The 57174-nt window shown below is 59.8% G+C and carries 51 protein-coding genes, 1 tRNA gene and 9 pseudogenes (2 of these 61 only partly in view); 41 read left to right on the top strand and 20 right to left on the bottom strand.

All coding sequences use genetic code 11. The annotated features are described in order from the left end of the window. The 3 genes in view from CSV86_RS01890 to rpoE are tightly spaced (at most 31 nt apart) and all read right to left on the bottom strand, a layout consistent with a single transcriptional unit that may run on beyond the window. Window positions 1–635, bottom strand: partial view of a MucB/RseB family sigma factor regulatory protein gene (locus tag CSV86_RS01890; protein WP_009399858.1) — the 5' portion only. It extends 331 nt beyond the left edge of the window; only the first 635 of its 966 coding nucleotides appear in the window; its start codon is at window positions 633–635; its stop codon lies beyond the left edge, outside the window. Window positions 636–661: 26 nt separating this feature from the next. Then, entirely contained in the window at window positions 662–1255 is a 594-nt protein-coding gene (locus tag CSV86_RS01885) for a sigma-E factor negative regulatory protein (protein WP_009399860.1), read from the bottom strand. A 31-nt stretch (window positions 1256–1286) separates the two neighbouring features. Further along, entirely contained in the window at window positions 1287–1868 is a 582-nt protein-coding gene (rpoE, locus tag CSV86_RS01880; protein ID WP_003252049.1) for an RNA polymerase sigma factor RpoE/AlgU, read from the bottom strand. Window positions 1869–2325: 457 nt separating this feature from the next. Between rpoE and nadB the strand changes: the two genes are divergently transcribed. Continuing rightward, window positions 2326–3942, top strand: a complete 1617-nt coding sequence (gene nadB / locus CSV86_RS01875; protein ID WP_009399867.1) for an L-aspartate oxidase — start codon at window positions 2326–2328, stop codon at window positions 3940–3942. On the opposite strand, the gene CSV86_RS01870 is transcribed toward nadB, so the two are convergent. Both CSV86_RS01870 and CSV86_RS01865 read right to left on the bottom strand, forming a co-directional pair. After that, window positions 3911–4363 (bottom strand): protein YgfX, encoded by a 453-nt coding sequence (locus CSV86_RS01870; protein ID WP_009399869.1) that lies wholly within the window; start codon window positions 4361–4363, stop codon window positions 3911–3913. The genes nadB and CSV86_RS01870 overlap by 32 nt on opposite strands. Continuing rightward, window positions 4347–4601 carry an FAD assembly factor SdhE gene (locus CSV86_RS01865; protein ID WP_003252043.1) on the bottom strand — a complete coding sequence of 85 codons (255 nt, stop codon included), beginning with the start codon at window positions 4599–4601 and terminating at the stop codon, window positions 4347–4349. The genes CSV86_RS01870 and CSV86_RS01865 overlap by 17 nt, the downstream gene beginning before the upstream one ends. A gap of 145 nt (window positions 4602–4746) precedes the next feature. Between CSV86_RS01865 and ygfZ the strand changes: the two genes are divergently transcribed. Both ygfZ and CSV86_RS01855 read left to right on the top strand, forming a co-directional pair. Continuing rightward, on the top strand, window positions 4747–5676 hold the full coding sequence (ygfZ, locus tag CSV86_RS01860; protein WP_009399875.1) for a CAF17-like 4Fe-4S cluster assembly/insertion protein YgfZ: 930 nt from the start codon (window positions 4747–4749) through the stop codon (window positions 5674–5676). A 59-nt stretch (window positions 5677–5735) separates the two neighbouring features. Further along, window positions 5736–6545, top strand: coding sequence for an HDOD domain-containing protein (locus CSV86_RS01855; protein WP_009399877.1), 810 nt, complete (start codon window positions 5736–5738; stop codon window positions 6543–6545). Window positions 6546–6625: 80 nt separating this feature from the next. Here the strand turns inward: CSV86_RS01855 and tctE are convergent, their stop codons facing one another. After that, a complete protein-coding gene (gene tctE / locus CSV86_RS01850; RefSeq protein WP_009399878.1) occupies window positions 6626–8008 on the bottom strand; it encodes a two-component system sensor histidine kinase TctE in 1383 nt (460 codons plus the stop codon). Continuing rightward, window positions 8001–8672 (bottom strand): two-component system response regulator TctD, encoded by a 672-nt coding sequence (gene tctD / locus CSV86_RS01845; RefSeq protein ID WP_009399879.1) that lies wholly within the window; start codon window positions 8670–8672, stop codon window positions 8001–8003. The genes tctE and tctD overlap by 8 nt, the downstream gene beginning before the upstream one ends. A gap of 203 nt (window positions 8673–8875) precedes the next feature. Here tctD and CSV86_RS01840 point away from each other — a divergent pair, with 203 nt between their 5' ends. The 5 genes from CSV86_RS01840 (at window position 8876) to CSV86_RS01820 (ending at window position 14322) form a co-directional block, all read left to right on the top strand. After that, window positions 8876–10165, top strand: coding sequence for an OprD family porin (locus tag CSV86_RS01840; protein ID WP_009399881.1), 1290 nt, complete (start codon window positions 8876–8878; stop codon window positions 10163–10165). A gap of 29 nt (window positions 10166–10194) precedes the next feature. After that, window positions 10195–11181 carry a Bug family tripartite tricarboxylate transporter substrate binding protein gene (locus CSV86_RS01835; protein ID WP_376699743.1) on the top strand — a complete coding sequence of 329 codons (987 nt, stop codon included), beginning with the start codon at window positions 10195–10197 and terminating at the stop codon, window positions 11179–11181. A gap of 130 nt (window positions 11182–11311) precedes the next feature. Continuing rightward, window positions 11312–11770 (top strand): tripartite tricarboxylate transporter TctB family protein, encoded by a 459-nt coding sequence (locus CSV86_RS01830; RefSeq protein ID WP_009399885.1) that lies wholly within the window; start codon window positions 11312–11314, stop codon window positions 11768–11770. Between the two features lies 1 nt (window position 11771). Beyond that, a complete protein-coding gene (locus tag CSV86_RS01825) occupies window positions 11772–13286 on the top strand; it encodes a tripartite tricarboxylate transporter permease (protein WP_009399887.1) in 1515 nt (504 codons plus the stop codon). After that, on the top strand, window positions 13279–14322 hold the full coding sequence (locus tag CSV86_RS01820; protein ID WP_009399889.1) for an AbrB family protein: 1044 nt from the start codon (window positions 13279–13281) through the stop codon (window positions 14320–14322). Before CSV86_RS01825 ends, CSV86_RS01820 begins: the two co-directional genes overlap by 8 nt. A 100-nt stretch (window positions 14323–14422) precedes the next feature. On the opposite strand, the gene ung is transcribed toward CSV86_RS01820, so the two are convergent. Continuing rightward, window positions 14423–15115 (bottom strand): uracil-DNA glycosylase, encoded by a 693-nt coding sequence (ung, locus tag CSV86_RS01815; RefSeq protein ID WP_009399891.1) that lies wholly within the window; start codon window positions 15113–15115, stop codon window positions 14423–14425. A 129-nt stretch (window positions 15116–15244) separates the two neighbouring features. Here ung and dspII point away from each other — a divergent pair. From dspII to CSV86_RS33205, 17 genes and pseudogenes are all read left to right on the top strand, one after another. After that, window positions 15245–16333: pseudogene (gene dspII, locus CSV86_RS01810) on the top strand (enoyl-CoA hydratase/isomerase DspII); the annotation flags it as partial. Window positions 16334–17000: 667 nt separating this feature from the next. After that, entirely contained in the window at window positions 17001–18488 is a 1488-nt protein-coding gene (locus CSV86_RS01805; RefSeq protein ID WP_009399895.1) for a sensor domain-containing diguanylate cyclase, read from the top strand. Next, window positions 18481–18702: a cysteine-rich CWC family protein gene (locus CSV86_RS01800; RefSeq protein ID WP_009399896.1), complete on the top strand. Its 222-nt coding sequence runs from the start codon at window positions 18481–18483 to the stop codon at window positions 18700–18702. Before CSV86_RS01805 ends, CSV86_RS01800 begins: the two co-directional genes overlap by 8 nt. A 34-nt stretch (window positions 18703–18736) precedes the next feature. Continuing rightward, window positions 18737–19429: a 16S rRNA pseudouridine(516) synthase gene (locus tag CSV86_RS01795; protein WP_009399897.1), complete on the top strand. Its 693-nt coding sequence runs from the start codon at window positions 18737–18739 to the stop codon at window positions 19427–19429. Between the two features lie 324 nt (window positions 19430–19753). Beyond that, on the top strand, window positions 19754–20638 hold the full coding sequence (locus tag CSV86_RS01790; protein ID WP_009399898.1) for an alpha/beta fold hydrolase: 885 nt from the start codon (window positions 19754–19756) through the stop codon (window positions 20636–20638). A 148-nt stretch (window positions 20639–20786) separates the two neighbouring features. Continuing rightward, window positions 20787–20860: transfer RNA gene (locus tag CSV86_RS01785), tRNA-Gly, on the top strand. Between the two features lie 238 nt (window positions 20861–21098). Continuing rightward, window positions 21099–22952: a tyrosine-type recombinase/integrase gene (locus CSV86_RS01780; RefSeq protein WP_009399899.1), complete on the top strand. Its 1854-nt coding sequence runs from the start codon at window positions 21099–21101 to the stop codon at window positions 22950–22952. A 138-nt stretch (window positions 22953–23090) separates the two neighbouring features. Continuing rightward, a complete protein-coding gene (locus CSV86_RS01775; RefSeq protein WP_009399900.1) occupies window positions 23091–24077 on the top strand; it encodes a 2Fe-2S iron-sulfur cluster-binding protein in 987 nt (328 codons plus the stop codon). A gap of 143 nt (window positions 24078–24220) precedes the next feature. Then, window positions 24221–24535, top strand: coding sequence for a naphthalene 1,2-dioxygenase system ferredoxin NdoA (gene ndoA / locus CSV86_RS01770; protein WP_009399901.1), 315 nt, complete (start codon window positions 24221–24223; stop codon window positions 24533–24535). Window positions 24536–24603: 68 nt separating this feature from the next. Continuing rightward, the gene (locus tag CSV86_RS01765) at window positions 24604–25953 is read left to right on the top strand and encodes an aromatic ring-hydroxylating oxygenase subunit alpha (protein WP_080604762.1); all 1350 of its coding nucleotides are present in this window, start codon (window positions 24604–24606) and stop codon (window positions 25951–25953) included. A gap of 15 nt (window positions 25954–25968) precedes the next feature. Then, a complete protein-coding gene (locus tag CSV86_RS01760) occupies window positions 25969–26550 on the top strand; it encodes an aromatic-ring-hydroxylating dioxygenase subunit beta (RefSeq protein WP_009399904.1) in 582 nt (193 codons plus the stop codon). A 69-nt stretch (window positions 26551–26619) separates the two neighbouring features. After that, entirely contained in the window at window positions 26620–27399 is a 780-nt protein-coding gene (gene hcaB, locus CSV86_RS01755) for a 3-(cis-5,6-dihydroxycyclohexa-1,3-dien-1-yl)propanoate dehydrogenase (RefSeq protein WP_009399905.1), read from the top strand. A gap of 47 nt (window positions 27400–27446) precedes the next feature. Then, window positions 27447–28898 carry an aldehyde dehydrogenase gene (locus CSV86_RS01750; RefSeq protein WP_009399906.1) on the top strand — a complete coding sequence of 484 codons (1452 nt, stop codon included), beginning with the start codon at window positions 27447–27449 and terminating at the stop codon, window positions 28896–28898. A gap of 27 nt (window positions 28899–28925) precedes the next feature. Further along, window positions 28926–29833 (top strand): annotated as a pseudogene (gene nahC / locus CSV86_RS01745) (1,2-dihydroxynaphthalene dioxygenase). 406 nt (window positions 29834–30239) lie between these two features. Continuing rightward, window positions 30240–31244, top strand: coding sequence for a dihydrodipicolinate synthase family protein (locus CSV86_RS01740; RefSeq protein ID WP_037060439.1), 1005 nt, complete (start codon window positions 30240–30242; stop codon window positions 31242–31244). Window positions 31245–31501: 257 nt separating this feature from the next. Next, entirely contained in the window at window positions 31502–32122 is a 621-nt protein-coding gene (locus tag CSV86_RS01735) for a 2-hydroxychromene-2-carboxylate isomerase (RefSeq protein WP_170394306.1), read from the top strand. A 115-nt stretch (window positions 32123–32237) separates the two neighbouring features. After that, window positions 32238–32357 carry an alcohol dehydrogenase catalytic domain-containing protein gene (locus CSV86_RS33205; RefSeq protein ID WP_157763227.1) on the top strand — a complete coding sequence of 40 codons (120 nt, stop codon included), beginning with the start codon at window positions 32238–32240 and terminating at the stop codon, window positions 32355–32357. Window positions 32358–32715: 358 nt separating this feature from the next. Here CSV86_RS33205 and CSV86_RS01725 read toward each other — a convergent pair whose 3' ends face one another. Both CSV86_RS01725 and CSV86_RS01720 read right to left on the bottom strand, forming a co-directional pair. Continuing rightward, the gene (locus tag CSV86_RS01725) at window positions 32716–33993 is read right to left on the bottom strand and encodes an ISL3 family transposase (protein ID WP_000610830.1); all 1278 of its coding nucleotides are present in this window, start codon (window positions 33991–33993) and stop codon (window positions 32716–32718) included. A 12-nt stretch (window positions 33994–34005) separates the two neighbouring features. Continuing rightward, complete coding sequence (locus CSV86_RS01720; protein ID WP_040363373.1) at window positions 34006–35010, bottom strand: permease; 1005 nt, start codon at window positions 35008–35010, stop codon at window positions 34006–34008. 141 nt (window positions 35011–35151) lie between these two features. Here CSV86_RS01720 and CSV86_RS01715 point away from each other — a divergent pair, with 141 nt between their 5' ends. Both CSV86_RS01715 and CSV86_RS01710 read left to right on the top strand, forming a co-directional pair. Continuing rightward, window positions 35152–35466: an ArsR/SmtB family transcription factor gene (locus CSV86_RS01715; protein WP_000349485.1), complete on the top strand. Its 315-nt coding sequence runs from the start codon at window positions 35152–35154 to the stop codon at window positions 35464–35466. A gap of 197 nt (window positions 35467–35663) precedes the next feature. Continuing rightward, window positions 35664–37016, top strand: coding sequence for an OmpP1/FadL family transporter (locus tag CSV86_RS01710; protein ID WP_205346214.1), 1353 nt, complete (start codon window positions 35664–35666; stop codon window positions 37014–37016). Window positions 37017–37259: 243 nt separating this feature from the next. Here the strand turns inward: CSV86_RS01710 and CSV86_RS01705 are convergent. The 6 genes and pseudogenes from CSV86_RS01705 to CSV86_RS31580 form a co-directional block, all read right to left on the bottom strand. Continuing rightward, window positions 37260–37391 (bottom strand): annotated as a pseudogene (locus CSV86_RS01705) (IS5/IS1182 family transposase); the annotation flags it as partial. Between the two features lie 176 nt (window positions 37392–37567). Further along, a pseudogene (locus tag CSV86_RS01700) lies at window positions 37568–37834 on the bottom strand (transposase); the annotation flags it as partial. A 44-nt stretch (window positions 37835–37878) separates the two neighbouring features. After that, window positions 37879–39439: pseudogene (gene tnpC / locus CSV86_RS01695) on the bottom strand (IS66 family transposase). Window positions 39440–39458: 19 nt separating this feature from the next. Next, on the bottom strand, window positions 39459–39818 hold the full coding sequence (tnpB, locus tag CSV86_RS01690) for an IS66 family insertion sequence element accessory protein TnpB (protein ID WP_003292067.1): 360 nt from the start codon (window positions 39816–39818) through the stop codon (window positions 39459–39461). 86 nt (window positions 39819–39904) lie between these two features. Continuing rightward, window positions 39905–40057, bottom strand: a pseudogene (locus CSV86_RS01685) (transposase); the annotation flags it as partial. Continuing rightward, on the bottom strand, window positions 40054–40164 hold the full coding sequence (locus CSV86_RS31580; RefSeq protein WP_238537205.1) for a recombinase family protein: 111 nt from the start codon (window positions 40162–40164) through the stop codon (window positions 40054–40056). The gene CSV86_RS31580 and the pseudogene CSV86_RS01685, both read right to left, overlap by 4 nt. Before the next feature lie 315 nt (window positions 40165–40479). On the opposite strand from CSV86_RS31580, the pseudogene CSV86_RS01675 reads away from it, so the two are divergent. Next, a pseudogene (locus tag CSV86_RS01675) lies at window positions 40480–41001 on the top strand (IS5 family transposase); the annotation flags it as partial. A gap of 566 nt (window positions 41002–41567) precedes the next feature. Here the strand turns inward: CSV86_RS01675 and CSV86_RS01670 are convergent. Then, window positions 41568–42986, bottom strand: a complete 1419-nt coding sequence (locus tag CSV86_RS01670) for an FAD-dependent monooxygenase (protein ID WP_003292084.1) — start codon at window positions 42984–42986, stop codon at window positions 41568–41570. Beyond that, window positions 42986–43966, bottom strand: a complete 981-nt coding sequence (locus CSV86_RS01665) for an IS5-like element ISAch1 family transposase (protein ID WP_014819624.1) — start codon at window positions 43964–43966, stop codon at window positions 42986–42988. Before CSV86_RS01665 ends, CSV86_RS01670 begins: the two co-directional genes overlap by 1 nt. 429 nt (window positions 43967–44395) lie before the next feature. Here CSV86_RS01665 and CSV86_RS01660 point away from each other — a divergent pair. Next, a pseudogene (locus CSV86_RS01660) lies at window positions 44396–44584 on the top strand (transposase domain-containing protein); the annotation flags it as partial. Between the two features lie 55 nt (window positions 44585–44639). Here CSV86_RS01660 and nahR read toward each other — a convergent pair. After that, window positions 44640–45542, bottom strand: coding sequence for an HTH-type transcriptional activator NahR (gene nahR / locus CSV86_RS01655; RefSeq protein ID WP_003292087.1), 903 nt, complete (start codon window positions 45540–45542; stop codon window positions 44640–44642). A 155-nt stretch (window positions 45543–45697) separates the two neighbouring features. Here nahR and salA point away from each other — a divergent pair, with 155 nt between their 5' ends. The 11 genes from salA (at window position 45698) to CSV86_RS01600 (ending at window position 55356) form a co-directional block, all read left to right on the top strand. Further along, window positions 45698–47011 carry a salicylate 1-monooxygenase gene (gene salA, locus CSV86_RS01650; RefSeq protein WP_009397177.1) on the top strand — a complete coding sequence of 438 codons (1314 nt, stop codon included), beginning with the start codon at window positions 45698–45700 and terminating at the stop codon, window positions 47009–47011. Window positions 47012–47453: 442 nt separating this feature from the next. Continuing rightward, a complete protein-coding gene (locus CSV86_RS01645; RefSeq protein ID WP_003292091.1) occupies window positions 47454–47792 on the top strand; it encodes a 2Fe-2S iron-sulfur cluster binding domain-containing protein in 339 nt (112 codons plus the stop codon). Then, window positions 47789–48712, top strand: coding sequence for a catechol 2,3-dioxygenase (locus tag CSV86_RS01640; RefSeq protein WP_009397178.1), 924 nt, complete (start codon window positions 47789–47791; stop codon window positions 48710–48712). The genes CSV86_RS01645 and CSV86_RS01640 overlap by 4 nt, the downstream gene beginning before the upstream one ends. A 34-nt stretch (window positions 48713–48746) precedes the next feature. After that, window positions 48747–50207, top strand: coding sequence for a 2-hydroxymuconic semialdehyde dehydrogenase (locus tag CSV86_RS01635; RefSeq protein WP_009397179.1), 1461 nt, complete (start codon window positions 48747–48749; stop codon window positions 50205–50207). Window positions 50208–50218: 11 nt separating this feature from the next. Beyond that, entirely contained in the window at window positions 50219–51082 is an 864-nt protein-coding gene (locus tag CSV86_RS01630; protein WP_009397180.1) for an alpha/beta fold hydrolase, read from the top strand. Beyond that, entirely contained in the window at window positions 51079–51864 is a 786-nt protein-coding gene (gene dmpE, locus CSV86_RS01625; RefSeq protein WP_009397181.1) for a 2-oxopent-4-enoate hydratase, read from the top strand. The genes CSV86_RS01630 and dmpE overlap by 4 nt, the downstream gene beginning before the upstream one ends. A 14-nt stretch (window positions 51865–51878) precedes the next feature. Further along, window positions 51879–52802 carry an acetaldehyde dehydrogenase (acetylating) gene (locus tag CSV86_RS01620; RefSeq protein WP_009397182.1) on the top strand — a complete coding sequence of 308 codons (924 nt, stop codon included), beginning with the start codon at window positions 51879–51881 and terminating at the stop codon, window positions 52800–52802. A gap of 11 nt (window positions 52803–52813) precedes the next feature. Then, window positions 52814–53854 (top strand): 4-hydroxy-2-oxovalerate aldolase, encoded by a 1041-nt coding sequence (gene dmpG / locus CSV86_RS01615; RefSeq protein WP_009397183.1) that lies wholly within the window; start codon window positions 52814–52816, stop codon window positions 53852–53854. Then, a complete protein-coding gene (dmpH, locus tag CSV86_RS01610; protein ID WP_009397184.1) occupies window positions 53851–54645 on the top strand; it encodes a 2-oxo-3-hexenedioate decarboxylase in 795 nt (264 codons plus the stop codon). The genes dmpG and dmpH overlap by 4 nt, the downstream gene beginning before the upstream one ends. 3 nt (window positions 54646–54648) lie before the next feature. Then, window positions 54649–54885, top strand: a complete 237-nt coding sequence (thmT, locus tag CSV86_RS01605; protein WP_370737501.1) for a 2-hydroxymuconate tautomerase — start codon at window positions 54649–54651, stop codon at window positions 54883–54885. Window positions 54886–54915: 30 nt separating this feature from the next. Next, window positions 54916–55356 carry a GlcG/HbpS family heme-binding protein gene (locus tag CSV86_RS01600; protein ID WP_003292104.1) on the top strand — a complete coding sequence of 147 codons (441 nt, stop codon included), beginning with the start codon at window positions 54916–54918 and terminating at the stop codon, window positions 55354–55356. Window positions 55357–55543: 187 nt separating this feature from the next. On the opposite strand, the pseudogene CSV86_RS01595 reads toward CSV86_RS01600, so the two are convergent. Next, a pseudogene (locus CSV86_RS01595) lies at window positions 55544–55882 on the bottom strand (ISL3 family transposase); the annotation flags it as partial. A gap of 308 nt (window positions 55883–56190) precedes the next feature. Here CSV86_RS01595 and CSV86_RS01590 point away from each other — a divergent pair. Next, window positions 56191–57174, top strand: partial view of an FAD-binding oxidoreductase gene (locus CSV86_RS01590; protein ID WP_009397186.1) — the 5' portion only. 447 nt of this gene lie beyond the right edge of the window; 984 of the gene's 1431 nt are visible here — the first part of the coding sequence; the start codon lies at window positions 56191–56193; its stop codon lies beyond the right edge, outside the window.

Below are 57174 nucleotides of genomic sequence, written 5' to 3'. Positions count from 1 at the left end.
TGGGGTTTGTCGGCAGACTGGGCTACTGCACGGCAATTGGCACTGGGCTTGAGCTCGGCATCGTCGGGGATGTCGCGGGTATCCAGGCGGGTGAACTGGAAACGTTCGAGCAACTGCTCCTTGTCATTGATCAACAAGGATTTGAGCGGCAGCGCGGTCTGCTTGTCCAGGTGCAGCTCGAAGGCATAGCGGTGCTGGTCACGCGGACGCAGGGTAACGATCACCACATCGCGTCCGGCTACCCGGGATTGCCCGGCAACGCTCAGGTCGTACCAGTTCATCAGTTTCAGGGGATCGAGCACTCGCGCCACGGACTGTGTCGCATTGCCCACGCCTGCCACCAGGCCTCCGCTCACGCACTGGGTCTGGCCATCCACGCGCACCACTTCCTGGGCCGGGCCGTCGAGCTGCAGCAGCCGCTCGCTGACCTTGCCGTTCTGGACGCGATGCCAGATGTCATGGGTGGAAAAACTGCCGTTGCGTTCGTAAACGAAAGTGCCCTGGTAGCTCTGCTCCTGATCGGCCCGGGCCAGTCGGTTCAGCCAGTCAGCGGCTTCGGTCGACGAATTGGCAGCATGGGCCGGCAGGGTCAGACAACCGCTGAACAGAAGCGGTATGAGAGGTAGCGCGCGCATGATCCTCCTTACGGGTGTTTCAGCTCTCAGCGATTTTCCAGGCTGGCCGCACGGGCGTAAGGCAACGCGCTTTCAGTACCCTTCACGGCAGCTTCCTGGGCGTGCTGGCGCAGGTAGCCAGGCAGACGCTGGTCTTGCCAGCCGCTTTGCCCCTGCAGAACGCCGTTGGCCATCGGGCCTGGGGCCTGCTCGGCGCTTTCGCTGTAGCCCGCCAGAACTGCCGGCCCTTGCACTTGCGGAGCGGCCAGGCCTTGCTGGGCAGGCTGCTGGGCCGCCAGTTGCGCACCGGCGATGTCATCCTGGTTGTACAGGCGAACACCGGCCAGCACGGCCAGGGTAACCGAGGCAGCCACGGCCAGGCGGCCAACGCTGCGCCATGGGCCGCGAGCGACCTTGGCCGGAACGGCTTCGTCAGCCAGGGCTGCGGAGACTGCCGAAGCGATGTCCAGTTTCGGCATCAGCAGTTCCTTGTGCATCGCTGCACGGGCTACCTGGTAACGCGACCAGGTGGCACGGGTTTCGGGGTCGTCCGAGGCACTCAGTACCCGACGCAACTCCAGTTCGTCCGCTTCGTTATCCATCACCGCGGACAGCGATTCCTGCAAAGCTTCACGACTCATGGCGGTTCCTCTCTTGGCTGTCGCCGCTGTCTCAGGTTTCCTGCAACAACGGCTGCAGGGCTTTGTCTATGGCCTCCCGAGCGCGGAAAATTCGAGAGCGCACGGTACCCACCGGACATTGCATGACGCTGGCAATGTCCTCGTAACTCAGACCATCGAATTCACGTAAAGTTAACGCAGTACGCAAATCTTCCGGCAGTTGCTGGATGGTCCGATGGACGGTGCCTTCGATCTCATCGCGCAACAGCGAACGTTCGGGGGATTCGAGGTCCTTGAGGCCATGATCGCCGTCGTAAAACTCTGCATCCTCTGAACTGACATCGCTGTCCGGTGGCCGCCGACCGCGGGACACCAGATAGTTTTTCGCCGTGTTGATCGCAATCCGGTAAAGCCAGGTGTAGAAAGCACTGTCACCCCGGAAATTGCCAAGAGCACGGTAGGCCTTGATGAACGCTTCCTGCGCAACATCCTGGGCCTCATGGGTGTCGTGCACGAATCGCACGATCAACCCGAGAATCTTGTGCTGATACTTCAGCACCAACAGATCGAAAGCTCGCCTGTCGCCGCGCTGTACGCGCTCGACCAGCTGCTGATCCTCTTCCTGGGTTAGCATGAACACTCCTCGGTGAACCTGGAGGAGTGTCGCTTCGGCCATCGCTCAGGCTTGCAACCATAGACTCGGGCTTTGTGCAAAAGTTCTCCCCCTCCAGACAAGTTTCCTGCGGCCCTTGGTTGGCTCGCACGAAAACGCAGCGCGGTCGTGGCCGGCTGCGTCGATAAATCAGTCTTCTATACATGAGCAACGGCTGAAACCGGCTGTTGCCTCCCGTCATCACGGCTGCTGACTCATGGGCAACCCTCTATGGATATTCGCGATTCCGAGAAAGTTCCCACATGCGACAGGCAGAACGGCGTCATGACATGGAAATCCGGGCGTCGAGGCTGCTATAAAGGCAGCCCACCGAGATTCACGATAGTTTCACAATGCCATAAACGCTTGACCATTGTGCCGATACCACTGCCCTTATTCCAGTGTCCTACGTGGTCGCTCCGCGCGGAAATCCCAAGACATGAGCCAACAATTCCAACATGACGTCCTCGTGATCGGCAGCGGTGCCGCGGGCCTGAGCCTCGCGCTGAACCTGCCGGCGCACCTGCGCATCGCCGTCCTGAGCAAGGGCGACCTGGCCAACGGCTCGACCTTCTGGGCCCAGGGCGGCGTGGCCGCGGTGCTCGATGACACCGACACCGTGCAATCCCACGTCGAGGACACCCTCAACGCCGGCGCCGGCCTGTGCCATGAAGACGCCGTGCGCTTCACCGTCGAGCACAGCCGCGAGGCCATCGAGTGGCTGATCGACCAGGGCGTACCCTTTACCCGCGATGAGCATGCCAGCGTAGATGACGGTGGTTTCGAGTTCCACCTGACCCGCGAGGGAGGCCATAGCCATCGGCGCATCATCCATGCCGCCGACGCCACCGGTGCGGCGATCTTCACGACCCTGCTCGAACAGGCCCGCCAGCGTCCGAATATAGAACTGCTCGAACAACGGGTGGCAGTGGACCTGATCACCGAACGCCGCCTTGGCCTGGACGGCGAGCGCTGCCTCGGCGCCTATGTGCTTAACCGCGGCAGCGGTGAAGTGGACACCTACGGCGCACGGTTCACCGTTCTGGCGACCGGTGGCGCGGCCAAGGTCTATCTCTATACCAGCAACCCGGACGGCGCCTGCGGCGACGGCATCGCGATGGCCTGGCGCGCCGGCTGCCGGGTGGCGAACCTGGAATTCAACCAGTTCCACCCCACCTGCCTGTACCATCCGCAGGCCAAGAGCTTCCTCATTACCGAGGCCCTGCGCGGCGAAGGCGGCCTGCTCAGGCTGCCCAATGGCGAGCGCTTCATGGAACGCTTCGACCCGCGTGCCGAGTTGGCCCCGCGGGACATCGTGGCACGCGCCATCGACCATGAGATGAAGCGCATCGGCGCCGATTGCGTGTACCTGGACATCAGCCATAAGCCGGCAGACTTCATCAAAAGCCATTTCCCCACCGTGTACGAACGCTGCCTGACGTTCGGCATCGACATCACCCGCCAGCCGATCCCGGTTGTTCCCGCTGCCCACTACACCTGTGGCGGAGTGATGATCGACCAGGACGGCCGCACCGACGTGCCCGGCCTCTACGCCATCGGCGAAACCAGCTTCACCGGCCTGCACGGCGCCAACCGCATGGCCAGCAACTCGCTGCTGGAATGTTTCGTCTACGGCCGCTCGGCCGCCGCCGACATCGTCGCCCAACTGGACCAAGTTGAAACACCAAGGTCCCTGCCCTGCTGGGACGCCAGCCAGGTGACCGACTCGGACGAGGACGTGATCATCGCGCACAACTGGGACGAACTGCGGCGCTTCATGTGGGACTACGTGGGCATCGTGCGCACCAGCAAGCGCCTGCAGCGTGCCCAGCACCGGGTGCGCCTGCTGCTGGACGAAATCGACGAGTTCTACAGCAACTACAAGGTCAGCCGCGACCTGATCGAGTTGCGCAACCTGGCCCAGGTCGCCGAACTGATGATCCTTTCGGCCATGCAACGCAAGGAGTCCCGCGGGCTGCATTACACCCTGGACTATCCGGAGCTATTGCCCGAGGTGCAGGACACTATCTTGCAGCCGCCCACCTTTTCCGACTGAACTTCAAGCGCAGCCGCAGGCGCCGGTGCTGCACCGGCTCCAGCGCGTCATGGCCGATGCACTGGCTGCGTGCAAACCACTGCCCGGCACGACGAAACCTCAGGATGACCAACCCCGGCAGCGCCACGCTGTCGGGGCGCATCTGCACGGCGTGCCAGCCACGGGCGTCGCTCCACAACTGCCAGCCGCTGGCATCGCGGCGCAGGCCGGTGATCGCGTGGGGATGAGTCAGGAGAATATGCCGCGGAATGACCCAGCAGGCGTGACCCAGGCATAGCGCCAGGCCAGGAATGATGAAAAACAGGGGAATCGCCAGCAGGCCCAGGGCAACCATGGCCAGCGCCAGGCAGGCGAGATAGAGCGCCAGCAGGGTTTTCGAGCCCTGCCAGCGACACTCGAAGCGGTCACTTGGGCTGGACACGGTCCAGGATGATCCGAACCATGCGCTGCAGCTCCGGATCTTCCGACTCGGTGCGCTCCATGAACCAGCCGAACATGTCCTGATCCTCGCAGCTCAGCAGACGCACGTACAACTCGCGGTCCGTCTCGTTCAGGGTCGGATAGACCTCCTGGGTGAAAGGTACCAGCAGTACGTCCAGCTCCAGCATGCCGCGGCGGCTGTGCCAGAACAGGCGATTGAGTTCAGTTTGTTCGACCATGGGGCCCTCCTCGAAAAGGCCGCCAGTATACAGACCGAACCGGCGATGGGCACACGGCGTTGGTCGAGTGGGCCGTGAGGCTGCTACCTATTTTGCCAATCGCACTCTATGATGGCCGCCAGTCCTGAATTACCTGCGATGAACCATGGCCGATTCCGCTTTTTTCTGCACCCTGTCCCATGAAGGCGTCCTCGCCGTACGCGGTTCCGACGCCGGCAAGTTCCTGCAAGGTCAACTGACCTGCCATATCGGTTATCTCGACGAACAGACCTCCAGCCTTGGCTCACGCTGCATGCAGAAGGGCCGGATGCAGTCGAGCTTCCGCATCCTGCCGCAAGGCGACGGTTTCCTTCTGGCAATGACCCGCGAGTTGCTCGAACCGCAACTGGCAGACCTGAAAAAATACGCGGTGTTTTCCAAGGCGAAGCTCACCGATGAAAGCGACGCCTGGGTCCGCTTCGGCCTCACCGGGGGTGACGCCGCCCTCGCAGCGCTGGGCCTCGATGTACCTGCCGAAGCCGGTGCCACCGTACGCCATGACGGCCTGATCGCGGTCAACGTATCTCCCGGCCGGGTCGAACTCTGGGCTCCGGCTGACCAGGCCGACGCAGTCCGCGCGCAACTGGCCGCCCATCTGCCCGAGGCCGGGCTGGACGACTGGCTGCTCGGCCAGATCCGCGCCGGCATCGGCCAGGTCATGGAGCAGACCCGCGAACTGTTCATCCCGCAAATGATCAACCTGCAGGCCGTCGGTGGCGTGAGCTTCAAGAAAGGCTGCTACACCGGGCAGGAAATCGTCGCGCGCATGCAGTACCTGGGCAAGCTCAAGCGCCGCCTGTACCGCCTGGCCCTGGCCGAAGGCGAGACGCCGGCGCCGGGCAGCGAGATCTTCTCGCCGACCCATGCTTCGTCGGTGGGCGAAGTGGTGATCGCCGCCCGTGGCGAACTGCTCGCCGTACTGAGCGCCGACTCCGTGGAAGACGGCAACCTGCACCTGGGCAGCCTCGAAGGCCCGCGCCTGGAACTGCTGACCTTGCCTTACGAACTGGACCGCGACCGCGAGATCCAGCGCTGAGCCCGCCCCGCCCCGCCGCATGCCGGCGGGGCCATCCCTGAACGCGGGAGAAAGACACCATGAACACCCTGGCCAAGATGGTGCAAACGCAATTGCTGCGCGCCATCGATAACGACGACCTGGTCCTGCCGACCTTGCCCGAAGTTGCCATGAGCATCCGCGAGGCTGCGGAAGACACCGAAATCAGTGTCGCGACCCTGAGCAAAGTGATCGGCCGCGACGCCGCCCTGGCCGCGCGCCTGATCAAGGTGGTCAACAGTCCGTTGCTGCGGGCGATCACCGAGGTCACCGACCTGCAGACCGCTATCACCCGCCTCGGCGTCAACTACAGCTGCAACCTGGCGATCGGCCTGGTGATCGAACAGATCTTCCATGCCCGATCCGAGACAGTGGAACAGAAGATGCGCGAAATCTGGGCGAAAAGCCTGGAAGTAGCGGGCGTAAGCTATGAGCTGGCGGCACGCTACACCGAGCTCAAGGCAGACCAGGCGGCCCTGGCCGGGCTGGTGCACCAGATCGGCGTGCTGCCGATCCTCACCTATGCCGAAGAGCACAACGAGCTGCTTTCGGACCCAGTGTGCCTGAACCATGTGATCGAACAGATCCATCCGGTGCTGGGGGACAAGATCCTCAGCGTCTGGGAATTTCCCGAACAACTGGCGAACCTGCCGGGGGAAGTGCAGAACCTGGAGCGGCATTCGGCAAAGGTGGATTACGTGGATATCGTGCAGATCGCGCGGGCGTTGTGCGACAAGACCGGACGCGAGCGCGCGGTTTCGGCGTTGCCGGCCTATCGGCACCTGGCGGTACCGGCGGCGGGGCTGTTCTCCGAGGATGACCTGCTCGATGCCCGGGTGATGTTCAGGTGAAACCTTGAGGGCCTCATCGCTGGCAAGCCAGCTCCCACACTGTGGGAGCTGGCTTGCCAGCGATGAGGCCCTCAAGAACACTACTGAACCGGATTGAAACTCACCCGGACCTTCAACCCGCCCTTCTCCCCATCATGCAGGCTGATCCCTGCCAGGTGCGCCCGACAGATCTCGCCGACGATCGCCAGCCCCAGGCCAGTCCCCTGCGCGCCACGCCGATAGAAGCGCTCGAAAACCTTCTCTCGCTCTTCAAGTGGAATCCCCGGCCCGTCATCCTCCACCTCCAGGTCGCATGGCGCCGTGACCCGCAGGATCACATTGCCGCCCTTGGGCGTATGGGCCAGCGCATTGTCTACCAGGTTGCTCAGCAACTCGTTGAGCAACGTCGGCTCACCTTTCACCCATACCGGAGCCTCGGCCTCCAGGGCCAGGGCAATACCCCGGGCATGGGCCAGCGGCGCCATGGCCATGCCCAGTTCACGGGCCAGCTGGCTGAGATCGAGCAAGTGCGCACCACCTTCGGCGATCGCCCGGGCACCGTTCTCGACCCGGGCCATGGAGAGCAATTGGTTGGCCAGGTGGGTCAGCTTGTCGGTGCTCTGCGCCGTGGCCTCCAGGGTTTCGTGCCAGACCTGCGGTTCCTTGGCTCGCAGCCCCAGTTCGACCCGCGCCTTCAGCGCCGCCAGCGGTGTCCGCAGTTCATGAGCGGCATCGGCGATGAACTGCGCCTGGCGCTCGAACTGACCGCGCAAACGCTCGGTGAAGTGATCGAGCGCACGCACCAGCGGCCCCAGTTCCTGTTGCACTTCGACCGACGGCAACGGGCGCAGGTCGTCCGGCTGGCGTTCTTCCACCGCACTGCGCAAGCGCTCCAGCGGGCGCAGCGCAGCACTCACCGCGAACCACACCAGCAGCAGCGCGCCCAGGGCCAGCATGCCCAGGCGCAACAGGGTATCGGCCATCAGGCCGCGGGCCATGCGCACCCGCGCCTCTTCGGTTTCGGCGACGCGGATCTCGGCCATGCCGTTCATGTTCGGCTCGCTCACCGCCTTGAGCAGGCTCACCACCCGCACGTCCTGGCCGAGGTAACGGGCATTGTAGAAGCGCGCCAGGGCCGGGTAGTCATCGGTACGTGGCGTGCCGGGTGGCGGGCCGGGAATGTTTTCGTAGCCTGAAATCAGCTTCTGCTGGATGTCGTTGACCTGGTAGTAGATACGCCCGGCGCTGTCATAGGCGAAGGTGTCCAGGGCCACATAGGGCACATCGGCGCTGAGGGTGCCGTCGCGCTGCGACAGCCCGGCGGCGATGGTTCGCGCCGAGGCCAGCAGGGTGCGGTCGTAGGCGGTGTCGGCGGCTTCGCGACCGTTCCAGTAGGCACTCAGGCCACTGGCGATCATCAGCACCACCAGCAGCAGCGCCAGGTTGCGCAGCAGCCGTCCGCGCAGGCTGTCGGTGCTACGCATCGCGGTGCTCGAGCAGGTAACCGAGGCCGCGGAAGGTGACGATGGCCACCGCGTGACCGTCGAGCTTCTTGCGCAGACGGTGGATATAGATCTCGATGGCGTCGGGGCTGGCTTCCTCGTCCAGGCCGAACACCTGCGAGGCCAGTTGCTCCTTGCTCATCACCCGGCCGGGACGGGCGATCAGGGCCTCGAGCACCGCCTGTTCGCGGGAGGTCAGGGTCAAGGGCTCGTCACCCAGGCTGAAGCGCCGGTTATCCAGGTCGTACACCAGCGGCCCGCAGCGCTGCTGACGTTCGCCGCCGAGCACGCTGCGGCGCAGCAAGGCCTTGACCCGCGCTTCCAGCTCGGTCAGCTCGAAGGGCTTGGCCAGGTAATCGTCGGCGCCCAGATTGAGCCCGTGGACCCGGTCCTTGACGTCGCTGCGCGCGGTCAGCATCAGCACCGGCACGGTCTTGCCCCGGGCGCGCAGGCGGGCCAGCACCTCGAAACCGTCCATCCGCGGCAGCCCCACATCCAGCACCGCCATCGCGTAATCCTCGCTGGCCAGGGCCAGGTCGGCGGCCACCCCGTCGTGCAGCACATCGACGGTCAGGCCAGTGCTTTTCAAGGCCTGGGCCACGCTTTCGGCCAACTGCAGATGGTCTTCGACGAGCAGCACTCGCATGGGTTTCTCCCGGTCGCGTCGCGTTCAGTGGCGCGGAGTTTACAGAGGAAGCGGCGCCTGTGAAGCCGCCGCGAGAATGAAAGTGAATTGAAAGGTTAGCGAAAGGTTGAGCCCCTAACATCGCTTCACGGCTCCCTCCGGGAGGCGAAGAACGAACCGCAGCGTTCGTACCAAATAAGAACAATAAACGGGGTTTATTCCAGATGCTGTCAGCACAGCCTCGGGCGTTCGCGCCTATCCGTCGTCCTTTTTCCAGCCGCCACCCGCTTGTCAGCGCCATCACGCTGTGCAGCGTCGCACCGCTGAGCCAGGCCGCTTTCTTCGAAGACAGCAGTGCCACCTTCGAAACCCGCAACATGTATTTCAACCGCGACTTCCGCGACGGCACCAGCGCCCAGCAATCCAAGCGCGACGAGTGGGCACAGGGCTTCATGCTCAACCTGCAGTCGGGCTACACCGAGGGCACCGTCGGTTTCGGCATCGATGCCCTGGGCATGCTCGGGGTCAAGCTCGATTCCAGCCCGGACCGCACCGGCACCGGCCTGCTGCCGACCCACGACGACGGCCGCGCCGCCGACGAATACTCCAAGCTCGGCCTGACCGGCAAGGTCAGGATCTCCGCCACCGAATTGAAGATCGGCACCCTGATCCCCGAGCTTCCGACCCTCAAGCCCAACGACGGGCGCATCCTGCCGCAGACCTTCGAGGGCGGCCTGCTGACGTCGAAGGAGATCAAGGGCCTGACCTTCACCGGCGGCCGCCTGGAGAAGGCCAAGGACCGCGATGACACCAACAAGGAAGACATCGCCCTGAACAACAAGAACGGGCGCTTCCTTGGCACCGTCGCCGGCAACCATTTCGACATGGCCGGCCTGGACTACAAGTTCACCGACCGCATCACCGGCAGCTACCACTTCGCCCAGCTCGACGACGTCTACCGCCAGCATTTCGCCGGCCTGACCGCGACCCAGCCGTGGGGCCCGGGCACCTTCGGCGCCGACCTGCGCCTGGCCCTCAGCGATGACCAGGGCCAGGCCCGCGGCGGCAAGATCGACAACACCTCGCTCAACGGCATGCTCAGCTACGGCCTCAACGGCCACAAATTCAGCGCCGCGTACCAGAGCATGTCCGGCGACAGCGCTTTCCCCTACGTGGATGGCTCCGACCCGTACCTGGTCAACTTCGTCCAGATCAACGACTTCGCCGGGGCCGACGAGCGCTCCTGGCAAGTGCGTTACGACTACGACTTCGCCAAGCTCGGCGTTCCCGGGCTGACCTTCATGACCCGTTATGTCAACGGCGACAACGTCAGCCTGGCGAACGGCGGCGAAGGCAAGGAATGGGAACGCAACACCGAGTTCAAGTACGTGGTGCAGAACGGCACGTTCAAGAACGTGGCAGTCCGCCTGCGCAACGCCACCTACCGCTCCAGCTTCGCCCGCGATGCGGACGAGGTGCGGTTGCTGGTGAGCTATAGCGTCGCCCTGTGGTAATCCGCTTATAACAACTAAAGCTACGGAGACTGAAGATGACCTTTTCACTGCGTCGAATCGCCATCGCCACCGGCTGCCTGCTGTTCGCCGGCCAGGTCCTGGCCGCTGAACCGAAACGCCCCGAATGCATCGCCCCGGCCTCGCCGGGCGGTGGCTTCGACCTGACCTGCAAGCTGGTGCAGAGCGCGCTGGTCAACGAGAAGATCCTGACCAAGCCCATGCGCGTCACCTACATGCCCGGCGGTGTCGGCGCGGTGGCCTACAACGCCGTGGTCGCCCAGCGTCCGGGCGATGCCGGCACGCTGGTGGCCTGGTCCAGCGGCTCGCTGCTGAACCTGGCGCAGGGCAAGTTCGGCCGCTTCGATGAAAACGCCGTGCGCTGGCTCGCGGCGGTCGGCACCAGCTACGGCGCCATCGCGGTGAAGAAGGACTCGCCCTACAAGACCCTCGACGACCTGGTCGCGGCCTTGAAGCAGGATCCGAGCAAGGTAGTGATCGGCTCCGGCGGCACCGTCGGCAGCCAGGACTGGATGCAGACTGCGCTGATCGCCAAGGCTGCCGGGATCAACCCGCGCGACCTGCGCTACGTCGCCCTGGAAGGCGGCGGCGAAATCGCCACGGCCCTGCTCGGCGGGCATATCCAGGTCGGCAGTACCGACATCTCCGACTCCATGCCGCATATCCAGAGCGGCGACATGCGCCTGCTCGCGGTGTTCTCCGAACAACGCCTGGACGAGCCCGAGATGAAAAACATCCCGACCGCCAGGGAACAGGGCTACGACATCGTCTGGCCGGTGGTACGCGGATTCTATGTGGGGCCGAAGGTCAGCGACGAGGACTACCAATGGTGGAAAGCCTCGTTCGACAAGCTGCTGGCCTCCGAGGACTTCGCCAAGCTGCGTGACCAGCGCGAACTCTTCCCCTTCGCCATGACCGGGGACGAGCTGGACACCTACGTCAAGAAACAGGTCGCCGACTACAAAACGCTGGCCCGAGAATTCGGGTTGATCCAGTAACCGCAATCGCTGGCAAGCCGGCCCCCACAGGGAAAACCTGTGGGAGCTGGCTTGCCAGCGATGAGGCCCTCAAGACAGCCCAAATGCCTCTGGCATTGCCTGAAATCACCCTCCCCAAGAGGATTTCTTGATGATCCTGCAACGCATCTTCGCCCTGGCCCTGCTGGCGGTCTGTGCCGCCCTGGCCGTGATGGCCTGGCCCTACCAGGCCGCGTTTTCCTATGAACCGGTGGGCCCGCGCGCCTACCCGCTGCTGATGCTCGGCCTGATGGGCCTGGCACTGCTCTACCTGGCCATTCGCCCAACGCCCATCGTGCGCGGTGAGGACGAGCCCGAGCTGGACCGCGAAACCCTGAACAAGATCGGCCTGTGCGTCGCCCTGTTGCTGGTGTTCGCCGCGACCTTCGAAAGCCTCGGCTTCATCGTCAGCAGCATTCTCGTCGGTGTGCCCATGGCCCGGCTGTACGGCGGTCGCTGGTCGGCCAGCGGCCTGATCGTGGCCTTCATGAGCATCACCCTCTACGTACTGTTCGACCGGGTAATGGACGTGCCACTGCCCCTCGGCCTGCTCGACGTCCTGGAGAATTGATATGGATACCTTGAGTTACCTGGGCCAGGGCTTCGGCGTGGCCCTCAGCCCGTACAACCTGGTCACCGCCCTCAGCGGCACACTGATCGGCACCGTGGTCGGCCTGCTCCCGGGCCTGGGCCCGATCAACGGCGTGGCCCTGCTGATCCCCATCGCCTTCGCCCTCGGCCTGCCGCCGGAGTCGGCGCTGATCCTGCTGGCTGCGGTGTACCTGGGCTGCGAATACGGCGGGCGGATCAGCTCGATCCTGCTCAACATCCCGGGCGAAGCCTCCACTGTGATGACCACCCTCGATGGCTACCCGATGGCCCGCCAGGGCCTGGCCGGCGTGGCCCTGTCGCTGTCGGCGTGGAGTTCGTTCATCGGCGCCTTCATCGCCACCTGCGGCATGGTCCTGTTCGCGCCGCTGCTGGCGAAATGGGCAATCGCCTTCGGCCCGGCGGAGTATTTCGTGCTGATGGTCTTCGCCATCGTCGCCCTGGGCGGCATGGCCGGCGACAAGCCGTTGAAGACGTTTATCGCGGCATTGATCGGCCTGTTCCTGTCCAGCGTCGGTATCGACGCCAACAGCGGTGTGTACCGCTTCACCGGTGACAGCGTGCACCTGGCCGACGGCATCCAGTTCGTCGTGCTGGTCCTGGGCCTGTTCTCCATCAGCGAGATCCTCCTGCTGCTGGAGAAAACCCACCACGGCCACGAGGCGGTCAAAGCCACCGGGCGCATGCTGTTCAACCTCAAGGAAGCGGCCTCGGTATTCGTGGTCAACATCCGCTGCGGCCTGCTCGGCTTCATCATGGGCGTATTGCCCGGCGCCGGCGCGACCCTGGCCAGCGCCGTGGCCTACATGACCGAGAAACGCATTGCCGGCACCAGCGGCAAGTTCGGCAAGGGGGACGCCCGCGGCCTGGCTGCGCCGGAAACCGCGATCGGTGCCTCCTGCTGTGGCGCCCTGGTACCGATGCTGACCCTCGGCGTACCCGGCTCGGGCACCACCGCGGTGATGATCGGCGCCCTGACCCTGTACAACATCACGCCCGGCCCGCTGCTGTTCGAACAGCAACCGGACATCGTCTGGGGCCTGATCGCCTCGCTGTTCATCGCCAACATCATGCTGGTGATCCTGAACATCCCGATGATCCGCATCTTCACGCGCATCCTTGCCGTACCGAATTGGGCGCTGGTGCCGGTCATCGCGATCATCACCGCGATCGGCGTCTACGCCGTGCACGCCACCACCTTCGACCTGTTCCTGATGGTCGGCATTGGCATCATGGGCTACATCCTGCGCAAGCTCGACTTCCCGCTGTCGCCGATTCTCCTCGGGTTCATCCTCGGCGGGCTGATGGAGCAGAACCTGCGTCGTGCGCTGTCGATCTCCAACGGTGCCCTGGACATCCTCTGGTCGAGCCCGATCAGCATGGGGGTATGGAGCCTGACCATCGTGATGCTGGCCCTGCCGCTGGTGCGCATCTGGCGTCGTCGCGTCCTGCAGCGTCGCGCCCTGGCCAATGTCTGATTCCACCTTCAGGCAATGGTGGGCAACCCCGCTGGTCGGCCTGGCCGGCGGGTTCGCGGCCAGCGCCATCGGCTGGCCGTTGCCGTTCATGGTCGGCTCGCTGCTGGCGATCATCCTGGTGCGCTGCCTGACGCCCTGGCAGCTCGCCGAGATTCCGGGCGGACGCAAATGCGGACAGTGGATCGTCGGCATCGGTATCGGCCTGCACTTCACCCCGCATGTGGCCGAGCAGGTCGCCAGCCATTTCGGCCTGATCTTCTTCGGCGCACTGATCACCAGCCTTTCCAGCGTGGTCGGGGTGTGGTTGCTGCGGCGTACCGGCGAGGACCGCGCTACGGCGTTCTTCTCCAGCATGCCGGGCGGTTCCGGGGAGATGGTCAACCTCGGTGCGCGCAATGGCGCCAACCTCAGCCGCGTGGCGGCGGGCCAGAGCCTGCGGGTGCTGGTGGTGGTGCTGTGCGTGCCGGCGGCGTTCAAGTACCTGCTCGGCGAAGGCGTGCCACTGAGCCATGCGGGCGCGGTGGACTGGGGCTGGCTGGCGCTGGTGTTCCCCATCGGCGCGCTGGTGGCCTGGGGCTGGCAACGGTTGAAGCAGCCCAACCCGTGGCTGTTCGGGCCCTTGCTGGTGGCGGGTGTCGCCAGTATCGGCTGGAACCTGCACCTGGGCCTGCCGGACGGCGCCAGCCAGATCGGCCAATGGCTGATCGGCAGTGGCCTGGGATGCCACTTCAACCGGGCGTTCTTCCGCCGGGCACCGTCGTTCCTTGCCAGGACCCTGGCCGCAACGGTGCTGACCATGGCCATCGCCGCCATCGCCGCCGTGGCGCTGAGCGCCGCGACCAACCTCGACCTGCGTTCGTTGACCCTGGGCATGATGCCTGGCGGTATTGCCGAGATGAGCCTGACGGCGGAGACCTTGCAGCTGTCGGTGCCGTTGGTGACGGCATTGCAGATGATGCGCCTGCTGTTCGTGCTGTTTCTGGCCGAGCCGTTGTTCAGGCACTGGATGGCGGGGGATGCCGAAAGGCAGGTGTAAATACTGATGGCCTCATCGCTGGCAAGCCAGCTCCCACAGGTTACGCGATCCCTGTGGGAGCTGGCTTGCCAGCGATGAGGCCATCAGCAACAACAACACTTTAAAGGGCAGGCACCTGCCAATCGATCGGCGCCATCCCGTGCTGTTCGAGGAACTTGTTGGTGCGGCTGAAATGGCCACAACCAAGGAAGCCGCGATAGGCCGACAGCGGCGAAGGGTGCACCGAGGTCAGCACCAGGTGCTTGCTGGCATCGATCAGCTTGCGCTTGCTCTGGGCATGCGAGCCCCAGAGCAGGAACACCGAGTTGGGCTGGTGCTCGCTGACGACCTGGATGATCCGGTCGGTAAAGAACTGCCAGCCCTTGTTGGCGTGGGACGCCGCGTTGGCCCGTTCGACGGTCATGGTGGTGTTGAGCAGCAGCACGCCCTGGTCGGCCCAGGATTGCAGGTAGCCGTGGCGCGGAATCTCGATGTTCAGATCGCGCTGCAGTTCCTTGTAGATGTTGACCAGCGATGGCGGCGTCGGCACCCCCGGCTGCACCGAGAAGCACAGGCCATGGGCCTGGCCGGGGCCGTGGTACGGGTCCTGGCCGAGGATCACCACCTTGACCTTGTCCAGCGGCGTGGAATTCAGCGCGTTGAAAATCAGCGGCCCGGGCGGATAGATCTCCTTGCCGGCCGCCTTTTCCTGACGCAGGAATTCACGCAGTTCGTGCATATAGGGTTGGTCGAATTCGGCACGCAGGGCGGCCTTCCAGCTGGGTTCGAGCTTGATACGGTCGTCGTCGGTCATGGGGCCATCCGTTGAACAATGGGGCGGACACTAGGAAAGCTGCCCGCGCTTGTCAATCGATCCGACCGGCAACCGCCGCGATCGCGCACAGCGGCCATACTTGTCTGCTCCAACCGAGCGAGGTCTTCCATGGCTGTGCAGTTCGAAGTTCTGACCGGTGTCGATGGCGCGCGCCTGGGCATCGCCACCCTGGATGCCCCGGCGAGCCTGAATGCGCTGTCGCTGCCGATGATCGAACAACTGGGTGCCCACCTGCGCGCCTGGGCACAGGATCCGGCGATCGTCTGCGTGCTGTTGCGCGGCAATGGCGCCAAGGCCTTCTGCGCGGGCGGGGAAGTTCGCCAACTGGTCGAAGCGTGTCGCGCCCATCCCGGCGAAGTGCCGCCGCTGGCAGCGACGTTCTTCGCCACCGAGTACCGCCTGGACTATCTGTTGCACCACTATCCCAAGCCGCTGCTGTGCTGGGGCCACGGCCATGTGCTCGGTGGCGGCATGGGCCTGCTTCAGGGCGCCGGGGTACGGATCGTCACGCCGTCGAGCCGGCTGGCGATGCCGGAAATCAGCATTGGCCTGTATCCGGATGTCGGTGGCAGCTGGTTCCTTTCCCGGCTACCCGGGCGCCTTGGCCTGTTCCTCGGCCTGACCGGCGCGCCGATCAACGCACGCGACGCCCTCGATCTCGGGCTTGCCGACCGGTTCATGAAGGAAGACCAGCAGGATCAACTGATCGATGGGCTGCTGCAACTGAACTGGCAGGAACAGACCGCCATGCAGCTCAACAGCCTGCTCAGGGCCCTGGAGCAGGAAGCCCGCGATGAATTGCCGGCGGCGCAGTGGCTGCCGCGCCGCGAACGGATCGACCGGGTGCTGGATGTCAGTGATCCGGCCTGTGCCTGGCGCACCATCGGGCAGCTTGAACACCAGCCCGACGTACTCCTGGCCAAGGCCGCGGGAACCTTGCTCAAGGGTTGTCCGCTAACGGCCCATCTGGTCTGGGAGCAATTGCGGCGGGCGCGTCACCTGTCCCTTGGCCAGGTGTTGCAGATGGAATATGCGATGAGCCTGAACTGCTGCCGCCATCCGGAATTCAGCGAAGGCGTGCGCGCCCGGCTGCTGGACAAGGACAACGCACCACGCTGGCACTGGCCGGATATCAGCCAGGTGCCGGCGGCGGTGGTCGAGGCGCATTTCAGCAAGGTGTGGGAAGGAAGACACCCCTCGCCGACCTGGCGTAGGGGGTGCCGGAGTCACTCAGTGATATCGGCCGCGACCGCGGTCGTCCTGATCGCCCTGGCGGTTTTGGCGGTCGCGCCAGTCGCCGCGGTTGTCGCGATGGCCGCGGTTGTCACCCCGGTCATGGTCGCGGTCCCAGCCACGGTTCCAGCCATGGTTGTCCGGGCGTCCCGGCCCGCGTGCATCCCAGCCACCACGCACTGGCGGTGCCGGACGGTAGTAAGGCACGGGTGCCGGACGGTAATAACGCGGCGCCGGCGTGTAGTAGCGTGGCTGCGGGGCGACGTAGTAGCCACGGTTGTAGCCATAGGGATAGGCCGGATAAGCGTAACGGTCGACGGAATAGACATCGGTTCGGTAGTAGCCACCGCCTCCGTAGGGTACACAAGCGGTAATCAGCAAACCCAGGACAGCAAGCAAAGCGAGTCGGCGATACATGGCGGCCTCCTGGACCGCGAAACTGCCGGACCCAGCGGCGCTGGTCGGCGTCGATCGGCAAGCGTTCATCGACACAGAATCAGACAACGAAAACGGCGTGCGGTGCGATTTTGGAAATAATTTGTAACCACCCTTTGACCCTGAAATTCGTCCAGTTATTTTTTCCCGCCGCCTCTAGAATAGAGGCCATCGGTTCTCCGCCTGCGGGATTGCCATGCCCCTTCGTTCCGCCCTGTTTTCGCAACGCTCCCTGCTGTTGACCCTGCTGTTGCTGCTTGGCTGTGGATTTCTCGCAACCTCGCTGGTGAGCTACTACGCCTCGCGCAGCGCGATTCGCGACGGCATCATCAATACCGAGCTGCCGCTGACCTCGGACACCGTCTATTCGGAAATCCAGAAGGACCTGATCCGTCCCATCGTGGTCTCGTCGATGCTGGCGCAGAACACCCTGCTGCGCGACTGGACCCTGGCCGGCGAGCACGATCCCGAGGTCATGACCCGCTATCTCAGCGAAGTTGAGCGCCAGCAGCGGGCCTACACCGCCTTCTATGTTTCCGAAGCGAGCGGCATCTACTACCAGGCCAAGGGCATCCTCAAGAAGATCGACCCGAGCACCCCGCGAGACCTCTGGTACGCCCGGGTCAAGCAGATGCAGGCGCCCTACGAGATCAACGTCGACATGGACATGGCCAACAAGGACCGCATGACCGTGTTCATCAACTACAAGGTACTCGACGAGCAGAACCGCTTCATGGGTGCCGCCGGCGTAGGCCTGACGGTGGACGCGGTGGTCAAGCTGATCGATGCCTACCAGTTGCGCTACAAGCGTTCGGTGTATTTCGTTGATCCGCGCGGACAGATCGTTCTTACCGGCTCGACCGGCGGGCCCGAGGGCGCACGCCCCGGCACCACGCTGCAGAGCATCCCGTCGCTGGCCAGGCTGGTAGAGCGCATGCCCATCCCGAGTACCGGCAGCCGCGAATACCAGCGCGACGATCAACTGCACTTTCTCAATGTGCGCTTCATCCCGGAGCTGGACTGGTACCTGTTCGTCGAAAAGCCGGTCGGCGCCAGCCTGGACGGAGTGAAACAATCGCTGTACCTGAACCTGGCGATCTGCGCGATCATCTCGGCGGTGGTGCTGGCAATGATCAACGGCATGGTTCGTCGCCACCAGGACGGCATCCAGGAACTGGCGACCCTCGACAGCCTGACCCACCTGCACAATCGCCGCGCCTTCGATCTGCTGGCCGCCCAGGCACTGCTCGACGCCGAACGCGGCGCGCTGCCGCTGACCGCAGTGCTGATCGACCTCGATCATTTCAAGGAGCTCAACGACACCCACGGGCACTTGGCCGGCGACGAGGTGCTGCGCCAGTTCGCCCGCCTGCTCGAAGGCAGCCTGCGCCAGGCCGATATTCTGTGCCGCTGGGGTGGCGAGGAGTTCGTCGTGCTGTTGAAGGACACCGAACTGGCCAAGGGCATGGCGGTGGCGGAAAAGATCCGTCAACGCACCGAGCGCAGCGAATTCACCTTCGACGCCAGCCGCGTGTCGCTGACTGCCAGTTTCGGCGTGACCGGGCTGGCGTCCGGCGATACCCTGCGCAGCCTGATCGCCCGCGCCGACCAGGCGCTGTACCGCGCCAAGCAAAGTGGGCGCAACCGTGTCTGCAGCGAACCCGCGAGCCCCGAACATGCCTGACCCGCGTCTATGCCCCGCCTGTGGCGCCAGCAACCAATGCACCCTGGCCGATCCGCGTACTGCCGATCGTGCCTGCTGGTGCTTCAGCGTCAGCATCGACCCGGCGCTGCTCGAAGCCCTGCCTGCGGAGTTGCGCAATGCCGCCTGCCTGTGTCAGGCCTGCGCCCGGGTCGATGAGCAATTGAAGGCTGCCGCGGACACGCCGAACGAGTAGACTGCGCCCCCTTCCTTGCCCCTGCCTCACTGCCATGCGCCTCGACCGCTTCCTGTCCAACCTGCCCTGCTTCAATCGTCAGCAAGTACGCCTGCTGCTGGCAGGGCGGCGCGTGCGGGTGGACGGGCTGGCGGTGAGCGATCCCAGGCATGAAGTGCGGGTCTTCAGCCGGGTGGAAGTGGACGATCAGGTGTTGCAGGCCGGCCGACCGGCGCGCTACTTCATGCTGCACAAGCCCGTGGGCTGCGTCAGCGCAACCCGCGACCCCGAGCATCCAACGGTGCTCGACCTGATCGACGAACCGGACAGGCACGAACTGCATATCGCCGGACGACTGGATTTCAACACCACCGGCCTGATGATCCTGACCAACGACGGCCAATGGTCACGACGCCTGACCCAGCCGCAGAACAAGCTGCCCAAGGTCTATTACGTGGAAACCGAACAGCCGATCCTCGAGGAGTACGTGGCGCGTTTCCGCGAGGGCTTCCACTTCGCGTTCGAAGACCTGGTCACCCAACCGGCTGAATTGATTCTGCTCAGCAGTCACACGGCAAGATTGAGCATTATCGAGGGACGTTATCACCAGGTGAAACGCATGTTCGGTCATTACCAGAACAAGGTCATGCGCTTGCACCGTGAGCGCATGGGGTCGCTGGTCCTCGATCCAGGACTTGCCCCGGGACAGTACCGGGCCCTGCACGCCGACGAGATCCTGTCGGTCTGACATGGCCGACGGGCCAAACAAAAATTTTCCATCAATTGCCCGAACGGCACTTGCGACATCGCGGCCGGGCTGCTTGAATCGAATCGTCGGTCTTCATGTGACTCTACGGTCACAGCTTTAGTCCAAGACACCTTTTCCTTGGCGACCCGCCCCTCGATGCGCGGGCGACCAACGGAATCGCCCGCCTAGAACAACACCCGTCGACCAGCGTGCAGCGGATCGACAAGGGCCCCTCGATTCACTTCAAGGCGTATGCCTACCTGTCACATAGAACGTGCAAGCTTGCTTGGACGGATACCCTTTTTTGCGCCAGGAGTCGATGACATGAGGCCAGAAACCGCTGTGCTGGATATTCAGGGGCAGTACCGGGTTTACACGGAGTTCTACCGTTCGCAAGAAGCCGAGAAGACGATCATCCTGATCAACGGCTCGCTCGCCACCACGGCGTCGTTTTCCCAGGCGGTGCGCAACCTGTACCCGCAATTCAACGTGGTGCTCTACGACCAGCCGTACGCCGGCAAGTCGAAGCCGCACAACCACCACGAACGGTTGCTGACCAAGGAAACCGAGGGGCAGATCCTGCTCGAACTCATCGACCACTTTGCGGCCGACCAGGTCATGTCCTTTTCCTGGGGCGGCGCCTGCACCCTCATGGCCCTGGCCCACAGGCCGCGGCGCATCGAGCGGGCGGTGGTCAGCTCGTTCTCGCCGGTGATCAACGAACCGATGCGCGACTACCTGGAGCGCGGTTCCAGATACCTCAGCGAGTGCGACCGCTACCAGGTGGGCAACCTGGTCAACGAGACGATCGGCAAGTACCTGCCGCCGCTGTTCAAGCGCTTCAACTACCGGCATGTCAGCAGCCTGGACAACCACGAATACGCGCAGATGCACTTCCATATCCACCAGGTGCTCGACCACGACCTGGAAAACGCCCTGACTGCCGCCAGGGCCATCGATATTCCGGTGCTGTTCATCAACGGTGAGTGGGACGAATACACCACCATCGCCGATGCACGGCAGTTCAGCCGGCACGTGCGCAACTCGCAGTTCAGCGAGATCCGCAGCGCCGGGCACTTCCTCGACATGGAAAACAAATCGGCCTGCCGCGACACCCGCGCAGCGCTGATCGACTTCCTGAAACCGACGCAGCGTGAACAGCGTGCGCGTTACCAGTACGTGCAGGGCCAGCATGCACTGGCAGTCTGAAGAAAACGGGCGCCTGTAGCCCGGCCAACTGGATCATCGGCCCCACGGGCAGAAGGAAGATCCACGCCCCGGCGCTACAGGTCGCATCGCTGCCCTACCGATATAAAGCTTCAAATTGCCGCAATGTTCTGGTACAAAGTGGCCCTGCGCGGGTGTCGTATAATGGCATTACTCCAGCTTCCCAAGCTGATAACGAGGGTTCGATTCCCTTCGCCCGCTCCACTGCATCATTCTGCGGACTTCCGCAGAAGTCCAAGAGAGTCTGCAAGTCGTTGCCACACAAAGACTTTTTCTCTCTTTGACGTTCTGCTGTGGTCCACTGCGATCCGCCTACAGCCGGGACTTTTAAGTCCACAAACAAGTCCATTTTTGCGGGCGCGGCTGATTCCGGATTGTTGATGGAGGGGTGAGGTCGACGTGACCAGCATCTGGTTCCTGACTCATGTTCAGGAGCAAGAGCATGGCACTCTCAGACCTGGCCGTTCGACAGGCCAAGGCGACTGGCAAGGCATACACCATCCCTGACCTGGATGGCCTCTCCCTGGCCGTCACCGCTGCCGGTGGCAGGACTTGGCACTTCCGCTACTACTGGGCGGGCAAGCAGAAGCGGATGTCGCTCGGCACCTACCCGGAGGTGACGCTTCGCGAGGCCCGCAGCCTGCGCGATGAAGCGCGCGCCCTGCTGGCCAAAGGCACCAATCCTCGCGATCACCGCAAGCAGAAGCGCACCGCTGTCCGGCTCGCCGACGAAAACACCTTCGAGGCGGTGTATCGCAAGTGGCTCAAGCATCGCGGGCTCAGCCTCAAGGAAGGCCGGCAGACGACTCTCTCGATCCTTCCGCGCATCTTCGACAAGGATGTGCTGCCGACCTTGGGCAAGCAGTCGATCTATGAGATCAAGCGGCCCGACCTCCTGGAGGTGATCGCCAGGATCGAGAAGCGCAGGGCGCTCTCCGTCGCCGAGAAAGTCAGGACGTGGTTCAACCAACTGTTCCGCTACGCGCTGGTGATCGTGCCGGGCCTGGAGCAGAACCCCGCCTTCGATCTCGATGTGGTGGCGCTGCCGCTGCCACCCGTCAACCACAACCCGTTCCTGCGCATGGCCGAGCTGCCAAGGCTGTTGCAGCGGCTGCGCAGCTATCGCGGCCGGCGGCAGACCCAGCTCGGGCTGCGGCTATTGCTGCTGACCGGCGTGCGAACCGGAGAGCTGCGGCAGGCGATGCCGGATCAATTCGATCTGGACCGAGGGCTGTGGATCATCCCGCCCGACGTCGTGAAGCAACTCCAGGTGGATATGCGCAAGAAGCGGCAGCAGCCGAAGGACATCCCGCCCTACATCGTGCCGCTGTCGATTCAGGCCATGGAGATCGTCCGGCACCTGCTCGATGAGTTCAAGCCGGCCCAGCGCTACCTGTTCCGGCACGACAGCGACCTGAAGAAGCGCATCAGCGAGAACACGCTCAATGGTGCGCTCAAACGCATGGGCTATCAGGAACGCCTGACCGGACACGGTATCCGTGGCACGATGTCCACTGCGCTCAACGAGATCGGCTACCCGAAAGTCTGGGTGGATGCACAGCTTTCGCATGTCGATCCCAACAAGGTCAGCGCGACCTACAACCATGCCGCGTACGTGGAGCAGCGTCGACGCATGATGCAGGACTGGGCCGATCGCCTCGACCTCTTCGAGCAGAACCAGGTCGAGGCGGCCAGCATGCCGCTCACCGTGCATCTGGAAGGCGTGCCCGCATTCCCCACTGAGCAAACCGCAAGCGCGCCCTCTACGCCGGTTGCCGCTTCGCCAAGCCTGCTCGTGACGAAGCCGGGTGACGCCATGCCGTTGGTTTCTGCCGCCGCACATCGGCTGCCGGCAGTGCCGCCCCAGCGATCGGCCGCGCCGCTGGTACCTTCGGACATTCAGCGCGAGAGAATGGATTTGTTCGATGTCTTCGAAGCGCCGCACAACCTTCCCGTCGCTGCGTTTGCCAAGATAGCGGGCAAATCCCGCAGGTGGATCAGCTATGAGATCCAGGCGGGCAACTTGCTGGCTTTGAACGTGGGCAACCGCGGCCAGCGCGTGCCGGACTGGCACCTCGACCCGCTCAAGCACGAGCTGATCCAGTCTGTCCTGAAGCTGACCAGGGGTGCGGACCCTTGGCAGATCTACCATGCACTGCTGCAGCCGCGCTCGATGCTGCGGGGGCGCTCGGCACTGGAGGGCGTGACTGCCAGCAATCTCGACAAGCTCGTCATGGCCGTGAGCACAGCGGTGAAGGAAAGCGAATGGACCCCGCTGCGGGTCGGGGTCGTGTAGTCAAACAACGGGCCGGTAAGGGATGGCCTGGACATTATTCATATTAGTGATACTAATATTCATTTATGGTTTATTGACTATTAGAATACAGTCAATGATCATGGAACCATAAAACATATAAATAAAGAAGCTAGATCTATGGAACTTCTCGTACTACCGAACAATCGCCGCTTGCCTTTTGATTCCGGTGCCAACCTTTTGGAAGTGCTCCGTGAGCACCGTGTGGGTATTTCCTACAGCTGTATGTCTGGACGATGCGGTACTTGCCGCTGCCGAGTTATAGATGGCAGCGTCATTAGTTCGGCGGCGAAAAGCGGTGACTCAAATCGCATCGAAGAGCATTATGTACTCGCCTGTCAGTCAGTGCTCACCAGCAATTGCGCAATTGAGATCATAGACTCAGACGACATAGTCACTCACCCGGCGCGAATCATCAAAGGCATGGTTGTCGCCGTCGAGTCGCCCACTCACGATATTCGCCGCATCCGCATTCGCCTCGCCAAGCCCTTCGAGTTCTCACCCGGACAGTACGCGATGCTACAGTTCAGTCCCGAACATGTGCGTCCATATTCAATGGCTGGTCTGCCAGATGACCAAGAAATGGAGTTCCATATCCGCAAAGTGCCGGGCGGGCGTGTCACGGAGTATATTTTCGAGCACGTCCGCGAAGGTACAAGCATTAAGTTGAGTGGGCCTCTTGGTACGGCCTATCTGCGTCAGGCTCACACCGGGCCGATGCTGTGTGTGGGCGGCGGGACCGGACTCGCACCGGTGCTGTCGATTGTTCGCGGCGCGCTGAAGTCGGGAATGACGAACCCCATCCACCTTTATTTCGGGGTGCGCAGTCAGCAAGACCTTTACGACGCAGACCGATTGAACCAACTCGCGGCTATCCACCCTCAACTGACTGTCCATACAGTGATCGCGACGGGCCCGATTAATGAGGGCCAGCGGGCCGGCCTAATTACCGATTTGATTGAAAAAGACATTCCCTCGCTGGCTGGGTGGAGAGCCTACCTGTGCGGCGCACCAGCGATGGTTGACGCTCTATGCACCGTCGCCAAAGATCTTGGAATATCGCCCGAGCATATTTATGCCGACGCCTTCTATCCCAGCGGGGTCTGAATTGCCCCGACCCTGCACCTCTGTACATCGAGAATTCATCAGGAAGACACTTAAATGAGCATCACTAACAACAGCCGCGTCTGAATATTTAGGACAGCTGGATGATCTCTAACTCCATCATTACCCCATTTGAAGATAGCTTTATGACAGAAAAATGGATTGACGCAGTCGCTCTTTATGAAATCCCTGAAGGTGACGTCCTCGGCGTGACAGTCGAAGGTAAGGAACTAGCGCTGTATGAAGTGGAAGGCGAAATCTACGCTACCGACAACCTGTGCACACATGGTGCTGCCCGCATGAGTGATGGCTTTCTAGAAGGCAGAGAAATTGAATGTCCTTTGCATCAAGGTAGATTTGATGTTTGCACAGGCAGGGCCTTGTGCGCCCCTGTGACACAGAACATCAAAACATACCCGGTGAAGATTGAGGGCCAGCGTGTGATGATTGATTTGAGCTGAGAATTTTAATAGGAGGCACCCCGGACCCTAGAGCGTAATCCCCCCATTCGATCTCTTTAGGTGAAAATATGAATTACAAAAATAAAAACTTGGTGAGTGAATCTGGGCTGACCCAAAAACACCTGATTCATGGCGACGAAGAACTTTTCCAGCGCGAACTGGAAACCATTTTTGCTCGGAACTGGCTTTTCCTGACTCATGACAGCCTGATTCCGTCCCCTGGCGACTATGTTACGGCAAAAATGGGGGTTGATGAGGTTATCGTCTCCAGGCAGAACGACGGTTCGATTCGTGCTTTCCTGAACGTTTGTCGTCACCGTGGCAAGACGCTGGTACACGCAGAAGCAGGTAATGCTAAAGGTTTCGTTTGCAGCTATCACGGCTGGGGCTTCGGCGCTAACGGTGAACTGCAGAGCGTCCCGTTTGAAAAAGAACTGTATGGCGAGGCGCTCGACAAGAAATGTATGGGATTGAAAGAAGTCGCTCGTGTAGAGAGCTTCCATGGCTTCATCTATGGTTGCTTCGATGAGGAAGCCCCTTCTCTCAAAGACTACATGGGGGACGCTGGCTGGTACCTGGAGCCTATGTTTAAGCATTCCGGAGGGCTAGAACTGATCGGTCCTCCAGGAAAGGTCATAATCAAGGCTAACTGGAAAGCGCCCGCGGAAAACTTTGTGGGGGATGCGTACCACGTGGGTTGGACGCATGCGTCTTCGCTTCGCTCAGGGCAGACGGTCTTCTCGTCGTTAGCTGGCAACGCAGCTTTGCCCCCAGAAGGTGCAGGTCTGCAAATGACCTCCAAATACGGCAGCGGCATGGGTGTGTTGTGGGACGGATATTCAGGCGTGCACAGCGCAGACCTGGTTCCGGAATTGATGGCCTTCGGCGGTGCTAAGCAGGAACGGCTGAACAAAGAAATTGGCGAGGTTCGCGCACGAATCTATCGTAGCCACCTCAACGGCACCGTTTTCCCGAACAACAGTTTTCTGACCTGCTCGGGTGTCTTCAAGGTATGGCACCCGATCGACGCAAATACCACTGAGGTATGGACCTACGCCATGGTCGAAAAAGACATGCCCGAGGATCTCAAGCGCCGCTTGGTCGACGCGGTTCAGAGAACGTTTGGGCCTGCTGGCTTCTGGGAAAGCGACGACAACGACAATATGGAAACGGAATCGCAAAACGCCAAGAAATATCAGTCCAGAGATGGCGATCTGGTTTCCAACCTGGGTTTCGGCGGGGACGTATACGGCGACGAGGTTTATCCTGGCATCGTCGGCAAATCGGCGATTGGCGAGACCAGTTATCGTGGCTTCTATCGGGCTTACGGCGCGCACATCAGCAGCTCTAGCTGGGCTGAATTCGAGGATGTCTCTAAAAATTGGCATACCGAACTGGCAAAGACTACTGATCGCTAACAGACGAGAGGGACCATGATGATTAATATTCAGGAAGACAAGCTTGTCTCCGCCCACGACGCCGAAGAGTTTCTTCGTTTCTTCAATTCCGGCGACGAGGCTTTGCAACAAGAAGCTACCACGTTGCTAACCCGGGAAGCGCATCTTTTAGACATTCAGGCTTACCGCGCTTGGTTAGAGCACTGCGTGGACTCAGAGGTGAAATATCAGATTATCTCACGCGAACTGCGCTCAGCTTCCGAGCGCCGTTACCAGCTCAATGAAACCTTGAACATTTTCAACGAGAATTATGAACAACTGGAAGTTCGCGTAGCGCATCAACTGGATCCGCAAAACTGGGGCAATAGTCCAAAGGTGCGCTTTACTCGTTTCATCACAAATATCCAGGCTGCAATGGACGAAAATGAAGATTTGCTTCACATTCGCTCCAACCTCATTGTTCACCGAGCACGACGCGGCAATCAAGTCGATGTCTTCTATGCCACTCGGGAGGATAAATGGAAGCGCGGCGAAGATGGAGCGCGTAAGTTGGTTCAACGATTGATTGATTATCCAGAGCGCACATTCCAGACGCACAATGTGATGGTCTTTATGTGACCCAATAATCGCCTTTACAAATGGTGACTGCTACAAGCGGTCCCATTGTTAAAAAGGAAATTTGTGTGTATGAGCAATCAACAAGTCGTTTCGATAACCGGTGCTGGCTCAGGAATTGGTCTCGAACTGGTTCGATCCTTTAAGTCCGCCGGTTATTGCGTATCCGCTCTCGTACAAAACGAGGAGCAAAAGGCGAGCCTTTGCAATGAGTTCAAGGACGCACTCGAGATCGTCGTGGGCGATGTCCGGGACCACGCAACAAATGAGAAGCTGATAAAGCAAACAACCGATAGATTCGGCCATCTCGATTGTTTCATTGCAAATGCCGGTATTTGGGATTACATGCTTGGCATCGAAGAGCCTTGGGAGAAAATATCGAGCAGTTTTGATGAGATATTCAACATCAATGTCAAGAGCTATTTCAGCGGTATCAGGGCCGCCCTGCAGGAACTGAAAAAGACTAGCGGATCAGTGGTGATGACCGCTTCAGTGTCGTCCCATACGGTCGGTGGTGGTGGTTCATGCTACATCGCCAGCAAACATGCGGTCCTGGGCATGATGAAGGCTTTGGCTTACGAATTGGCTCCCCACATTCGCGTCAACGCCGTTGCACCGGGCGGCACCGTGACGTCTCTGAGCGGTCCCGCAAGCGCCGGCTTCGACAAAACTCACATGAAAAACATGCCCGGTATCGAGGACATGATCAAGGGTCTAACGCCTCTTGGATTTGCAGCCAAGGCCGAAGACGTAGTGGCACCCTATTTGTTGTTGGCGTCGCGAGATCAAGGGAAATTCATTACCGGGACTGTCATTAATATAGATGGAGGGATGGCGCTCGGTCGCAAGTAGGTTTGTCGCCTATCTTGAAATAATAACTAAATTTCTGGTCAAACCGCATGAATACAAAATTGTTTATCAACAATGTCTGGATCAATTCCAGTGACCAACAGACCTTCGAGCGAAAGCACCCCGTCAGTGGTGAGGTGATGACGGAGTGTGCAAACTCCACGGTGATGGATGCGTTAAAGGCCGCGCAAGCTGCCCAAGAGGCGTTCCAGACCTGGAAGACTGTTGGCCCTTCGGAGCGTCGCCGCCTTCTGCTGAGGGTTGCTGAGGTCATGGAAAGTAAAACACCCGAGTTTATCGAAGTGATGGCCAAGGAGGTGGGAGCCTCCGCTCTTTGGGCCGGCTTCAATGTCCAGATGTCAGCTAATGTGTTCCGTGAAGCGGCATCGCTGGCTACACAAATTCAGGGGGAAACTATTCCGACAGACAAGTCTGACACGCTCTCAATGACGCTACGTCAGCCGGTCGGTCCGATCCTGAGCATCGTTCCGTGGAACGGCACCGCAGTGCTGGCGGCACGAGCCATCGCTTATCCGCTGGTCTGCGGCAACACGGTGGTATTCAAAGGTTCCGAATTTAGTCCCGCGACGCATGCCCTGATCACCCAGTGCGTGCAGGAAGCCGGGCTGCCTGCTGGCGTACTCAACTATCTCAATTCTTCGCCTGACCGTTCGCCCGAGATCGCGGACGCATTGATTTCGGCCAAGGAGATCCGCCGCATCAACTTCACGGGCTCCACCCGCGTGGGCAGCATTATCGCGCAGAAGGCCGCGCTACACCTCAAGCGCTGCCTGCTGGAGCTCGGTGGCAAGTCCCCACTTATTGTTCTGGATGACGCGGACATCGACGCAGCTGTCAAGGCAGCGGTATTCGGTAGCTTCCTGTTCCAAGGTCAGATCTGCATGTCCACTGAGCGCTTGGTGGTTGATGAGAAGATTGCCGACGAATTTGTCGCCAAATTTGCCGAAAAGACCAAGCGTTTGAGCGCGGGCGACCCATGCGTAACTGGCGACTGCATCATCGGCCCAATGGTCTCGCCAAATTCAGGCGAGCGGATCAATGGTTTGTTCAAGGACGCGATCGACAAAGGAGCCACAGTTGCCTGCGGCGGCATGGCCCAAGGTGCGGTCATGCCGGCCACGATCCTGGATCACGTCAAATCCAACATGCGGATCTACGATGAGGAGACCTTCGGTCCCATCACTGTGGTGATCCGTTGCAACGGCGAAGCAGAGGCCATTCGCATTGCCAACGACAGCGCCTATGGCCTGTCGTCGGGCGTATTTGGCCGCGACATCAACCGTGCTTTGCGCGTGGGCATGTCCATCGAATATGGTTCAGTGCACATTAACGGCTCGACTGTCCAAAACGAGGCGCAGGCTCCATACGGAGGCACTAAGAACACTGGCTACGGACGCTTCGACGGCCGTGCTGTGATCGATGAGTTCACAGAGCTCAAGTGGCTGACCATCGAGCCTTTCGAGCAGCAGTATCCCTTCTAATAAGCACTAACTCCATGGAATCAAACTATGAGTAAGCAACCTGCAGTTATTGAACTCGGATACATGGGCATCTCGGTCAAGGATCCTGATGCGTGGAAATCATTCGCCACGAATATGCTGGGCCTGCAAGTTCTTGATGAAGGTGAGAAGGACCGCTTCTATCTACGGATGGATTACTGGCATCATCGAATCGTGATCCATCATAACGGCCAGGACGACCTGGAATACCTGGGTTGGCGTGTGTCCGGAAAACCGGAGTTCGAGGCTCTCGGTCAAAAACTCATTGACGCCGGTTACGATGTTCGCGTCTGCGATAAAGCCGAGGCTCAGGAACGAATGGTGTTGGGCCTGATGAAGACAGTAGATCCAGGCGGCAACCCGACCGAGATATTCTGGGCCCCCGGATCGACATGAACAACCCGTTCCATCCTGGCCGCCCCCTGCACGGCAAGTTTGTGACTGGTGACCAAGGCCTGGGTCATTGCATCGTTCGCCAGACCGATGTCGAAGCTGCCCACAAGTTCTATAGTCTTCTGGGCTTGCGTGGGGACGTCGAATACCGGATCCCGCTGCCCAACGGCATGACTGGTGAATTGACATTCATGCATTGCAACGGTCGTGACCACTCTATTGGGTTTGGTGCCATGCCCGCTGAAAAAAGGCTCAATCACGTGATGCTTGAGTACACCGACATAGAGGATCTGGGATACACCCATCAACAGTTTATAAAGAACGAAATTGACATTGCCTTGCAACTTGGCATTCATGCCAACGACAAGGCATTGACGTTCTATGGTGCAACGCCTTCGGGTTGGCTCATTGAGCCCGGCTGGCGAGGTGCCAAGGCCATAGACGAAGCGGAGTACTACGTTGGAGACATCTTTGGCCATGGTATCGAGACCACTGGCTACGGCATGGATGTAAAATTGAGTTAAAACTACAACCAAAGTTACAGGCGCAGGCTCTCTTCCAGATATGCGTTGGGGAAAATTACTTATGCTCCTGCAGTATTAATTTTCCCGATTTTGCTCCGGTTCACCCTCACATCGGGGCTGTAATAGATTATACAAGGATCGTGGCGAATGAGGATGCTAGCCTCAGTCGTTCGATGCAGATCATGCATGGGGCCCAGCACTGCAAGTTCATGTTGACTTAACGAGCGACTGGCTCGTTAGTATTGATATCCGGAAGCTGTTCCTTAAACCGAACGTATAAAGGTGATTGGGCTCCAAGAGGCTACAGCTACGGTAACTCTAGATCCGTAATTTGGAGTCGGTCGCGATTGGACAACGGTTCTGACTAACCTAGTTCCAGCTTTTTTACCTAACCAAGAGTGTCTCCATGTCGAATAAAACTATGAAACCAGCGCGTCTTACTGCCGAGGATATCCATGGTGTCTGGGCTATTATGCCAACGCCGGCTACTCCGGATGCTTCTAACTGGCGCAGCACTAACACAGTTGACTTAAACGAGACTGCTCGCATAGTTGAAGAACTGATTGCGGCTGGTGTCAACGGAATTTTAAGTATGGGCACTTTTGGCGAGTGCGCTACGTTGACCTGGGAGGAAAAACGTGACTATGTTTCGACGGTTGTCGAAACCATTCGTGGTCGCGTGCCTTATTTCTGCGGCACCACGGCCTTGAATACCCGCGAAGTCATCCGCCAAACTCGTGAGTTTATGGATATGGGCGCCAGCGGTACCATGCTCGGTGTCCCAATGTGGGTGAAGATGGACCTGCCCACAGCGGTCCAGTTCTATCGTGATGTTGCAGAGGCGGTACCGGAGGCTGCCATTGCGATTTACGCTAACCCTGAAGCCTTCAAGTTCGACTTCCCTCGCCCCTTCTGGGCAGAAATGTCCAAAATTCCGCAGGTAGTAACTGCCAAGTATCTAGGCATCGGAATGCTTGACTTGGACCTGAAATTGGCACCCAACATCCGCTTCCTTCCACACGAGGACGACTATTACGCGGCCGCACGCATCAATCCTGAGCGCATGACCGCGTTCTGGTCAAGCGGCTCCATGTGCGGCCCGGCTACCGCCATCATGTTGCGTGATGCAGTGGATCAGGCCAAGAGCAGCGGTGACTGGATCAAGGCCAAAGCCATCTCCGATGACATGCGCGCAGCCGATTCGACATTGTTTCCGCGTGGCGACTTTTCGGAGTTCTCGAAATACAACATCGGACTTGAAAAAGCACGCATGGATGCAGCTGGCTGGCTCACAGCTGGACCATGCCGTCCGCCCTATAACATCGTCCCAGAAGACTATATTGCTGGCGCCCTTAAGTCAGGCAAAGCTTGGGCCGCACTGCATGCTAAATACAGCAAGGAATTGAAGTAGTCCAACTCGATTGGTCTGGCGAAATGCTGGAAAAGACGCTGAACGATTTGAAATATATTAGATTAATCATATTTCTTGCGCTACTAGTAGGCGTCGCCAGTTCGGCAAATTTAGCTAAGACTGCTAGTCTCGCAGACTCGGGTGTGAAGTCAGGCTTTAGGAATACCGAATGAAGCCAGCATATCAAGCCGACGATGGGTGCCATCCTTGATGAGGCAACCCACTGTTGGTTGGCTTAGTTTTTGGAGTGTTTGATTGTGATTGTTGATTTCTATTTCGACTTTTTGAGCCCTTTTTCTTACTTGGCTAACCATCGCTTGTCGAAGCTAGCCCACGATTATAGCTTTTCCATTCGCTATCACTCGATTGATTTGGCGCGAGCCAAAATCGCCATCGGAAACGTAGGCCCCTCCAATCGCGATCTGAAAGTCAAACTTGCCTATTTGATGGTGGATTTAAAACGCTGGGCCGAGCTGTACGGATTACCGTTTTTATTTCCTGCCAATTACAATAGCCAACGGATGAATGCTGGGCTCTATTACTCGGGTGCCGAAACGCAGACTGCTGCTTACGTGAATACAGTATTCAATGCAGTTTGGGGGGAAGGTATAGCTCTGGACTCGGAAAGCCTGCTTGCCCTAGTGTGCGGGACTCTAGGGTGGGATCGCGCTGCTTTCGAGGAGTTTCTCAGCAGCGACGCTGCAACAAATGCGTATGATGAGCATACCCAGGCCGCCATCGAACGTAAAGTATTCGGTGTACCAACGATGTTTTTGGGCGATCAAATGTGGTGGGGCAACGACCGTCTATTTATGCTCGAGAACACACTGAGGTGCGGCTGTAGTGCTGGAATAGCCGCCGCGGGGAAACCGGAGTAAAACCGGTAACAGAATGAGATGGAAATCAAAGCGGCAATAGTCCGTAAAAAAACGGCCCATTCTTATTCGGGCATGTAGCTCTTAATGAGCTGCAGAAGATCAAGTTCTCGTTATATTGGTTGCGACCGGGTTGTGTCATACGGATCTGATTTGTCGCGATCAGCATTATCCGGTTCCGCTCCCGATGGTTTTAGGGCATGAAGGGCCTGGTGTAGTTCCTGCTATTCAATCGTAAGCTTCGTGGAATCGTCGAAGATCAGTCGATTTCAGATATTTTTATTCCGAGGTTGGTGGAACTTTATCGCCAGGGGAAGTTTCTATTTGACAAGCTAATTAAGTTTTATCCTTTTGAGGAAATCAATCGAGCCGCCGAAGACTCGGAAGAAGGGGTCACGCTCAAGCCGGTGCTCCATATTGGTTGAAACGTGCTGGTAGAATTACGCGGCTCGTGTGGGCTTTTCTAAGGTTGCGGGCAGTTTGCTTTTAGTGATGTTGTATCCCAAAAACAAAATTAATAAACGGTGGAACATATGATGGGTATACGGATTTAATGGTTGATGGGGCACCTTTACCCCACCAACCTGATACCATTATCAGATGGTTGATAGATCGACTCCGTAGTTGAGTTCCTCTGCGAAGTCCGGCAGTCCGTAACCGATGGTTTTCTTGTAGAAAGGAGAGACCTTCGCAGTCGGTGCCTTCTTCTTGTGCTTCGTGGTGTAGAGCATTCGTGCCCGCATCACCTCGAAGGAGTAACCGCGCCCTTCACGGTTCTTGTCCTTGGCCAGTCGGTTGATGGACTCCGTGTAAGCGTTGGTGACGGGCATGTCCGTCTCGAAGTAGGTCATGGTCTCTTCGCGCCAGTTTCCCACTGCCCTGACCAGATCGCTCCAGACTTCCTTTTGGCCCTTCGGGATGGTGGCTATCCACTCGTCCAGGGCGGCTTCTGCCTGGAGCCGTGTGGTGGCGTCCCAGATGCCGTAGAAGCGCTCCTTGTGCTCGTAGGCGGCCAGCAGTTGCGGGAACGCGCCTGTCCAGGTCTCCATGATGAGGCGCTCCCGGTCTGAGACTTCGTGAGCGCGTTTCAGCAGGATTTTCCGGTCTCCCTTGAGAGTCCGGCTCTGGGACGGTTTCAGCTCCTTTCTGAGGCCCTTGCGCACTCTCTCTAGGGCATCGTTGGCCATGCGCACCACATGGAACTTATCGACCACGATACGGGCCTGGGGCAGCACAGCCTTGACCGCTGCCCGGTAGGGGTTCCACATGTCCATGCTGACGATCTCGACCTTCTGCCGGTCTTTCAGCTTCATCAGGTAGTTGGTCACCACGTCCTGGCGGCGGGTGGCCAGCAGGTCGAGCAGGGTTCGCTCCTCAATGTTGGTCAGAATGCAGCGGTAGCGCTTGTTCAGGTATAGCTCGTCAATGCCCAGGATGCGGGGCGTCTCGAAGCGGTGCCAGCGCCCCAGGAACTCGGCGCGGGCGTTGAAGATGTCGCGCACCGTCTTCTCGTCCAGGCCGGTCTGTGCCGCCACAAAGGTGTAGGGGTGGTTGAAGGATTCCTTCTCCACGTACTCATGCAGCCGCAGTGTCATACGGAATCCGTCCACCATCTCCGGTAGCTGGGGCCTGAATGTTGTCTTGCAGGCCCGGCAGGTGTATCGGCGGCGGACCACCCAGAGAGTGACCCGCTTGCCGTGGATGGGCAGATCACGATAGGGAACGTCACGCTTGCCGAACCGCACGAACTCACCCTGCACGCCGCACCCCTCGCAGGCTACTGGTGTAGGTGCTTCAAGCCGAAAATGTATGTCTTCATTCTGCTCATCAGAATCCACCAACTGGTACCCAGGAAGGCTTAACGAATTAATCATCTCCCGCCTTGATCAGAAAAACAGGTAGGTGGCGTAACCGGCAATCATCGCCATAGCAAAAATGACTGCTAAAAACGCCGCTAAAAGCTTCAGCGTGAACAAAGAGCGCAACAGAATGAGCTCAGTCAGGCTGGCTCCGGCACTGCCGATGATCAACGCTAGCACCGTCCCGGCACCCACGCCTTTGGCCATCAGAGCCGCTGCCAGAGGTATGACGGCTTCAGCGCGAATATACAACGGCACGCCGATGACAGCGGCAACTGGAATGGCAAAGGGATTATCTGGGCCTGCATACTGCTCCAATAAGTCAGTGGGCATGAAACCATAGATCACGCTGCCAATCGCAATACCGATGAGCAGGTAAGGCAACACATCGATAAAGTCCGACCAAGCTTCCCGCCACACACCACTGTACTTCCCTTCTTTCTTAACCGTGACAGTGGGTTGACTGTCACAGCATTCGCTAGACGTAGAGACTGTTGTCTTCCTATCAGCCCCGCAAGAAGCCGTCTTCGGAGTGGTGTCGCAGCTGTTGGTGCCGCAACTCGATGCGGTCGATGTAGCACTGCACGGGCTTGCTGATGAACTACATCCACTGCTCTCTTGTGTCGCCGTCCGGCGCACATAACGCTCGAAGCCAAGCGTGTGAAGCAGCCATCCGGCACCTACCGCGACCACCAAAGCGGCGAGCACATAGATAGCAGTAAGTGTCCATCCAAACGTGGCAACCAGCAGGCCGACGACGATAGGATTCAGCAACGGAGATGAGAAAAGAAACACCATCATCGGCCCAAAACCGGCCCGTGCCCGAATCAACCCTTTCAACATGGGGATAGTCGAGCAACTACAGAAGGGCGTTATAGCTCCTAAACCAGCAGCAAGAAAATAGCCTCGCTTCCCACTGGAAGTCAGTAACGCTTCCACCTTGGATGGTGGGATGTGACGTTGAAGAACTCCGACCAGCAAGCTAATGCCAATGAATAAAACCGATAGCTCGATAGCGAGAAAGGCGAACATGCCTAGAGCGTCTTGGAGTTGAGATGACATTCAATATTACTCCTATATTTCTAGTATTGTCGAAATGATGTACGCAGCCTACTTGCGTTTATCCGACCTGTCAACTATAATTCTAGAAACATCGAATTATTGGGGCGTGCTATGGATCACGAAAAGGTTGCAGCCAGCTTAGCTGAGCTAGGGAATAGTCACCGACTGTCCGTGTTCCGCTTTCTGGTCAAAGCTGGCCATGATGGGGCTTCGGTCGGAGATATCCAGAAGGGGCTGGGTATTCCTGCTTCGACGCTATCACATCACCTTGCGCGCATGGCCAAGGTAGGGCTGATCCGGCAGGAGAAACATAGCCGCACGATTGTCTGTATACCCGAGTATGGGCACCTAGAGAATTTGATCGGTTTCTTACAAGAGGAATGTTGTGCAGGTGTCCGGATTGCGCATGAACCAGAACCGCTTTGACGCTTGCCCAGCTCTCGCTGTCCTCCCTAGTCAGCATCGCTATGAAGACTCAGGCGAAGGTGGAAACAGAAAATTGGCAGTAGAGTAGGCTGAAGAGGATCAATCAGATAATCCGCTGAGAAAGATTTTCTTCTTTACATCTTTGGCATTTTATCAACCAGAAATTCCGGATACCCAAAACAATTAGTGCTGCGATCTTGGGTATTGCGTCAAGCCATGCGGTAGCGACGGATGGTGTGTTTTTGGAGGGCTTTGGCGCGGTTTCCAGAAGCATGGGCGGTACGGCTGTTGCTCATTATGTCGGGCCCGCGTCAATGATGGTCAACCCAGCGACAATGGACTTGTCTGATGCGACAGGTGAAATACTGCTAGGGCTAGATCTGATTACCACAGATATCAGCGCCACTAATCTTGGTACAGGCGAGAAAGCGTCATCAAGTCGGCATTCTAATAATAGAGGCCCCTATGTTGCCCCTCAGCTTGCTTTTATCCGTAAAGTTTCTAACTGGACCTTTGGCGCGGGCATATTCGCACAAGCGGGGATAGGGGTCGAGTATGGGAAGGACAGTTTTTTGTCCCGCGGCGATATTGGCGGAATGGGCTATGCCGCCGATGCTGATACCGGCCTTGAGAACGCCAGTCGCTTGTTTATACTTGACATACCTTTTGCCGTGAGTTTTAAGATTAACGATCGTCTTGTTATCGGTGGATCGCTAGATGCAAAATGGAGTGGTTTGAATCTCGATTATTTGCTGGGAACGAACCAGTTGGGTAGTCTCGCCGGTGATGGGCGTGTGTCCGGTTCGCTGTTGGGCTTGATCGGCACTTTACCCGACCCGCGGGGTGTGCATTTGAGCGTTAGCCAAAACAAGGAACTTGCGAGTGGTGTCGATGGTTGGGGATACTCGGGTAGGTTAGGTTTGCTATATAAGATTACGCCAACGACCAAGTTGGGTATCTCCTACATGCTCAAAAGCCATATGAACGATTTGAAAGGGAAGGGGACTGTTACCGCGGTAGATGGCCTCATCGGTAATGTGCCTATCGAGGGCGAGGTTCGTGTTTTAGACTTTAATACCCCTGCCAAACTTGACGTGGGTCTGAGCCACCAAGTTACGGACAAATTACTCGTTGCTGTTGATGTGTCTCGCGTTTTTTGGAAGGATGCCTGGAAGGATATAAAGGTAGGGTTTTCTAGTGATGTTGGTGATGTCGACTTAAGACTTCCTCAAAATGCCAAGGATCAAACAATAGTGGCGATTGGGGCTTCGTATGCAGCTACCCCGAATTTAACAGTGCGAGCAGGTTACCGTCAGGCGACGCAGCCCTTTAATGATGAGGGATTGTTGGCGCTAGTTCCGGGTATTTTGCGGAAACACGCTTCCTTGGGATTCAGCTACCAAGTATCAAAATCGGGTAGGTTCGATGCTGCGTATTCGCATGCCTTCGAGCAAAGTATGACCAATCGATCGGCTTACAACACCTCGTCGCCCGTGAGATCGTCCATGTCGCAAGATAATTTCGTCTTAGCCTATAATTATTCATTCTGATTAAATCGCTATCGTGAGCATCTGAAGTTCGTACTAATTAATTTTAGCCGCTGTCTTTGTTGGCTCGATCTTCGGGGCAATAGCGATCTGGTTGACTAGGATGGTCTGAAGTAGTCACGTATTTCTGGCTGACTTCAGCCCTGCCAATTTTAAAAGCGGCGATTCGTCTAAAAAACGATCGAATCATCCATTCTTTCTGGATTTTTAGCCGCCGCGAGCACCTCGCGGCGGCCATTTCCCGCATTACAGGCGCACCTCTCCTGTATTCGCCAGTAAATGTCGGCGCGCCATCCACAGGTTCGACAGGGCGAACAGCGTCACCAACTGCGCCGTGTTCTTCACCAGCCCTCGAAAGCGAACTTTGGTGTAACCAAAGTAAGCGCTCCATAAACCCACCTACCGCTAAGGACGGTCTGAAGTAGTCACGTATTTCTGGCTGACTTCAGCCCTGCCAATTTCAAAAGCGGCGATTCGTCTAAAAAACGATCGAATCATCCATTCTTTCTGGGTTTTTAGCCGCCGCGAGCACCTCGCGGCGGCCATTTCCCGCATTACAGGCGCACCTCTCCTGTATTCGCCAGTAAATGTCGGCGCGCCATCCACAGGTTCGACAGGGCGAACAGCGTCACCAACTGCGCCGTGTTCTTCACCAGCCCTCGAAAGCGAACTTTGGTGTAACCAAACTGGCGCTTGATCACCCGAAACGGGTGCTCGACCTTCGCCCGCACCTGCGCCTTGGCCTTCTCGACCTTGCGCTTGGCTTTGTAGAGCGGGCTGCTCTTGCCAAGCTTCTTGTAAGTGCTGCGGCGTGCCGCGACGTAAGCGCTCCATAAACCCACCTACCGCTAACAAGGTTCGCAAGTCAGGATGCAGTTGCTGGCGAGCAGTTCCATGGCAGCAGTGCTTCGCAGTCGTCTACGCTGCTGGCGGTCGGCAGGCGTTCGAGGATGTGGCGCAGCCAGGCGTAAGGTTCCTGGCCGTTGGCCTTGGCGGTTTCGATCAGGCTGTAGATCTGCGCGCTGGCCCTGGCGCCTTTCGGGGTGTCGCTGAACAGCCAGTTCTTGCGGCCGATGACGAACGGGCGGATGGCGTTCTCGGCGCGGTTGTTGTCGATTGGCAGGTGGCCGCCTTCGAGGTAGCGCACCAAGCGGCTCCAGTTGCTGGCCAGGTAGTTCACCGCCTTGCCCAGGGCGGTCTGTCCGGCGACCTGTGGTTGGGTCTTGTCCAGCCAGGTCTTAAGTTGGTCGATGATCGGTCGGCTGCGCTGCTGGCGGGCGGCGAGGCGCCCGCTGTCGTCGGCTTCTTTCAGCTCACGCTCGATGCCGTAAAGCTTATTGATCAGGTTCAGCACGATGTCGGCGCGCCCGGTCTTGCCCTTGGGCTGCACCTTCTGTGCTTCGACGAACTTGCGTCGCGCATGCGCCCAGCAGGCCAGGCGTTCGATGCCCTCTTGTGCGGCCACGGCGTTGTAGCCGGCATAGTCGTCAGTCATCAGGTAGCCGCGGTAGCCTGCGAGCAGGCGCAGCGGTACTTCCTGCGCACGGCTGGATGAGTAGTCGAACAGGATCACCGGTTTGTCGGGTGGCCCACCGCTTTGCACCCACATCCAGGATTGCGTGGTGGGGTCACGACCCGGCTCATGCAGTACCTGCAGCCGGGTTTCGTCGCAGTGCAGCACCGGGTAGTCGAGCAGCCGGTCGCGCATCAGGTTGATCACGGGTTGCAGCTGTTCGCCGCACTGGATTACCCAGCGCGCCAGGGTCTGGCGAGAGATGTCGATGCCGTGCCGGCTGAGCATCCTCTCGAAGCGGTACAGCGGGATGCCGTCGGCGTACTTGGTGGCCAGCAGCATCGCCAGCACGCTGGGGCTGGCCAGGCTTTTCTCGATCAGCTGGGCTGGCTTGTCGGCGGTGACCGGTGCCGCTTCGCAGGCCTTGCAGGCATAGGTCTTGCGGATATGGCGGATCACCCGCACCTGCATCGGGATGATCTCCAGCTGCTCGCTGGTTTCTTCGCCGATGGCCTGCTTGCGGCAGCCGCACTCGCAGGTCAGCGCGTGCTCGGGCAGTTCGTGAATGACGTCAATACGCGGTAGCTTGGCCGGCAGCGGCTTGCGCTTGCCACGGCGCTTGAGCGGCACCATAACCTCTTCTGCCTCAGCTCCATCACCGCCTGGCTCGTCAGTGCAAGCACCCTCTTCGACCAGCTCTTCGGCCTCGTTGAACATGGCCAACTGCGGCGAGTCGCGCATCCTCGGGGCTGCGCTCTGACTTCGGCGAGAACAGTTTGTGGCGCAGCAGAGCGACCTGTTCCTGAAGTTGACTGATTTTGTTCAGATCAGATTGACGTGCCAGCAACACTTGCGACAGCAACTGTTTGAGCGCGTCGGGATCGTCAGGAAGGGTATCGGGCACGGCAATCATGGCCGTGGATTATACCGGCTCAGGCCACGTAACGCGGCGTCAGGACTTGATGAGGGCGGTTTCGCCAGAGGTCGATGCCGTCGAGCAGCCAGTTCAATTCGTCGACCGTCAGCTCGATGGGCTCATCGCCGGCATCGGGCTTGGTCTTGAAGCGCTCGGCCTCTAGGCGTTTGAGCCACAGGCAGAAACCATTACGCTCCCAATAGAGGATCTTCACCTGGTTGCGGCTGCGATTGAGGAACACGAACAGTACCGGGTTGAACACTTCCACCTTTATATCCAACTCGACGAGTGCCGCCAGGCCGTTGATGGATTTACGAAAGTCGACAGGCTTGGGATAGAGATAGACCTTCTGCACCTTGGCGTCGGGACGCATCATGGCAGCTGCTCCTGAAAAGAAATCAGGAGCGCAGCATCGTCTGGCTATCGGTTCGTTTGAAGATGGGGTTTATGGAGCGCTTACTAACCAAACTGGCGCTTGATCACCCGAAACGGGTGCTCGACCTTGGCCCGCACCTGCGCCTTGGCCTTCTCGACCTTGCGCTTGGCTTTGTAGAGCGGGCTGCTCTTGCCAAGCTTTTTGTAAGTATTGCGGCGTGCCGCGACCTGCCAGATCACCCATAGGGCGCCGTCGAGAGCACATTGACACTGCCGCGCTTCGCGCCATGAAGCTTGCCGCGACGATTGCGCTCCATGATCTTGGCGCGCTCGTATTCAGCGATCATGCCCTGCATCTGCAGCAACAGCGCCTCTTCCGGGGTCGCGCCGATGGCGTGATTGAGGAATCACGACCTCGACGCCGAACGCCGACAGTTCCTCGATGAGAAGAACCTGGTGCGCGTACTTTCGCGATAGGCGGTCCGGTGACAGCACGTAGAGACGCTCGATCAAGCCGAGTGCCGCAATCGATACGACCGGCAGTGATCTTGCGCAGCCCGCTTGCACATTGGTTGGCAACGGGGGAAGCTCATTAAGGAAACTCTGAAGAAGACTTCCTGATTTGGCAAAATGCCCAGACTCTCCACCCGCCCGAGTTTCCGATGAAACAGATCACTTTCGCCGACGCCGAGTACGCCGGTAAGCGCAAGCAGACCCGCAAGGAATTGTTCCTGATCGAGATGGATCGGGTTGTGCCATGGAAGGGTTTGATTGCCTTGATCGAGCCGCATTACCCCAAGGGCGAAGGCGGCCGACCCGCCTATCCGCTGATGGCGATGCTGCGCGTACATCTGATGCAAAACTGGTTCGGCTACAGCGATCCGGCGATGGAAGAAGCGCTGTACGAGACCACCATCCTGCGTCAGTTCGCCGGGTTGAGCTTGGAGCGCATTCCTGACGAGACCACCATCCTCAATTTCCGCCGGCTGCTGGAGAAGCATGAGTTGGCGGCCGGTATCCTTGGCATGATCAATGGCTACCTGGGAGATCGCGGCCTGTCGCTGCGCCAAGGCACCATCGTCGATGCCACGCTGATCAATGTGCCGAGTTCGACCAAGAACAAGGACGGCAAACGCGACCCGGAGATGCACCAGACCAAGAAGGGTAACCAATATTACTTCGGCAGTGCGACCCGAAAGTCGCATGGGTTTCTGTTCCGCAGGTTAACGCCCGACGGAACCGACTGTTCCACCACTCGTTCCCTACCCAGACAGGCGTGGCCGGTAACAGCCGGGTCTGAAGCTCTGGGACAATGTTACCGCCGATATTTCGGTAGGTCGAACCGCGAGGCCAGACTGAATCTGCCAGCATCAAGGCGGAGATTAGCTAGGGATGAGCGGGTACGGCTAACACAAGTGAACCTCATATAAACGTCGTCATAGTGTCGAGCCTGCTGGAAATGACCTGAACCGGGCACCGGTTGCGTGATGCAACCGGCCATTCACGATGCTCTGCGAGCGCCCAAGTCGGCGTTCGGATGCCAAGGAGCTGCACTTTCGAATCCTGGCTCAGTCCGGATGAGTGTTTTTAGAGGTGCCCCAAGAGGCTTAGGCCATCAAGACCCAGGATGGTAAAGATTTCCACAACTCGCTTCCCGGTTAATCGCAATGCTGCTCCGCTTAGGTGAGTAGCATTGCACCACAGGTCTTCTACGGTAAATTACATTCCGAGGTGACGTAGAAAGCCCGCATCACAACCAGGTGCCGCCCTGGCGTTCATCCGGCTCGTTGAGATCGCTAGCATCGAAGCCGTGGATCCAATCGAGGTGATGCACCATGGCATCATGAGATGCAAGACGTGCATCGCGCCGATCCCTCTCTTCACCCGGTGGCAAGTGCAACATATCGCCAGTGGTCACGGACGCATACACAACTTTGCGCGCCCGGCCACGACGCAGTCGCTCGTAACGTTCAAAGGTTTCTGCAATCGACGCGGAACCCGCAGCGGCAATGCAGTCAGCAAGGACCACGGCATCCTCGATCGACTGGTTGGCACCCTGTCCATGGTGCGGTACTAGGGAATGTGCAGCATCACCGAGCAGCGTTACCCGACCTTTGCTCCAGCGGCCAAGGGTCATACGATAAACCATTCCCCATCGCTGATTTACTGTCTTCAAGGTGTTAGAAGCGATCATCTCGACGAGAGCAGGATGCCAGTCCTTGAAGAGGCGTAGCTGTTCACCGTCGTCTGTAGGCGCAGTCGACTGTTTTAGTGGCCAAGTCGTCGGAGTGCGCTCTACGAGAAAGAAATTGATGTCTCCTTTTCTGTCTCCGCCGATCGGGTAGTGAAGACAGTGGCCGGACTCACCCATCCAGAATTGAATAGCGGTCGGATCAGGCATGCTCGGTATTTTATCGATTGGAACAATCCCACGAAATGCTGTGTACCCCGCGTATATGTAATCTTCATAGCCGAGCATCAAATTCCGTACGGTGGAACGCATCCCGTCAGCACCGATGACTATATCGGCTTCCGCTTTGCTGCCATCCTTAAAATGTAACACTACCTGTTCGCCAGTGTCATCGATATTTACTAGGCGTTTATTCAGGTGGATGCGTTCCATACCCACCTTGGTGGAGAGGATTCGTTGCAACTCGGCCCGGTGGATGCCGAGATATGGGCCGCCGAAAAGGTCTCGATACGCCAGCCCGCCGGCGTGCCTGCCGATTTCACGGCCAGTCTTTCCGTCCCGGTAGATCAAAGCAGAGATTTCAAACGCAGCCTCGTCAAACTCCTCGCCCAAACCCCAGTGGTTATAATAAAAACGCGTGGCATTGGCGGATAATGCGACCGCGGCACCCACCTCACGCAACTCCTCCGCTTGCTCGTATATATCAACGTCGATACCGTGGTGGCGCATCGCAATCGCAAAGGTCAAGCCACCGATGCCGCCACCGACCACAGCAATGCGGCGTATTTTATTGGTTTCTTTTTCATTCATAATTATTATCTCTTTCTTATAAGGATGGTCTGAAGTAGTCACGTATTTCTGGCTGACTTCAGCCCTGCCAATTTTAAAAGCGGCGATTCGTCTAAAAAACGATCGAATCATCCATTTTTTCTGGATTTTTAGCCGCCGCGAGCACCTCGCGCCGGCCATTTCCCACATTACAGGCGCACCTCTCCTGTATTCGCCAGTAAATGTCGGCGCGCCATCCACAGGTTCGACAGGGCGAACAGCGTCACTAACTGCGCCGTGTTCTTCACCAGCCCTCGAAAGCGAACTTTGGTGTAACCAAACTGGCGCTTGATCACCCGAAACGGGTGCTCGACCTTCGCCCGCACCTGCGCCTTGGCCTTCTCGACCTTGCGCTTGGCTTTGTAGAGCGGGCTGCTCTTGCCAAGCTTCTTGTAAGTGCTGCGGCGTGCCGCGACCTGCCAGATCACCGCCCGGCCTTCATGTTCGGAGCGCTTTTCGACGCCCGTGTAGCCGGCATCGGCGCAAACGACGTTTTCGTCGCCGTGCAGTAACTTGTCGACCTGAGTGACATCCGCCACGTTGGCTGGCGTACCGACTACGCTGTGTACCAGACCCGACTCATCATCCACTCCGATGTGGGCCTTCATGCCGAAGTAATATTGGTTACCCTTCTTGGTCTGGTGCATCTCCGGGTCGCGTTTGCCGTCCTTGTTCTTGGTCGAACTCGGCGCATTGATCAGCGTGGCATCGACGATGGTGCCTTGGCGCAGCGACAGGCCGCGATCTCCCAGGTAGCCATTGATCACGCCAAGGATACCGGCCGCCAACTCACGCTTCTCCAGCAGCCGGCGGAAATTGAGGATGGTGGTCTCGTCCGGAATGCGCTCCAGTCTCAACCCGGCGAACTGACGCAGGATGGTGGTCTCGTACAGCGCTTCCTCCATCGCCGGATCGCTGTAGCCGAACCAGTTTTGCATCAGATGTACGCGCAGCATCGCCATCAGCGGATAGGCGGGTCGGCCGCCTTCGCCCTTGGGGTAATACGGCTCGATCAAGGCAATCAAACCCTTCCATGGCACAACCCGATCCATCTCGATCAGGAACAATTCCTTGCGGGTCTGCTTGCGCTTACCGGCGTACTCGGCGTCGGCGAAGGTCATCTGCTTCATCGGAAACTCGGGCGGGTGGAGAGTCTGGGCATTTTGCCAAATCAGGAAGTCTTCTTCAGAGTTTCCTTAACAGGGGCGGTGAGTTGCAGCGTCTCATGCCGTGGCGTGAGAGCCCGCTCTGACCACGCTCCCATTAATGATGCCGTTGGGTGAAAAATAGAGAAGGCTGTTATATAAGTAAATAAGCGAATTTGTATAGATATCATCGCCGGCATGAATATTGAGGGGAAAGTATGCAGCTGCATGTGTCAAGGCCGATGTAAAACTGACCCACCTGGGCTAACGTCGCGGCCTTGTCGAGGCTGCTTATGTTGATTAGAACGAGCAGCATCCGCACAGCGCTTTGAAATATCGCTCGCCGAGGGAATTCAGGCGCTTGGCAGTAGCATCAACGGGGAGTTGGTGTCCGGTTTGGTAGGGGCAAGTCCATCGAACTGGTTGTTTGCCGGGTCGCTACGCAGCGGCAAACGAGCGGCGGCGATCATGAGCCTGATCCAGTCGGCCCGCATGAACGGACATGATCCGTATGCCTATCTCAAGGACGTGCTGACACGACTGCCTACGCAGCGGGCCAGTAAGATCGGCCAACTGCTGCCGCATCAGTGGGTACCTGCCTGAATCACGCAAGGTGAGTTCGGCGTACGCTTACGTATCGATCACCCCGGATTGTCACTCAATCCGAAAACAGCTCGAACATCAGTTGTCGCAACCAGATGTTGGCTAGGTCCTTGTGATATTTTGCGTGCCAGAACATGTTAATGGGGATTTCTGGTAGGTCGATGGGGATTGGCAGCACGCTCAAACCGAAGGGCTCTACACAGCAGTCAGCGAAGCGCTCAGGTACGGTGGCGAGTAGCTCCGTATGCTGGAGGATATGGCCGACGGCGACGAAGTGCGGAACCTCTAGGCGAATGTCCCGCCGGATGCCAGCTCGCGCCATATGGGAATCTACTTCGCCGTGGCCAGTGCTGGCGGCGATGACACGTATATGGCTGTAGGCACAGAAGCGCTCCAAGGTCAGTGGCTCTCTGGTGGCCGGGTGGTTCTTACGGCACAAGCACACGTAGCGGTTATGGAGAAGCCGACGCTGTAAGAAGCCGGCCTGTAGGTTGGGTAGCAGGCCTACGGCCAAATCTACTGTACCGTCTAGTAACGACTGTCCCAAACTCACCGAGCTGCCGCGTACCGTGCTGATTGTGCAATGGGGGGCCTTACGAGTGAGCGCATCTATTAACCGCGGCATGAAATATATCTCACCAATGTCGGTCATGGCCAAGGTGAAGGTACGCTCGCTGGTTAAAGGATCGAAACGCTCTTCGTGATGTAGCGCTTCGCGCAGACTGTGCATGGCATGGGCGATAGGCTCAGCTAAATGTGCAGCATAGGGCGTAGGCTCCATGCCTTGGTGGGTACGCACGAATAGTTCGTCCTGCAGTGCGGTGCGCAGGCGCTTCAGGGCGTTGCTTACGGCAGGTTGGGTTAGGCCTAGGCTTTGCGCGACGATAGAGACACGCTTGTCGACCATCAACTGGTTGAATACTACCAGCAGGTTTAAATCCAGGTCATGCAGTTCCATGGAGCCTCGCTATGCTGTTGACGTGGTCCTGCCAGAGCGGCAGCATCGGACATTCTCACTATGAATATATAATATAGGGATTAGTGTATTTATCAATAGTTATGGCTTCGCTACTGTTGGAGATATCCCAATAATAAAGTCATGACAGGTATTGCATGAACGACATGAACGCTAAGAAACCAGCCTTGCGCGTCGCTATAGTCGGCGGCGGAATTTCAGGCCTTGCCTTGGCATTGAGCTTGTGCAAACACTCCCATCTTAATGTGCAGCTATTCGAGGCTGCCCCGGCGTTCGGTGAAGTCGGTGCTGGTGTGTCCTTCGGGCCTAACGCAGTGCGCGCCATTGTCGGTTTGGGTTTGGGTCAATCCTACTTTCAGGTTGCTGATCGGACTCCGCAGCCTTGGGAGGATATTTGGTTTGAATGGCGGCGCGGTAGCGATGCTAGCTATCTAGGCGCCACCATTGCGCCGGGCGTAGGTCAGTCCTCTGTACACCGGGCTGATTTCCTTGACGCCCTAGTAAGACACCTTCCAGAAGGTATCGCCCAATTTAGGAAGCGTGCCACCCAAATCGAGCAGCAGGGTGATGAACTGCAAGTGCTATTCGCCGACGGCACAGAGTACCGCTGCGATCTTCTAATCGGCGCCGACGGCATTAAGTCAGCGCTTCGTAGCTATGTGCTGGAAGGTCAGGGGCTGGATCATCTAGAACCACGTTTTAGCGGTACCTGTGCATACCGGGGCATGGTAGATAGCCTGCAACTGCGCGAAGCCTTTAGAATAAAGGGCATTGACGAGCACTTGGTGGATGTCCCGCAGATGTACTTAGGGCTCGATGGCCATATTCTTACCTTCCCGGTGAGAAAAGGCCGCATTGTCAACGTGGTAGCGTTCACCTCCGACCGTAGCCAGCCGGAACCGACTTGGCCCGCGGACGCTCCCTGGGTACGGGAAGCGAGCCAGCGCGAGATGCTCGATGCGTTCGCGGGCTGGGGCGATGCCCCGCGCGCCTTACTGGAGTGCATCCCGGCGCCAACTCTCTGGGCACTGCATGACCTGCCGGAACTGCCAGGCTACGTACACGGTCGGGTTGCCCTGATCGGCGACGCAGCGCACGCCATGCTGCCGCACCAAGGGGCCGGTGCAGGGCAAGGGCTTGAGGACGCCTATTTCCTCGCCCGGCTGTTGGGCGATAGTCGGACCGAAACAGGCAACCTCCCCGAGCTGCTTGGAGCTTACGACGACCTGCGCCGCCCTCATGCCTGTCGTGTGCAACGAACCACTGTGGAAACCGGCGAGTTATACGAGTTGCGCGACCCCATTGTAGGTGCGGACGAACAGCTGGTGGGGGAAATACTGGCGACTCGTTTCGACTGGCTATGGAACCATGATCTCGATGCCGATGTGGCTGAGGCCCGACTGCGCATGGGCTGGGAGGCGCATGAGCAAATTGCGCTGCGTCAAGGGTAAGAGGCCGTGTCGATAGTGGCTAAGGTTTCGAAGGCGAGTAATTGAAGTGTTTTCTGCGAACGGGTTACGTGATGCACATAGGCTTGCGTTTAGTGCTAGGTGCAAAATATCACTTTGTTTCAGCCGCTAGGCCGACGCCCATGGGAGCCGTTGGATCTGTAAATATAGTTAGATTCTGATCTAAGCACAGGCAGCCACCGCATTGGTGCCAGTGGACCGCAGATACCACGGTAACCCATTAGGATTTCATACATGCTGCGCCAAAGAGCATCGCTAGAGAGAACAATGCAAACCAATAACAAGAGTTCGTTCCGTTACACCTTAATAATCAGCGCTCCCGCGATGACAATCAATACTTCCCTAGCGATCGCCAAACTGGTCAGGACTTGTATTTGGAGGTCCTGCAGCGGTGCCCACTGACGCACATGTCGACGGAGGCGGGATGCCAACGGTCTTTGAAATCACTGTACGGCCTGATGGGGAGAGCTTCGTCTGCCAGCCGCAGCAGTCAGTGCTTCGTGCTATGGAGGCCCAGAACAAGCACTGCCTACCAGTTGGCTGTCGCGGCGGCGGGTGCGGCCTGTGTAAGGTGCGGGTGCTGACCGGTGATTACGAATGCGGGCGTATGAGCTGCAAGCACGTACCGGTAGAGGCCCGCGAACAAGGCTACGCCCTGGCCTGCCGACTGTTTGCCCGTAGCGATCTATGTATCGAGCGTTATTCAAAGCCGTGCTATGAAAATACGGTCGACCCACAACAAAGAGAAAAGGTGACGTCATGAACAAAGGTATAATGCGCCCCGGCCATGTGCAGCTGCGTGTACTGGACATGAGCAAGGCCCTGGAACACTACGTCGAGTTGCTGGGCCTGATCGAGATGGACCGTGACGATCAGGGCCGTGTCTATCTCAAGGCTTGGACCGAAGTTGACAAATTCTCCGTGGTGCTACGCGAAGCCGACGAACCTGGTATGGATTTTATGGGTTTCAAGGTTGTGGATGAGGATGCTCTCCGGCAACTGGAGCGGGATCTGACGGCATATGGCTGTGCCGTTGAGCAGCTACCCGCAGGTGAGCTGAACAGTTGTGGCCGGCGCGTGCGCTTCCAGGCACCCTCCGGGCATCACTTCGAGTTGTATGCAGACAAGGAATATACTGGAAAGTGGGGTGTGAATGAGGTCAATCCCGAGGCATGGCCGCGCGATCTGAAAGGCATGGCGGCTGTGCGTTTCGATCATTGCCTACTGTATGGCGACGAATTGCCGGCGACCTATGACCTGTTCACCAAGGTGCTCGGCTTCTATCTGGCCGAACAGGTGCTGGACGAAAATGGCACGCGCGTCGCCCAGTTCCTCAGTCTGTCGACCAAGGCCCACGACGTGGCCTTCATTCACCATCCGGAAAAAGGCCGCCTCCATCATGTGTCCTTCTACCTCGAAACCTGGGAAGACGTGCTTCGCGCCGCCGACCTGATCTCCATGACCGACACCTCTATCGACATCGGCCCGACCCGTCATGGCCTGACCCACGGCAAGACCATCTACTTCTTCGACCCGTCCGGTAACCGCAGCGAGGTGTTCTGCGGCGGCAACTACAGCTATCCGGATCACAAGCCGGTGACCTGGCTGGCTAAGGACCTGGGCAAGGCGATCTTCTATCACGACCGTGTGCTCAACGAACGATTCATGACCGTGCTGACCTGATGGTTCGGTTCGACTTATTGCAGAGATTGCGCAGATGAAAGAGATCAAGCATTTCATTAACGGTGCCTTCGTCGATTCGGCCAGCGGCCGCACCTTCGAGGACATCAACCCGGTCAATGGCCAGGTGATCGGCCGCGTGCACGAGGCCGGCCGCGCCGAGGTCGACGCCGCGGTCAGGGCGGCACGCGCTGCGCTGAAGGGACCATGGGGGAAGATGACGGTGGCCGAGCGCGCTGAGATTCTGCATCGCGTGGCCGATGGCGTCACGGCGCGCTTCGATGAGTTTCTCGAGGCCGAATGCCTGGACACCGGCAAGCCCAAATCCCTGGCCAGCCACATCGACATTCCGCGCGGCGCGGCCAATTTCAAGGTGTTCGCCGACCTGATCAAGAACGTGCCGACCGAAGCCTTCGAGATGGCCACCCCGGACGGCGCCGGTGCACTCAACTACGGCGTGCGCCGGCCCAAGGGGGTGATCGGCGTGATCAGCCCGTGGAACCTGCCGCTGCTGCTGATGACCTGGAAAGTCGGCCCGGCCCTGGCCTGCGGCAACTGCGTGGTGGTCAAACCATCCGAGGAAACCCCGCTGACCGCCACCCTGCTCGGCGAGGTGATGCAGGCCGCCGGTGTGCCGGCCGGCGTGTACAACGTGGTGCACGGTTTCGGCGGCGATTCGGCCGGGGCCTTCCTCACCGAGCACCCGGACGTCGACGCCTACACCTTCACCGGCGAGACCGGCACCGGCGAAACCATCATGCGCGCCGCGGCCAAGGGCGTGCGCCAGGTGTCGCTGGAGCTGGGCGGCAAGAACGCCGGCATCGTCTTCGCCGACTGTGACCTGGACAAGGCCATCGAGGGCACCCTGCGCTCGGCCTTCGCCAACTGCGGCCAAGTCTGCCTGGGCACCGAGCGGGTGTATGTCGAGCGGCCGATCTTCGACGCGTTCGTCGCCCGCCTGAAGGCCGGCGCCGAAGCGTTGAAGATCGGCGAACCGAACGATCCAGAGGCCAATTTCGGCCCGCTGATCAGCCACAAGCACCGTGAAAAAGTCCTCAGTTACTACCAGCAGGCAGTCGACGACGGCGCCACCGTTGTCACCGGCGGCGGCGTGCCGGAGATGCCGGCGCACCTGGCCGGCGGCGCCTGGGTGCAGCCGACCATCTGGACCGGCCTGACCGACGATTCGGCGGTGGTCACCGAGGAAATCTTCGGCCCGTGCTGCCACATCCGCCCGTTCGACACGGAAGCGGAAGCCATCGAGCTGGCCAACAGCCTGCCCTACGGCCTGGCTTCGGCGATCTGGACCGAGAACGCTTCGCGCGCACACCGCGTCGCCGGGCAAATCGAGGCTGGCATCGTCTGGGTCAACAGCTGGTTCCTGCGCGACCTGCGCACCGCCTTCGGCGGCGCCAAGCAGTCGGGCATCGGCCGCGAAGGCGGGGTTCACTCGCTGGAGTTCTACACCGAGCTGAAGAACATCTGCGTGAAGCTCTGAGGACCCAGACCATGAACGCACCCCAGCAGAGCCCGGAAATCGGCCGCGAGATCCTCGCCGCCGGCTACCGCACCAACCTGCATGACCAGGGCGAAGGTTGTCCGCTGCTGCTGATCCACGGCTCCGGTCCGGGCGTCACCGCCTGGGCCAACTGGCGCGGGATCATCCCGCAGCTGGCGCAGACGCGTCGGGTGATCGCTCCGGACATGCTCGGCTTCGGCTACAGCGAGCGCCCGGCCGATGCACGCTACAGCCAGGCCCGCTGGGTCGAGCATGCCATCGGTGTGCTCGACGCCCTTGGCATCCAGCAGGCCGACATCGTCGGCAACTCGTTCGGCGGTGGACTGGCGCTGGCATTGGCCATCCGTCACCCCGAGCGCGTGCGCCGGCTGGTGCTGATGGGCAGCGTCGGGGTGGCCTTTCCGATCACCGAGGGGCTGGAAATGGCGTGGGGCTACACGCCGTCGTTGGCCAACATGCGCAGGCTGCTCGATCTGTTCGCTTACGACCGCACCCTGGTCAACGACGAGCTGGCCGAGCTGCGCTACCAGGCCAGCATCCGCCCGGGCTTCCAGGAGTCGTTCGCCGCGATGTTCCCGCCGCCACGGCAGAACGGCGTCGACGATCTGGCCAGCAACGAGGCCGATATCCGCGCCCTGCCCCACGAAACCCTGGTCATCCATGGCCGCGAGGATCGGATCATCCCGCTGCAGGCTTCGCTGACCCTCGCGCAGTGGATTCCCAACGCCCAACTCCACGTCTTTGGCCATTGCGGCCACTGGACCCAGATCGAACACGCCAGCCGCTTTGCCCGTCAGGTCGAGGATTTCCTCGCCGAGGCGGACCGTGCGGCTCAAGAGGAAACACAGCCATGAATCCAGAATTGATCCAGCAGCTCGGCGACGAGCTCTACCAGGCGATGGTCCAGCGCGAGACCGTCACGCCGCTGACCAGCCGCGGCTTCGACATCACCGTCGAGGACGCCTACCACATCTCCCTGCGCATGCTCGAACGCCGCCTGGCGGCCGGCGAGCGGGTGATCGGCAAGAAGATCGGCGTCACCAGCAAGGCCGTGCAGAACATGCTCGGCGTGCACCAGCCGGACTTCGGCTACCTCACCGACGCGATGGTCTACAACAGCGGCGAAGCCATGCCGATCAGCGAGAAGCTGATCCAGCCACGCGCCGAGGGCGAGATCGCCTTCATCCTCAAGAAGGACCTGATGGGTCCGGGCGTGACCAATGCCGACGTGCTGGCCGCCACCGAATGCGTGATCCCCTGCTTCGAAGTGGTCGATTCGCGCATCCAGGACTGGAAGATCAAGATCCAGGACACCGTCGCGGACAACGCCTCCTGCGGGCTGTTCGTGCTCGGCGACCAGGCCGTCTCACCGCGCCAGGTCGATCTGGTCACCTGCGGCATGCTGGTCGAGAAGAACGGCCAGCTGCTCTCCACCGGCGCTGGAGCGGCTGCGCTCGGCTCGCCGGTCAACTGCGTGGCCTGGCTGGCCAACACCCTCGGCCACTTCGGCATCGGCCTGAAGGCCGGCGAAGTGATCCTGTCCGGCTCGCTGGTTCCGCTGGAACCGGTCAAGGCCGGTGATTTCATGCGCGTCGATATCGGCGGCATCGGCAGCGCCAGCGTGCGCTTCATCTGATCGAGGACAGCCTGATGAGCAAGAAACTGAAAGCGGCGATTATCGGCCCGGGCAACATCGGCACGGACCTGGTGATGAAGATGCTGCGCTCCGAATGGATCGAGCCGGTCTGGATGGTCGGCATCGACCCCGAGTCCGATGGCCTCAAGCGCGCCCACGAGTTCGGCCTGAAGACCACCGCCGCGGGCGTCGACGGCCTGCTGCCGCACGTGCTCGACGACGATATCCGCATCGCCTTCGATGCCACCTCCGCCTATGTACACGCCGAGAACAGCCGCAAGCTCAACGAGCTGGGCGTGCTGATGGTCGACCTGACCCCGGCCGCCATCGGCCCGTACTGCGTGCCGCCGGTGAACCTCAAGCAGCACGTCGGCACGCTGGAAATGAACGTCAACATGGTCACCTGTGGTGGCCAGGCCACCATCCCGATGGTCGCCGCGGTATCGCGCGTGCAGCCGGTGGCCTACGGCGAGATCGTCGCCACCGTGTCCTCGCGCTCCATCGGCCCGGGCACCCGCAAGAACATCGACGAGTTCACCCGCACCACGGCCGGCGCCATCGAGCAGGTCGGCGGGGCCAAGGAAGGCAAGGCGATCATCGTCGTCAACCCGGCCGAGCCGCCGCTGATGATGCGCGACACCATCCACTGTCTGACCGAAACCGAGCCGGACCAGGATGCGATCACCGCATCGGTCCACGCGATGATCGCCGAGGTGCAGAAGTACGTGCCCGGCTACCGGCTGAAGAACGGCCCGGTATTCGACGGCAACCGCGTCTCGATCTTCATGGAAGTCGAGGGCCTGGGCGACTACCTGCCCAAGTACGCCGGCAACCTCGACATCATGACCGCCGCAGCGCTGCGTACTGGCGAGATGTTCGCCGAGGAAATCGCCAGCGGCACCATTCAACTGCCACGTCGTGAAGCGGCACTGGCCTGAGGAGTAGCACCATGAATCTGCAAGGCAAGAACGTCACCCTGCACGACATGAGCCTGCGCGACGGCATGCACGCCAAGCGCCACCAGATCAGCCTCGAGCAGATGATCGCGGTCGCCACCGGCCTCGACGCCGCCGGCATGCCGCTGATCGAGATCACCCACGGCGACGGCCTCGGCGGTCGCTCGATCAACTACGGCTTCCCCGCGCACAGCGACGAGGAATACCTGCGTGCGGTAATCCCGCGCCTCAAGCAGGCCAAGGTATCCGCCCTGCTGCTGCCGGGCATCGGCACGGTCGACCACCTGAAGATGGCGCTCGACTGTGGCGTCTCCACCATTCGTGTGGCCACGCATTGCACCGAGGCCGACGTCTCCGAGCAGCACATCGGCATGTCGCGCAAGCTGGGCGCCGATACCGTCGGCTTTCTGATGATGGCGCACATGATCAGCGCGGAAAAAGTGCTCGAGCAGGCCAGGCTGATGGAAAGCTACGGCGCTAACTGCATCTACTGCACCGACTCGGCCGGCTACATGCTGCCCGATGAGGTCAGCGAGAAGATCGGCCTGCTGCGCGCCGAGCTGAACCCCGCCACCGAGATCGGCTTCCACGGCCACCACAACATGGGCATGGCCATCGCCAACTCGCTGGCCGCCATCGAAGCTGGCGCCTCGCGTATCGACGGCTCGGTCGCCGGCCTCGGCGCCGGTGCCGGCAACACCCCGCTGGAAGTCTTCGTCGCGGTGTGCAAGCGCATGGGCGTGGAAACCGGCATCGACCTCTACAAGATCATGGATGTGGCCGAAGACATCGTCGTGCCAATGATGGACCAGCCGATCCGCGTCGACCGCGATGCGCTGACCCTGGGCTATGCCGGCGTATACAGCTCGTTCCTGTTGTTTGCCCAGCGCGCCGAGAAGAAATACGGCGTACCGGCCCGCGACATTCTGGTCGAGCTGGGGCGCCGCGGCACCGTCGGCGGCCAGGAAGACATGATCGAAGACCTCGCCCTGGATATGTCCCGGGCCCGCCAGAACCAGAAGGTGAGCGCATGAACCGTACCCTCAACCGCGAGCAGGTGCTGGCCCTGGCCGAGCACATCGAGAACGCCGAATTGCAGGCGCACGATATTCACAAGGTCACCAACGATTATCCCGAGATGACCTTCGCCGATGCCTACGACATCCAGTGGGAAATCCGCCGCCGCAAGGAGGCGCGCGGCAACAAGATCGTCGGCCTGAAGATGGGCCTGACCTCTTGGGCGAAGATGGCGCAGATGGGCGTGGAGACGCCGATCTACGGCTTTCTCGCCGACTACTTCAGCGTGCCCGATGGTGGCGTGGTGGATTGCTCCAAGCTGATCCATCCGAAGATCGAGGCGGAAATCTCGGTGGTCACCAAGGCGCCGCTGCAAGGCCCCGGTTGCCACATCGGTGACGTGATTGCAGCGGTCGACTACGTGATCCCCACCGTCGAGGTGATCGACTCGCGCTACGAGAACTTCAAGTTCGACCTGATCAGCGTGGTGGCCGACAACGCCTCCTCGACGCGTTTCATCACCGGCGGCCAGATGGCCAATCTGGAAGACGTCGACCTGCGCACCCTCGGCGTGGTGATGGAGAAGAACGGTGAGGTGGTAGAACTTGGTGCCGGCGCCGCAGTGCTCGGCCATCCGCTGTCCAGCGTGGCGATGCTCGCCAACCTGCTGGCAGAGCGCGGCGAACACATACCGGCCGGCACATTCATCATGACCGGTGGCATCACGGCTGCGGTATCGGTGGAGCCGGGCGACAACATCACCGTGCGCTATCAGGGGCTTGGCAGCGTCTCCGCGCGCTTCATCTGAGCCATTCGGCCGCCCTGCACGGGCGGCCTCTTCTTCAGGAGACACACCATGCCTATTGCCCAGATCCATATCCTCGAAGGCCGCAGCGACGAGCAGAAGGAGTCGCTGATCCGCGAGGTCAGCCAGGCCATCTCGCGCTCGCTGGACGCGCCGCTGGCCAGCGTGCGGGTGATCATCACCGAGATGCCCAAGGTCCACTTCGGCATCGGCGGCGAGAGCGCCAAGGCCATTGGTCGATGAGCCTGCCTCCTCCTGCACAGAGTCCGGCACATGAGAACAACGAATCAACGCTCGCTGCACTGGGAAGCCGCCTATGCCGCCACCCGTGCGGCCGTGGCACATGCAGAGAAGCTAGGCGTGCGCATTAACGTCTGTGTGGTTGACCACTCCGGCCTGCCGTTGGCCTATCTGCGCATGAACGGCGCCTTTCTACATTCACGGGAAATTGCCGAAGACAAGGCGTACACCGCCGTGAGCTTCGGCTTCCCCACCCGCGACTGGCTCGACGTGCTGGGTGACAACCCGCGCCTGCGCATCGGCCTGCCGAGACGCGAGCGGCTGGTGGTGTTCGGCGGGGGCCTGCCGATCCTACTCGATGGTGAATGCATCGGCGGCATCGGCGTCTCTGGGGCCGACGAGGGGCAGGACGAAGCCTGCGCGGCAGCAGGCTTGGCGGCCATAGGGCATCATGAGGCATCCAGTTTGGGGTAGAGGTAGATTTCGACTTTCGCGCCCGAACGCATCATGCGGCTGGCTTCCAGAAGGAAATCAGCAGCATTGACTGGCCTTCTGATCTCTTTAGGCGGTTTCGGTAATAAGCGGAGCGAGAAACAGATCAGCCGATGGATGCTAGGTCGGCAAGCCCGTTCAGTTTGGCGGTGGCAGATAGACCGTGGGCCAATGGCTGGTTGGCGGCGAGCAATTCCTGCAACTGCACGGCTTGGCCGTCCTTGAGGTTCTCAGCGTTGCGCAGCAGCAGCCAGCGGCTGCGCTTGACCACCACCTTGCGCGCTGTTTTGTTATCGCGCAGGAGGTTGGCCTGGTCGACGCGACTATGGTCGATCACCTCACGACCGTAGCGCGCCACCCCATGGAACAGGTCGTAGGCCACGTCGGCTTGAGGGCAGTGCCGCTGCACTTCCAGGTCGAAAGCGGTGTTCATGTCCATGGCGACCGCCTCGATATGCTGGCAGTGCTCACCGAGCCACTCGAAGAATGGGCGAATCGCCTGGCCGCTGCATGGCGACAGCAGGGTGTGGGGGTTGGGATGTTTAGCGACTGCCAATCTACCCACTTCCTCGCCTGTTACTAATGAGGAACAAAGTATTCGAACATCGCAATGATATTACGGGGTATTGTCTGACATCATAAAAACACAAAAGCATCAGCGTGTTATGGGTTTCACGGATATTTATCGGAAAACTTTTTGACTGTCCGGATACAAAATTTCGGGTTAGTAACTCGCTCTTTCCCCAGAATCCGCGGCCGCCCATCATAAAGGCTGGACACGCTGGCCGTTCCATAAACTGGAAGAGGAGTCTCTTCATGAACATCACTGCATCGGAACCGGCGTCCGGGCCCTGGAACCCTAAACGAATTCTGGCCGCGCTGCGCGCCGACGCCAGCATCGGCGAAGTGCTGGCGGGCGCCGACATCGAGGCCCGGTACCTGAACGACTGGAGCGGCGAGGAAGGCGGCAGGCCGCTGGCCTTGGTGCGCCCGCACGACACCGCCGAAATTGCGCGCGTGCTGTCATTATGCCATGCAGGACGCTGCCCGGTGGTGCCGCAGGGCGGGCTGACCGGCCTGGCCGGCGGTGCCACGCCGATAGAAGGCTGCGTGCTCGTTTCACTGGAGCGCATGTCCGGCGTGGTCGAACTGGACCCTGCCTCAGCCACCATGACCGTCCTGGCCGGCACGCCGCTGCAGGTCGTTCAGGAAGCCGCGCAGGCGGCGGGCTTTCTGTTCGCGCTGGACCTGGGCGCGCGCGGCTCCTGCCAGATCGGCGGCAACATCGCCACCAATGCGGGCGGCAACCGCGTGATCCGCTACGGCATGGCGCGCGACCTGGTGCTGGGACTGGAAGCCGTGCTGCCCGACGGAACCGTGCTGTCCATGATGAACAAGATGGTCAAGAACAATGCCGGCCCCGATCTGAAGCATCTGTTCATCGGCACCGAGGGCACGCTGGGCATCATCACGCAGGCCGTGCTCCGCCTGCATCCGGGCGTCTCGGGTGCCAATACCGCGTTGGTAGCCGCGCCCGATTTCGGCTCGGCCATCAAGCTGCTGCGCCATGCGCAGCACCTCCTGGGCGGCCGGGTCAGCGCATTCGAGATGATGTGGCAGGACTACTATGCCGCGGCCACAACCGCCGGCGGCATCGCCGCGCCGCTGCCGGCCACGTATCCGCTATACGTGCTGCTGGACCTGCAGGCGGCCGCACCCGAAGAGGATGCGGCGCGCTTCGAGGCGATGTTGGAACACGCGCTGGCCGAAGGCTGGATCGCCGACGCCGCCGTGGCCCAA

The sequence above is a fragment of the Pseudomonas bharatica CSV86 genome (assembly GCF_000319305.2).
GTDB classification, from domain to species: Bacteria; Pseudomonadota; Gammaproteobacteria; order Pseudomonadales; family Pseudomonadaceae; genus Aquipseudomonas; species Aquipseudomonas bharatica.
The sequence above is the reverse complement of the archived record's forward strand: the minus strand, read 5'-3'. Positions and strand labels throughout refer to the sequence as shown.

Bases quoted from the DNA above. Each gene is read 5' to 3' on its own strand.
- CSV86_RS01840 (WP_009399881.1), top strand. From the start codon at position 8,876: ATGCTGTCAGCACAGCCTCGGGCGTTCGCGCCTATCCGTCGTCCTTTT.
- dmpG (WP_009397183.1), top strand. From the start codon at position 52,814: ATGAATCTGCAAGGCAAGAACGTCACCCTGCACGACATGAGCCTGCGC.
- CSV86_RS01720 (WP_040363373.1), bottom strand. From the start codon at position 35,010: ATGTTCGCCTTTCTCGCTATCGAGCTATCGGTTTTATTCATTGGCATT.
- CSV86_RS01790 (WP_009399898.1), top strand. From the start codon at position 19,754: ATGAGGCCAGAAACCGCTGTGCTGGATATTCAGGGGCAGTACCGGGTT.
- CSV86_RS01640 (WP_009397178.1), top strand. From the start codon at position 47,789: ATGAACAAAGGTATAATGCGCCCCGGCCATGTGCAGCTGCGTGTACTG.
- CSV86_RS01670 (WP_003292084.1), bottom strand. From the start codon at position 42,986: ATGTGGGAAATGGCCGGCGCGAGGTGCTCGCGGCGGCTAAAAATCCAG.
- CSV86_RS01740 (WP_037060439.1), top strand. From the start codon at position 30,240: ATGTCGAATAAAACTATGAAACCAGCGCGTCTTACTGCCGAGGATATC.
- CSV86_RS01760 (WP_009399904.1), top strand. From the start codon at position 25,969: ATGATGATTAATATTCAGGAAGACAAGCTTGTCTCCGCCCACGACGCC.
- CSV86_RS01665 (WP_014819624.1), bottom strand. From the start codon at position 43,966: ATGAAGCAGATGACCTTCGCCGACGCCGAGTACGCCGGTAAGCGCAAG.
- CSV86_RS01780 (WP_009399899.1), top strand. From the start codon at position 21,099: ATGGCACTCTCAGACCTGGCCGTTCGACAGGCCAAGGCGACTGGCAAG.
- CSV86_RS01795 (WP_009399897.1), top strand. From the start codon at position 18,737: ATGCGCCTCGACCGCTTCCTGTCCAACCTGCCCTGCTTCAATCGTCAG.
- CSV86_RS01645 (WP_003292091.1), top strand. From the start codon at position 47,454: ATGCCAACGGTCTTTGAAATCACTGTACGGCCTGATGGGGAGAGCTTC.
- nadB (WP_009399867.1), top strand. From the start codon at position 2,326: ATGAGCCAACAATTCCAACATGACGTCCTCGTGATCGGCAGCGGTGCC.
- CSV86_RS01805 (WP_009399895.1), top strand. From the start codon at position 17,001: ATGCCCCTTCGTTCCGCCCTGTTTTCGCAACGCTCCCTGCTGTTGACC.
- CSV86_RS01600 (WP_003292104.1), top strand. From the start codon at position 54,916: ATGAGAACAACGAATCAACGCTCGCTGCACTGGGAAGCCGCCTATGCC.
- CSV86_RS01885 (WP_009399860.1), bottom strand. From the start codon at position 1,255: ATGAGTCGTGAAGCTTTGCAGGAATCGCTGTCCGCGGTGATGGATAAC.
- CSV86_RS01865 (WP_003252043.1), bottom strand. From the start codon at position 4,601: ATGGTCGAACAAACTGAACTCAATCGCCTGTTCTGGCACAGCCGCCGC.
- ygfZ (WP_009399875.1), top strand. From the start codon at position 4,747: ATGGCCGATTCCGCTTTTTTCTGCACCCTGTCCCATGAAGGCGTCCTC.
- CSV86_RS01825 (WP_009399887.1), top strand. From the start codon at position 11,772: ATGGATACCTTGAGTTACCTGGGCCAGGGCTTCGGCGTGGCCCTCAGC.
- ndoA (WP_009399901.1), top strand. From the start codon at position 24,221: ATGACAGAAAAATGGATTGACGCAGTCGCTCTTTATGAAATCCCTGAA.
- tnpB (WP_003292067.1), bottom strand. From the start codon at position 39,818: ATGATGCGTCCCGACGCCAAGGTGCAGAAGGTCTATCTCTATCCCAAG.
- CSV86_RS01855 (WP_009399877.1), top strand. From the start codon at position 5,736: ATGAACACCCTGGCCAAGATGGTGCAAACGCAATTGCTGCGCGCCATC.
- ung (WP_009399891.1), bottom strand. From the start codon at position 15,115: ATGACCGACGACGACCGTATCAAGCTCGAACCCAGCTGGAAGGCCGCC.
- CSV86_RS31580 (WP_238537205.1), bottom strand. From the start codon at position 40,164: ATGATCGCTGAATACGAGCGCGCCAAGATCATGGAGCGCAATCGTCGC.
- nahR (WP_003292087.1), bottom strand. From the start codon at position 45,542: ATGGAACTGCATGACCTGGATTTAAACCTGCTGGTAGTATTCAACCAG.
- dmpE (WP_009397181.1), top strand. From the start codon at position 51,079: ATGAATCCAGAATTGATCCAGCAGCTCGGCGACGAGCTCTACCAGGCG.
- salA (WP_009397177.1), top strand. From the start codon at position 45,698: ATGAACGACATGAACGCTAAGAAACCAGCCTTGCGCGTCGCTATAGTC.
- tctD (WP_009399879.1), bottom strand. From the start codon at position 8,672: ATGCGAGTGCTGCTCGTCGAAGACCATCTGCAGTTGGCCGAAAGCGTG.
- CSV86_RS01635 (WP_009397179.1), top strand. From the start codon at position 48,747: ATGAAAGAGATCAAGCATTTCATTAACGGTGCCTTCGTCGATTCGGCC.
- CSV86_RS01725 (WP_000610830.1), bottom strand. From the start codon at position 33,993: ATGATTAATTCGTTAAGCCTTCCTGGGTACCAGTTGGTGGATTCTGAT.
- CSV86_RS01765 (WP_080604762.1), top strand. From the start codon at position 24,604: ATGAATTACAAAAATAAAAACTTGGTGAGTGAATCTGGGCTGACCCAA.
- CSV86_RS01820 (WP_009399889.1), top strand. From the start codon at position 13,279: ATGTCTGATTCCACCTTCAGGCAATGGTGGGCAACCCCGCTGGTCGGC.
- CSV86_RS01750 (WP_009399906.1), top strand. From the start codon at position 27,447: ATGAATACAAAATTGTTTATCAACAATGTCTGGATCAATTCCAGTGAC.
- CSV86_RS01630 (WP_009397180.1), top strand. From the start codon at position 50,219: ATGAACGCACCCCAGCAGAGCCCGGAAATCGGCCGCGAGATCCTCGCC.
- CSV86_RS01775 (WP_009399900.1), top strand. From the start codon at position 23,091: ATGGAACTTCTCGTACTACCGAACAATCGCCGCTTGCCTTTTGATTCC.
- CSV86_RS01830 (WP_009399885.1), top strand. From the start codon at position 11,312: ATGATCCTGCAACGCATCTTCGCCCTGGCCCTGCTGGCGGTCTGTGCC.
- CSV86_RS01620 (WP_009397182.1), top strand. From the start codon at position 51,879: ATGAGCAAGAAACTGAAAGCGGCGATTATCGGCCCGGGCAACATCGGC.
- tctE (WP_009399878.1), bottom strand. From the start codon at position 8,008: ATGCGTAGCACCGACAGCCTGCGCGGACGGCTGCTGCGCAACCTGGCG.
- dmpH (WP_009397184.1), top strand. From the start codon at position 53,851: ATGAACCGTACCCTCAACCGCGAGCAGGTGCTGGCCCTGGCCGAGCAC.
- hcaB (WP_009399905.1), top strand. From the start codon at position 26,620: ATGAGCAATCAACAAGTCGTTTCGATAACCGGTGCTGGCTCAGGAATT.
- CSV86_RS01715 (WP_000349485.1), top strand. From the start codon at position 35,152: ATGGATCACGAAAAGGTTGCAGCCAGCTTAGCTGAGCTAGGGAATAGT.
- rpoE (WP_003252049.1), bottom strand. From the start codon at position 1,868: ATGCTAACCCAGGAAGAGGATCAGCAGCTGGTCGAGCGCGTACAGCGC.
- CSV86_RS01800 (WP_009399896.1), top strand. From the start codon at position 18,481: ATGCCTGACCCGCGTCTATGCCCCGCCTGTGGCGCCAGCAACCAATGC.